General features: G+C 61.9%; 52 protein-coding genes (1 of these 52 cut by a window edge). 22 read left to right on the top strand and 30 right to left on the bottom strand.

The window, feature by feature from the left end:
- The 6 genes from PQR40_RS24910 to PQR40_RS24885 all read right to left on the bottom strand — a co-directional run.
- A protein-coding gene (locus tag PQR40_RS24910; RefSeq protein WP_408226654.1) for a spinster family MFS transporter crosses the window boundary here: on the bottom strand, positions 1-744 show its 5' portion. Its footprint begins 615 nt before the window's first position; 744 of the gene's 1,359 nt are visible here — the first part of the coding sequence; the start codon lies at positions 742-744; the stop codon falls past the left edge of the window.
- A gap of 180 nt (positions 745-924) precedes the next feature.
- Positions 925-1,200, bottom strand: coding sequence for a hypothetical protein (locus PQR40_RS24905; RefSeq protein ID WP_408226651.1), 276 nt, complete (start codon positions 1,198-1,200; stop codon positions 925-927).
- Between the two features lie 38 nt (positions 1,201-1,238).
- Positions 1,239-2,027, bottom strand: coding sequence for an amidohydrolase family protein (locus tag PQR40_RS24900; RefSeq protein ID WP_408226648.1), 789 nt, complete (start codon positions 2,025-2,027; stop codon positions 1,239-1,241).
- Between the two features lie 112 nt (positions 2,028-2,139).
- Complete coding sequence (locus tag PQR40_RS24895) at positions 2,140-3,141, bottom strand: ADP-ribosylglycohydrolase family protein (RefSeq protein WP_408226645.1); 1,002 nt, start codon at positions 3,139-3,141, stop codon at positions 2,140-2,142.
- Between the two features lie 15 nt (positions 3,142-3,156).
- Positions 3,157-4,113, bottom strand: a complete 957-nt coding sequence (locus tag PQR40_RS24890; RefSeq protein ID WP_408227041.1) for a dihydrodipicolinate synthase family protein — start codon at positions 4,111-4,113, stop codon at positions 3,157-3,159.
- On the bottom strand, positions 4,107-5,231 hold the full coding sequence (locus PQR40_RS24885) for a mandelate racemase/muconate lactonizing enzyme family protein (protein ID WP_408510033.1): 1,125 nt from the start codon (positions 5,229-5,231) through the stop codon (positions 4,107-4,109). The genes PQR40_RS24890 and PQR40_RS24885 overlap by 7 nt, the downstream gene beginning before the upstream one ends.
- A gap of 112 nt (positions 5,232-5,343) precedes the next feature.
- Here PQR40_RS24885 and PQR40_RS24880 point away from each other — a divergent pair, with 112 nt between their 5' ends.
- Positions 5,344-6,216, top strand: coding sequence for a LysR family transcriptional regulator (locus PQR40_RS24880; protein ID WP_408226639.1), 873 nt, complete (start codon positions 5,344-5,346; stop codon positions 6,214-6,216).
- A 151-nt stretch (positions 6,217-6,367) separates the two neighbouring features.
- Here PQR40_RS24880 and PQR40_RS24875 read toward each other — a convergent pair whose 3' ends face one another.
- Positions 6,368-6,952: an efflux RND transporter periplasmic adaptor subunit gene (locus PQR40_RS24875; protein WP_408510032.1), complete on the bottom strand. Its 585-nt coding sequence runs from the start codon at positions 6,950-6,952 to the stop codon at positions 6,368-6,370.
- Positions 6,843-7,406 (bottom strand): biotin/lipoyl-binding protein, encoded by a 564-nt coding sequence (locus tag PQR40_RS24870; RefSeq protein WP_408389853.1) that lies wholly within the window; start codon positions 7,404-7,406, stop codon positions 6,843-6,845. Before PQR40_RS24870 ends, PQR40_RS24875 begins: the two co-directional genes overlap by 110 nt.
- A 446-nt stretch (positions 7,407-7,852) precedes the next feature.
- Here PQR40_RS24870 and PQR40_RS24865 point away from each other — a divergent pair, with 446 nt between their 5' ends.
- Positions 7,853-9,010, top strand: a complete 1,158-nt coding sequence (locus PQR40_RS24865; protein WP_408226630.1) for a porin — start codon at positions 7,853-7,855, stop codon at positions 9,008-9,010.
- Between the two features lie 215 nt (positions 9,011-9,225).
- Here PQR40_RS24865 and PQR40_RS24860 read toward each other — a convergent pair whose 3' ends face one another.
- Both PQR40_RS24860 and PQR40_RS24855 read right to left on the bottom strand, forming a co-directional pair.
- Complete coding sequence (locus tag PQR40_RS24860; RefSeq protein WP_408510031.1) at positions 9,226-10,017, bottom strand: SDR family NAD(P)-dependent oxidoreductase; 792 nt, start codon at positions 10,015-10,017, stop codon at positions 9,226-9,228.
- A 389-nt stretch (positions 10,018-10,406) separates the two neighbouring features.
- Positions 10,407-11,321: a LysR family transcriptional regulator gene (locus tag PQR40_RS24855; RefSeq protein ID WP_408226624.1), complete on the bottom strand. Its 915-nt coding sequence runs from the start codon at positions 11,319-11,321 to the stop codon at positions 10,407-10,409.
- Between the two features lie 128 nt (positions 11,322-11,449).
- On the opposite strand from PQR40_RS24855, the gene PQR40_RS24850 reads away from it, so the two are divergent.
- The 4 genes from PQR40_RS24850 (at position 11,450) to PQR40_RS24835 (ending at position 15,555) form a co-directional block, all read left to right on the top strand.
- Complete coding sequence (locus PQR40_RS24850) at positions 11,450-12,091, top strand: glutathione S-transferase family protein (protein ID WP_408226621.1); 642 nt, start codon at positions 11,450-11,452, stop codon at positions 12,089-12,091.
- A 40-nt stretch (positions 12,092-12,131) separates the two neighbouring features.
- Positions 12,132-14,282 carry a pyridoxamine 5'-phosphate oxidase family protein gene (locus PQR40_RS24845; RefSeq protein ID WP_408510030.1) on the top strand — a complete coding sequence of 717 codons (2,151 nt, stop codon included), beginning with the start codon at positions 12,132-12,134 and terminating at the stop codon, positions 14,280-14,282.
- Positions 14,283-14,465: 183 nt separating this feature from the next.
- Complete coding sequence (locus PQR40_RS24840; RefSeq protein WP_408226615.1) at positions 14,466-14,744, top strand: hypothetical protein; 279 nt, start codon at positions 14,466-14,468, stop codon at positions 14,742-14,744.
- Between the two features lie 19 nt (positions 14,745-14,763).
- The gene (locus PQR40_RS24835; protein WP_408389843.1) at positions 14,764-15,555 is read left to right on the top strand and encodes a phosphate/phosphite/phosphonate ABC transporter substrate-binding protein; all 792 of its coding nucleotides are present in this window, start codon (positions 14,764-14,766) and stop codon (positions 15,553-15,555) included.
- A 9-nt stretch (positions 15,556-15,564) separates the two neighbouring features.
- Here the strand turns inward: PQR40_RS24835 and PQR40_RS24830 are convergent, their stop codons facing one another.
- From PQR40_RS24830 to PQR40_RS24815, 4 genes are all read right to left on the bottom strand, one after another.
- The gene (locus PQR40_RS24830) at positions 15,565-17,589 is read right to left on the bottom strand and encodes an acetyl/propionyl/methylcrotonyl-CoA carboxylase subunit alpha (RefSeq protein ID WP_408510029.1); all 2,025 of its coding nucleotides are present in this window, start codon (positions 17,587-17,589) and stop codon (positions 15,565-15,567) included.
- A 79-nt stretch (positions 17,590-17,668) separates the two neighbouring features.
- The gene (locus PQR40_RS24825; protein ID WP_408337609.1) at positions 17,669-18,454 is read right to left on the bottom strand and encodes an enoyl-CoA hydratase/isomerase family protein; all 786 of its coding nucleotides are present in this window, start codon (positions 18,452-18,454) and stop codon (positions 17,669-17,671) included.
- Positions 18,455-18,482: 28 nt separating this feature from the next.
- Positions 18,483-20,090 (bottom strand): carboxyl transferase domain-containing protein, encoded by a 1,608-nt coding sequence (locus PQR40_RS24820; RefSeq protein ID WP_408337608.1) that lies wholly within the window; start codon positions 20,088-20,090, stop codon positions 18,483-18,485.
- Positions 20,091-20,310: 220 nt separating this feature from the next.
- Positions 20,311-21,492: an isovaleryl-CoA dehydrogenase gene (locus PQR40_RS24815; protein WP_408226600.1), complete on the bottom strand. Its 1,182-nt coding sequence runs from the start codon at positions 21,490-21,492 to the stop codon at positions 20,311-20,313.
- 278 nt (positions 21,493-21,770) lie between these two features.
- Between PQR40_RS24815 and PQR40_RS24810 the strand changes: the two genes are divergently transcribed.
- The 3 genes from PQR40_RS24810 (at position 21,771) to PQR40_RS24800 (ending at position 25,484) form a co-directional block, all read left to right on the top strand.
- On the top strand, positions 21,771-22,499 hold the full coding sequence (locus tag PQR40_RS24810; protein WP_408226597.1) for a TetR/AcrR family transcriptional regulator: 729 nt from the start codon (positions 21,771-21,773) through the stop codon (positions 22,497-22,499).
- A gap of 940 nt (positions 22,500-23,439) precedes the next feature.
- Positions 23,440-24,246 carry a DUF72 domain-containing protein gene (locus PQR40_RS24805; RefSeq protein ID WP_408337606.1) on the top strand — a complete coding sequence of 269 codons (807 nt, stop codon included), beginning with the start codon at positions 23,440-23,442 and terminating at the stop codon, positions 24,244-24,246.
- A gap of 119 nt (positions 24,247-24,365) precedes the next feature.
- The gene (locus PQR40_RS24800) at positions 24,366-25,484 is read left to right on the top strand and encodes a 3-deoxy-7-phosphoheptulonate synthase (protein ID WP_408389839.1); all 1,119 of its coding nucleotides are present in this window, start codon (positions 24,366-24,368) and stop codon (positions 25,482-25,484) included.
- Between the two features lie 252 nt (positions 25,485-25,736).
- Here PQR40_RS24800 and PQR40_RS24795 read toward each other — a convergent pair whose 3' ends face one another.
- Positions 25,737-26,015: an HU family DNA-binding protein gene (locus tag PQR40_RS24795; protein WP_006049832.1), complete on the bottom strand. Its 279-nt coding sequence runs from the start codon at positions 26,013-26,015 to the stop codon at positions 25,737-25,739.
- A gap of 591 nt (positions 26,016-26,606) precedes the next feature.
- On the opposite strand from PQR40_RS24795, the gene PQR40_RS24790 reads away from it, so the two are divergent.
- Entirely contained in the window at positions 26,607-28,574 is a 1,968-nt protein-coding gene (locus tag PQR40_RS24790) for a putative bifunctional diguanylate cyclase/phosphodiesterase (protein WP_408226588.1), read from the top strand.
- A 92-nt stretch (positions 28,575-28,666) separates the two neighbouring features.
- Here the strand turns inward: PQR40_RS24790 and PQR40_RS24785 are convergent, their stop codons facing one another.
- The gene (locus tag PQR40_RS24785) at positions 28,667-29,395 is read right to left on the bottom strand and encodes a DUF899 family protein (RefSeq protein ID WP_408226584.1); all 729 of its coding nucleotides are present in this window, start codon (positions 29,393-29,395) and stop codon (positions 28,667-28,669) included.
- Positions 29,396-29,742: 347 nt separating this feature from the next.
- Here PQR40_RS24785 and PQR40_RS24780 point away from each other — a divergent pair, with 347 nt between their 5' ends.
- Together PQR40_RS24780 and PQR40_RS24775 are read left to right on the top strand one after the other, a co-directional pair.
- Positions 29,743-30,720, top strand: a complete 978-nt coding sequence (locus PQR40_RS24780) for a LysR substrate-binding domain-containing protein (protein ID WP_408337598.1) — start codon at positions 29,743-29,745, stop codon at positions 30,718-30,720.
- A gap of 120 nt (positions 30,721-30,840) precedes the next feature.
- Positions 30,841-32,091 carry an MFS transporter gene (locus tag PQR40_RS24775; protein ID WP_408510028.1) on the top strand — a complete coding sequence of 417 codons (1,251 nt, stop codon included), beginning with the start codon at positions 30,841-30,843 and terminating at the stop codon, positions 32,089-32,091.
- Between the two features lie 93 nt (positions 32,092-32,184).
- Here the strand turns inward: PQR40_RS24775 and PQR40_RS24770 are convergent, their stop codons facing one another.
- Entirely contained in the window at positions 32,185-32,790 is a 606-nt protein-coding gene (locus PQR40_RS24770; protein ID WP_408337594.1) for a peroxidase-related enzyme, read from the bottom strand.
- A 369-nt stretch (positions 32,791-33,159) separates the two neighbouring features.
- Here PQR40_RS24770 and PQR40_RS24765 point away from each other — a divergent pair, with 369 nt between their 5' ends.
- A complete protein-coding gene (locus PQR40_RS24765; protein WP_408389829.1) occupies positions 33,160-34,179 on the top strand; it encodes a VTT domain-containing protein in 1,020 nt (339 codons plus the stop codon).
- Between the two features lie 80 nt (positions 34,180-34,259).
- Here the strand turns inward: PQR40_RS24765 and PQR40_RS24760 are convergent, their stop codons facing one another.
- From PQR40_RS24760 to PQR40_RS24725, 8 genes are all read right to left on the bottom strand, one after another.
- A complete protein-coding gene (locus PQR40_RS24760) occupies positions 34,260-36,560 on the bottom strand; it encodes a TonB-dependent receptor (protein WP_408510027.1) in 2,301 nt (766 codons plus the stop codon).
- 399 nt (positions 36,561-36,959) lie between these two features.
- A complete protein-coding gene (locus tag PQR40_RS24755) occupies positions 36,960-38,045 on the bottom strand; it encodes an ABC transporter substrate-binding protein (RefSeq protein WP_408226566.1) in 1,086 nt (361 codons plus the stop codon).
- A gap of 54 nt (positions 38,046-38,099) precedes the next feature.
- A complete protein-coding gene (locus tag PQR40_RS24750) occupies positions 38,100-38,510 on the bottom strand; it encodes an ExbD/TolR family protein (RefSeq protein WP_408226563.1) in 411 nt (136 codons plus the stop codon).
- Entirely contained in the window at positions 38,510-39,217 is a 708-nt protein-coding gene (locus tag PQR40_RS24745) for a MotA/TolQ/ExbB proton channel family protein (RefSeq protein ID WP_408226560.1), read from the bottom strand. The genes PQR40_RS24750 and PQR40_RS24745 overlap by 1 nt, the downstream gene beginning before the upstream one ends.
- 97 nt (positions 39,218-39,314) lie before the next feature.
- Positions 39,315-40,139: an energy transducer TonB gene (locus PQR40_RS24740; RefSeq protein WP_408510026.1), complete on the bottom strand. Its 825-nt coding sequence runs from the start codon at positions 40,137-40,139 to the stop codon at positions 39,315-39,317.
- Between the two features lie 45 nt (positions 40,140-40,184).
- Positions 40,185-41,270, bottom strand: a complete 1,086-nt coding sequence (locus PQR40_RS24735) for an ABC transporter substrate-binding protein (protein ID WP_408226554.1) — start codon at positions 41,268-41,270, stop codon at positions 40,185-40,187.
- Positions 41,271-41,318: 48 nt separating this feature from the next.
- A complete protein-coding gene (locus PQR40_RS24730) occupies positions 41,319-42,500 on the bottom strand; it encodes an LLM class flavin-dependent oxidoreductase (RefSeq protein ID WP_408226551.1) in 1,182 nt (393 codons plus the stop codon).
- A gap of 73 nt (positions 42,501-42,573) precedes the next feature.
- Positions 42,574-42,705, bottom strand: coding sequence for a hypothetical protein (locus PQR40_RS24725; protein ID WP_408226548.1), 132 nt, complete (start codon positions 42,703-42,705; stop codon positions 42,574-42,576).
- A gap of 250 nt (positions 42,706-42,955) precedes the next feature.
- Here PQR40_RS24725 and PQR40_RS24720 point away from each other — a divergent pair, with 250 nt between their 5' ends.
- The 4 genes from PQR40_RS24720 (at position 42,956) to PQR40_RS24705 (ending at position 46,865) form a co-directional block, all read left to right on the top strand.
- Positions 42,956-44,032, top strand: coding sequence for an ABC transporter substrate-binding protein (locus PQR40_RS24720; protein WP_408226545.1), 1,077 nt, complete (start codon positions 42,956-42,958; stop codon positions 44,030-44,032).
- Between the two features lie 67 nt (positions 44,033-44,099).
- Entirely contained in the window at positions 44,100-45,215 is a 1,116-nt protein-coding gene (locus tag PQR40_RS24715) for an ABC transporter substrate-binding protein (RefSeq protein ID WP_408510025.1), read from the top strand.
- Complete coding sequence (locus tag PQR40_RS24710) at positions 45,199-46,059, top strand: ABC transporter permease (RefSeq protein WP_408510024.1); 861 nt, start codon at positions 45,199-45,201, stop codon at positions 46,057-46,059. The genes PQR40_RS24715 and PQR40_RS24710 overlap by 17 nt, the downstream gene beginning before the upstream one ends.
- Before the next feature lie 26 nt (positions 46,060-46,085).
- Positions 46,086-46,865, top strand: a complete 780-nt coding sequence (locus tag PQR40_RS24705) for an ABC transporter permease (RefSeq protein ID WP_408510023.1) — start codon at positions 46,086-46,088, stop codon at positions 46,863-46,865.
- On the opposite strand, the gene PQR40_RS24700 is transcribed toward PQR40_RS24705, so the two are convergent.
- Together PQR40_RS24700 and PQR40_RS24695 are read right to left on the bottom strand one after the other, a co-directional pair.
- On the bottom strand, positions 46,856-48,010 hold the full coding sequence (locus tag PQR40_RS24700; protein WP_408510022.1) for a sigma-54 interaction domain-containing protein: 1,155 nt from the start codon (positions 48,008-48,010) through the stop codon (positions 46,856-46,858). The two genes, PQR40_RS24705 and PQR40_RS24700, sit on opposite strands and share 10 nt — an antisense overlap.
- A gap of 189 nt (positions 48,011-48,199) precedes the next feature.
- Entirely contained in the window at positions 48,200-48,880 is a 681-nt protein-coding gene (locus tag PQR40_RS24695; RefSeq protein ID WP_408510021.1) for a class II aldolase/adducin family protein, read from the bottom strand.
- Positions 48,881-49,251: 371 nt separating this feature from the next.
- On the opposite strand from PQR40_RS24695, the gene PQR40_RS24690 reads away from it, so the two are divergent.
- The 3 genes from PQR40_RS24690 to PQR40_RS24680 all read left to right on the top strand — a co-directional run bounded on the left by PQR40_RS24690 (position 49,252) and on the right by PQR40_RS24680 (position 52,418).
- A complete protein-coding gene (locus PQR40_RS24690; protein WP_408510020.1) occupies positions 49,252-50,559 on the top strand; it encodes an alpha/beta fold hydrolase in 1,308 nt (435 codons plus the stop codon).
- Between the two features lie 132 nt (positions 50,560-50,691).
- A complete protein-coding gene (locus tag PQR40_RS24685; protein WP_408226527.1) occupies positions 50,692-51,225 on the top strand; it encodes a MarR family winged helix-turn-helix transcriptional regulator in 534 nt (177 codons plus the stop codon).
- Positions 51,222-52,418 (top strand): MFS transporter, encoded by a 1,197-nt coding sequence (locus PQR40_RS24680; RefSeq protein WP_408226524.1) that lies wholly within the window; start codon positions 51,222-51,224, stop codon positions 52,416-52,418. Before PQR40_RS24685 ends, PQR40_RS24680 begins: the two co-directional genes overlap by 4 nt.
- A 42-nt stretch (positions 52,419-52,460) precedes the next feature.
- Here PQR40_RS24680 and speB read toward each other — a convergent pair whose 3' ends face one another.
- From speB to relB, 3 genes are all read right to left on the bottom strand, one after another.
- Positions 52,461-53,423 (bottom strand): agmatinase, encoded by a 963-nt coding sequence (gene speB / locus PQR40_RS24675; RefSeq protein WP_408226521.1) that lies wholly within the window; start codon positions 53,421-53,423, stop codon positions 52,461-52,463.
- Between the two features lie 136 nt (positions 53,424-53,559).
- Positions 53,560-55,053, bottom strand: a complete 1,494-nt coding sequence (locus PQR40_RS24670; RefSeq protein ID WP_408337566.1) for an aldehyde dehydrogenase — start codon at positions 55,051-55,053, stop codon at positions 53,560-53,562.
- 89 nt (positions 55,054-55,142) lie between these two features.
- Entirely contained in the window at positions 55,143-55,694 is a 552-nt protein-coding gene (relB, locus tag PQR40_RS24665; RefSeq protein WP_408226515.1) for a type II toxin-antitoxin system RelB family anti-toxin, read from the bottom strand.
- Positions 55,695-56,111: 417 nt separating this feature from the next.
- On the opposite strand from relB, the gene PQR40_RS24660 reads away from it, so the two are divergent.
- Positions 56,112-56,333: a hypothetical protein gene (locus tag PQR40_RS24660; protein WP_171983793.1), complete on the top strand. Its 222-nt coding sequence runs from the start codon at positions 56,112-56,114 to the stop codon at positions 56,331-56,333.
- Positions 56,334-56,654: 321 nt separating this feature from the next.
- Positions 56,655-57,449 carry a gamma-glutamyl-gamma-aminobutyrate hydrolase family protein gene (locus PQR40_RS24655; protein ID WP_408226512.1) on the top strand — a complete coding sequence of 265 codons (795 nt, stop codon included), beginning with the start codon at positions 56,655-56,657 and terminating at the stop codon, positions 57,447-57,449.
- Positions 57,450-57,487 lie beyond the last annotated feature (38 nt).

Below are 57,487 nucleotides of genomic sequence, written 5' to 3'. Positions count from 1 at the left end.
ACTTGTAAGGACGAGACAAGCAAAGCCCAGGTTATGCAAGAGCACGGCCTTGCGAATGCTGAGGAGATAGCGGCCGACTTCGCTGAGAGGCACTGCCACGCCAGCGCCAGCGCCCCTGCGCGTGGGCTCCTTGATTACGAGAAGAACCAGGCAGAACAAGATACCCAAAGCGCCCAGTGCAAGGAAAATAAGTTGCCATGGCTTGATAACGCCGAACAGCGGCAGGACAACGTCGCCTCGCGCATTCGCCCACTGGATGAGCCCTCCCCCCAGCAGATAAGCCATGCCGACCCCTATGTACAGGCCCATTCCATAGACGCTGATGGCTGTTGCTCGCTTGTCCGGTGGAAAACTGTCTGCCAGGATCGAGTAGGCTGCGGGCGACAATGTCGCTTCGCCAGCGCCGGTTCCCACGCGCATAAGCAGGAACTGCCAGTAGACCTTAGCCAGGCCGCAAGCGGCAGTCATCAGGCTCCAGAAGAACACCCCATAGAAAATCAGGCCGCGACGGCTCCTGGTATCGACAATTCGGCCCAGTGGAATGCCTGCGATCGCATAGAAGATGGCAAAGGACAGCCCCATCAGCAGGCTCATCTGCGTGTCGGTCAGTGCCAGATCGCGACGAATCGGAGCCACCAGCAGGTTCAATATCTGCCGGTCCACGAAGGACAACACGTAGGCGAACATGAGAATGACCACTGTCAGCCAGGCGCGCCGGGACTCGGGATAAGCATTGCGGTTCATCACAAGAACTCCTCCATCTGGGTGTATGCGTCGTGGTCGGCAAAGCGTGGGGTCGTCTTCGCAGCTGCGTCTGCTGCATCGGCTTCGTCAGATTTCTGCAGTCCAAGGTGTGGACGACAGGTATTTGGCAGGTCGTTGCAAAGCCGGGGGCAAGGTGGAGAGGTTCGCATTGCGTGAACCTCAATCCAGCGTGTCCGACGGCAGACACGCGTTGACTACCGGGTTACCGCGAGTGATGGAGGTGAAGTAATGAGCCAGCGGTGGTGTCTTGCGAATCGCCTCCGCGCCTACCGCAGTGTTTCTGCAGGCGCGTGGACAGTTGTCAATGACGATGGCCAGCGCTGGCGGTGTGACAGCCCTGCCGCCTGCGAGAAGTGACAAAACCGGGAGGATCGGCCTGCTGCGATAAGGCGCCTGGGCCAGCGTGGAGGGTGCGAGAAACTGCTTATGGTTCATGCTTGTCTCCTTCTTATTGGTTGTGATTGCAACAGCGTTCAACTGAAGCCGTAGAGCCGTGCCGGGTTGTCGACCAGGATGCAACGGCGGTCCTGCTCGCGTGGCACACAGTCCAGAAAAAAGCGCAGCAGCGCTCGATCATCAGGACTGAAGTTGGCCGGTGGGAAGGGATGCGGCCAATTGGTGGCCCACAGCAGCTGTTGCGGCGCGTGAGCCACGAGCGCGCCGACCAGGGCGGCGACGTCATCGAAGGCGCGCGCGCCGGTTAGCTGGGTCGATGATTCATAGGGGGCCGAGAGTTTGACCCAGCATCGGCCGCTGTCGAGCAGCCGCAGCAGCGCCGTGAAGGCTGGATCGTCCACCCGCGGTGGCGGCAGGAACTTGCCCACGTGGTCGATCACGTAATTACAGGGCAACGTCGTGAGCAGTCCGGTGCATCCGGCCAGGGCATGCCCGTCCAGCTGGATGTTCGCGTGCCAACCGTACTCATGCAGGCGTGGCATCGAGGAGGCCAGTGCGTCCAGGCCCAATGCACCCCAGCGCAGCGCGTAGAAGCGCTGGCCGCACACGCCGGCCCGAGTCATCGCTTCGATCTGCGCGTCGCTCGTGTCCGCTGACGTCACGGCCACGCCGCGCGCGTCTGCGCCTAGTTCCGCCAAGGCCGTCAGCATGACGCGGTTATCGAACTGGTATGCGTTGGGCTGAACGACGACGACGCGTTGCAATCCGAGGCGACGCTGCATGGTGCGGTAGTCCGTCACCGTGTAGCAGCCAGGCAAGGGCGGGCCGCCAGTCGCAGCGGGAACGCGCGGGTCGTAGAAGTGCATGTGGGTATCGCATGCGCCCGCAGGGAGTGTCCAGTTCACGCTTCCGAACCCTTGTGTGCCCGGTGTGTGGCAATGCCACCCGCAGCACCCGTGATGAACAAGGTCTTGCGCGTCATGCCGAGGTTTCCAGCACCATTAGCACAGCCGCGCGTGCCGCCTCGGCCCGCGCGCGCACCAGTTGCGTCATCCGATCGGCCAGCGCGCGCTGCTTGTCCGCCTGTGGGCCCAGCGTGTCTAGCCACGCCTGTGGTAGCGCGCGGGCGCCGCCCATTGCTCCTGCCACGGCGCCCGCCATGGAAGCGATCGTGTCCGCATCGCGACCGAAGTTCGCGCCGTATTCCACCGCCTTTTGCGCGTTCCCGTCGGCCAGCCACACGAGGGCCAGCGCGAGGGGAACGGTCTCGCGTGAATCGGTGAAGTGCTGCCGGCCGTCGATGGCGGCGCTACAGTAGCGGGCTCGGAAATCCTCATACCCTGCACTCTCGCGCGCCATAGCCAGCGTCGATTGCAGCGCCGCTCGCATGGCCCCCGCGCTGCGCTCAGGAAGGAAATCGGACGCGGCGCGCAGAACCGACTCGACGTCTGCGCCGGGTGCGAAAGCCTGCGCGACAGCCGCGGCCATGGCGCACGCGCCGTCGCGGCAGAAGTTGTGATGGACCAGACTGGCGACCTCGAAGGTCTCGAGCGCGGCCTGGCGCGGGTTACCCGCATTCACGATACCCATCGGCGAGATGCACATGGCCGAGCTGCTGCTGGCCATGTTGCCCGCACCCGCGTCGCGGGGTAGCACCTGTTCCCCGCGGAGCTTCCAGAACGTCGCCACCACGGGGACGAAGAACAGCTTGCTCTCCAGGAAGGTCTGGCTGTGTCGAAGCCAGTCCTCGGCCCAGGTGTCGGCCGTGGCATGGCCGCCGGTGCGCTCCAGCGTCTCGCAGAGGATGTGCTTCAGGATGGAGTCGTCCGTTCCATCGCCGGAGAAGGTCTGGACCCAGCCGAAGCGTTGCTGGATTTCGTCGTAGGAGAGCTTCTCCGTGGGAGTGCCCATGGCATCGCCAATGACGCCGCCGAGCAGGCATCCGAGGACTTTGTCGAAGAGAGGGGAATTGGGATTCATTGCATGCTGTTCCATTCAGGAGAGTGAGTCTGGAGCCGCTGCCATCGACAGCCGATGCGCGGCCGGGATGTCGAAGCCCGCGCGCGCGAGCGAGTCCTCCAGTTCCCGGCGCGCCTGCGCGGCTAACGGGCTGAGCGGCGGACGGACTTGCTGCCAGTCGTTGTCGCCGGACTTCCATGCGATCGCAGTCTTCATCGCTGCAATCAGGGGATAGGCCTGGAAGATTGCGCGCGTGTGGTTGAGCGCCGCTTGCTGCGCGTCGGCATCGTCGGCGCGCCAGTCGTGATACAGCCGCAGGATGGCGGTTGGGTTTATGTTCGCGGTGGCCGTGATGCAGCCGGTGCCGCCCGCCCGCATGGTTTGCAGCAAGTAGGTCTCCGATCCGGCAAAAACGTCGAAGCCTCGTGGCTGGAACTCGCGGATCATAGCCTCGGTGTGCGCCCAGTCGCCGCCGCTATCCTTGACGCCTGCAATAACCCCCGGAAAACTGTCCAGCAGGCGCTCGATGAGGGCGAGGCTTAGCGGGACCTGTGTTACGGGCGGGATGTGATAGAGGTAGATGCGCAGGCGCGCGTCACCCACCTGTTCGATGACGCGCGCAAAGTACGAGAACAGCCCGTCGTCGCCGGTTCCCTTGTAGTAGAAAGGCGGCAGCATCAGGACGCCCGCGCAGCCGACGGCAAGGGCGTGGCGCGTGAGTTCGACCGCATCCGGCCACGCGCAGGCGCCTGTGCCCGGCATCATGAGGCGCGTGGGCAATTGCTGGGCGACCAGCGCGTCGAGCAGTTCGCGCTTTTCACGCACCGTCAGCGAATTCGCCTCCGAATTGGTGCCGAACACGGCCAGGCCGACGCCTTGGTCTAGCAACCAGCGGCAATGGCGCACGAAGCGCTCGTGGCTCGGCTGCCCCGTGCGGTCGAAAGGCGTGAGCACCGGCGACAGCACGCCTTGGAGACCGGCCGCGCTCACGATAGCGTGTTCCACTGCCCGTACTTCGCGACCTGCCGGTCGTCGAAATCGAAGCCCAGACCTGGCTCGGGGTGCAGCACCACCTGACCTTCACGCACGCTTAGCTGACGGTCCAGCAGCCGCCGGAAGTTCAAGACCTGGTCGTTCCAGAAAAACTCCACGTAGCGCGCGTTCGGGGTGGCGGCCACCAGGGGCGCATGCAGGTCATGGAACCAGTGGGGGCACATCTGCACGCCGTAGCTGGCGGCCGTCGCCGCGATGCGCCGCCATTCGGTGATGCCGCCGCACACGGCCGCATCGGTCTGGAGAATCGCCGCGGCGCCCTGGTCAAGCAACTGCTTGTGATACCAGCGTCCATAACCGATCTCGGCCGTGGCGACGGGAACGCGGGTCAGCCGGGCAAGCCTCGCATGGCTCTCGATATCGTCGGGGCCAAAGGGCTCTTCAATGAAGTAAGGATGAAAAGGCTCGATGCGGCGCATGTACTCCATCGCCTGCACCGTGTCCACCCAACCGTTGTTGCAGTCAAGCATGAGTTCCACATCGGGGCCGATCGCTTCACGCGCGGCCTGCACGCGCTGCTCCTCGCCATGGGGTGACCAGCGTCCCGTTTTCATCTTCACGGCTCGAAAGCCCATGTCGACGTAGCTGGCCATTTCGTCGGCCACGCCTTGCGCAGTCTTGCCCTCCAGGTAGTAGCCGCCGCTGGCATAAGCCGGCACGGTCTCCGCGTGCATGCCCCCGAGGTACTTGTGTAGCTGCAGCCCGGCCGTACGCGCGTTCAGGTCCCACAGGGCCGTGTCGAGCGCGCTGAGGGCACGCATCACGGTGCCCATCCGCCCCTGCAGCAGCGCTTCCTGGTACATGGCCTGCCACAGCCCCTCGACCAGCAGCGAGTCCTTACCGATCAGAACCGGCCCGAGCAATTCCTCCACGGCCACGCTGAACAACCTGCCCGCGGCGTTGCCGACGTAGCAGAAGCCGACGCCTTGGGCACCATCAGTGGAGCGCACGCGTACCAGGCCGTAGTGGCGGGTGTGAACGGTACGGTTGGAGAAGGCGGTGACGGTGTCCAGCGGGACGGCGACATGACAAAACTGGATGCTTTGGATCTTGGCCACGAAGAGGAACTCCTAATTAACGTGCGCATTCTATGGCTCATAATGCATAGGAACAATCGACTTTCACCTGCATAAGAAAATGGCAAAATCATCTTTTGATGGAGCTTGAACGATGGATGTGCGTTTCCTGGAAACCTTCGTGCTGGTGGCTCGACTCGGGTCGATCGCGGAAGCGGCGCGCCACCTGGGGCTCACACCTGCCTCGGTCGCCCAGCGGCTGGCGGTGCTTGAGGCCGACATCGGGGGCAAGCTGGTGACGCGCTCGGGCCGAACGGTGTGCCCGACCGAGGCGGGCCTGCGTGTGCTCGAGTGCGCTCAATCGGTGATTCGCGAGATCCGAGACTTGCGTTCGGCGGCGTCGCACACGAGCCTGCCCGCCGGCCCCTTGCGGCTGGGCGCCACGCCGACCGCGATGACTGGCATGCTGCCGGCGGTGCTCAAAAAATGGGTGGCGGAGCATCCAGGCATTGCGATTTACATCGAACCCGGGCCAACCACGGTACTGCACGCACGGGTGATGGAGGGCGAACTGGACGCCGCGGTGCTCGTCCAGCCCCCCTTCGAGCTTCCAAAGTCGGCGGCCTGGCATACGCTCAGGCAGGAATACCTCGTGCTCGTCGCGCCCGCCTCCTTGCGCGTGCAAGATCCATTGCACACACTGGCGAGCGAACCCTACATTCGCTATGACCGCAACGTGATCGGCGGAAGGATGGCGGACGACTACCTGCGGCTCAAGAATATCCACCCGCAAGTGCGCTTTGAACTCGACGGCATCGAGAACATCGCGCGACTCGTGGCCGAATCACTGGGAGTGTCCGTTCTGCCCGACTGGCCGATGACGGACATTTCGGCTCAGTCATTGCGCAAGTGGGAGCTGCCGCAGCCGCGGCCGAGTCGTACTGTCGGCGTGCTGTGGCTCAGGGCGCAGGTGCGCGCCGCACTGGTAAGGGAGTTTGTGCGGCTGGCCGGTCAGCCGGAGGCCTGAAGCAGGACAGAAATTGTTGTGTGCGTTTCGGGTTGCGAAAGCCACGCGTGCGGCACTCGCGTCCCGCGTCGGCTAGTGGCTCTTCTGCGCTCGGTTGTTCATACAGCGCGTTATTAGAATTCCAGAAACTTTCAGGGGTTCAGGCAAGCGATCATTGACCGTTGATCCGGGAGTCAGGATGCCTGCGCTGGCCGTGATGAAATCGGGGCAAGGACGCAGGCAAAGGGCTGTCTGCCGCCATTGGCGCCGTCGAGGCGATTTTGATCGTCGCGCCGTCTGTGAGCCGGTCCATGCCGTCGGTGACGACCGTGTTACCGGCCGTAAGGCCCGACGTAATGACCGTGTTCATGCCGTCGCCCGCACCGGGTGTGACCTTACGCGCGGAGACCGTGTTGTTCGCGTTCACAAGGTAAACATAGTCGCCCCGCTCGTCGCTTTGTACGGCCGGGGCCGGCACCAGCACGGCGTGTTGCACCGTGTCTACCAGCAGCTTGATGTTGACGAACTCGTCCGGGTATAACGCCTCGTCGTCGTTGGCGAAACTCGCCCGTAAGTTCACCGTGCCTGTGGAAAAAGCCATCTGGTTGTCGACCGCATATAGGACGCCGGTGGCGATCTGCCTCGTGTTATCGCTGTTGTAAGCGGTGACGGACAGCTTCGCGCCGTTGTTCAGACGTTGCAATACAGGGGCGAGCGATACTTGGGGAACGGGGAACTCCACCGTGGTGGGCCTCATCAGACTTAACCGTGGCCTCATTCTGCTGGACGAGAAACTGCTGGTCGGTGAAGGCCTGCTCTGCGATCGACTTGCGCAAGTTCAACCCGGCATAGCGCGCGAGGTCGGAGCGGGCCTGGGCAAGCCCCGCCTGGTCCCTCACGAGTTGAGCCTCAGCCTGCTGCTTGTTGATCTCATACTGGCTCGGATCGATCTGAGCGAGGAACTGGCCTTTCTGTACGTCCTGACCTTCGCGATAACCGACAGCGGTCAGATAACCGCTCAGTTGCGGCAGCACGGTGACGGTCGAGGTGGGCGTCACCGTGCCTGGTTCGCTGAGGACCACCGGCATCGAGCCGAGCTTCGCGTGCGCCACTGTCACGACTTGCGGCGGCATGCCACGCCTGCCTTTCTTCGCGCTGAGTAGATGCGTGAGCATGAGCGCGATCAGCGCCAGCAGAATCACCGCGGCCATGAATTTTCGAGAAAACATTGAACGCAGCGAGAATTATATGAATAGGTGTACAGATCAATCATCATCGTGATGAAACCAACTTCGACATGCTACCAATCGCTGACCTCAGTTTAATTACCAATATATTCCGAGCCGTTACGAACGCGCGTGGGCCGTCGGCGATGACACGCAGCATCAGTCAATCCGGCTCCATTATTTGTCTCGTGATACGACCCGGATTACTAACTTTGGATCACGAAAGGAAGGGTAAGTCGCTTGTGGCACATTGCCAACGCTTCGCGAAAAACATTGTGAGCTAATGACGACATCCGCCTGGTGCTGGTTAGCCAGCCGGATAGTAAGGGCAACGTCTCGCGCGCACCTAAAGAGGATCCTGATGTTCCAGCCGATCCGAATGCAGCGGACATTGCATTGCGTTATTCAAGCTTATTCCCGGAGAACCTGAAATGAAAAAGTCCCTTGTGACTCTGGCGCTGCTAGTTTCAGCTGTCAAAGTCGCTTACGCTCAAAACAGCATTACCTTGTACGGGATAATCGATGAATCGATCCAGTACACGCATAACGCTACGCCGACCGGCAGCAGTCAGGTGGGCCTCTATTCCGGCAACCTGTCGGGCAGTCGTTGGGGGCTGAAGGGTACAGAGGATCTGGGTAACGGGCTGAAGGCTATCTTCCAGCTGGAAGACGGCTTCAACGTGAACAATGGCAAGATGGGTAGCTACAACGGCACCACTTCGGAATTCGGCCGTCAAGCTTACGTCGGCCTACAGAGCGACCGCTACGGTACGTTTACCGCCGGCCGTCAGTACGATCCTCTCGTGGACCAGGTCCAGGGCATGACCGAAGATAACTACTTCGGCAGCACGTTCGCAACCGCAGGCGACGTAGACAACTATGACAACAGCTCGCGTACCAACAATGCGCTGAAGTATGTGTCGCCGGTGTTCGGCGGTCTGCAAGTCGAAGGTCTTTATGCACTGGGTGGTGTCGCAGGACAAACCGGTTCCGGGCAGACGTGGTCGTTGGCGGCAGCGTACAACAACGGTCCGCTCGCGCTGTCGGCTGGCTACTTCGTCGCAGACAATGCGAGCACCACCGCCGCAACACGGACAGGCTGGTCGTCGACATCGGACGGCACGTTCGACGGTCCAGTCAACTCCGGCTACGACACGGCTAAGTCGATCAACATTGCGCGCGTAGCGGCCCAGTATGTCGCGGGTCCATATACGTTCGGTTTGAGCTACAGCAACTCGCAATATAAGGCTGACGCCCAATCGGCTTTCCTGAATACGGAAAAATATAACTCCGGACAGGCCTTCCTGAATTATCAGGCGACGCCGGCGTTGCTGTTGGGGCTGGGCTACAGCTACACGAGAGCGAGCGGCAACACGAGCGCCACGTATAACCAGATTTCGCTGGGTGCAGACTACAACCTATCGAAGCGCACAGACGTCTACCTGGTCGGGGCATGGCAGCACGCCAGTGGCGATCAGCTGAACAGCGACGGCACCGTCAGCAGCGCAGAGGCTTCTATCGGCTCATATGGTGTAGCAGGGACCAGCGCGCAAGAGATAGTCAGTTTCGGCATCCGTCATAAGTTCTAAAGGGACGCCCGGGTAACTGTCGACGACACACGTTGGCGTCGACGTTATCACCAATCGTCGAGATCCAGTGACATCTGTTTCTAGCTGACCTATCCACTACTCCTGAGTGCCAAACCGCACGACAAGCCCCTTAAGATCCGTGACCGCGACTCGATGTATCTGCGGGTCTCTGTTGCGGGCACACACCGAAGAATTGGGATCAATCATGGTTTCTATCACTCCGGCAGTGCTACGCCGAGGCTTGCCATCAGCCCCCCGTCAACCCTGAACTCCGCTCCCGTGCAAAAACTTGCGCGATCGCTGGCTAGAAAGGCAACGACCTCGGCGACTTCTTCTGGACGCCCGATACGGCCCAGCGGTTGTGCCTTACCCCATTCTCGAAGGATTTCCTCCTCTCGCCCAGGGGCGGCTTTAGCAGCCGAAAAACGTGTCATGGGCGCATCGATGCAGCCTGGGCAGACTGCATTCGCACGTATGCCCGAAGGGCCAAAATCGACTGCGAGAGAACGCGTTAAAGCCAGCATGCCGCCCTTCGAAGTCGCATAGGCGGCGACCCGGGTCTGGTTGGCAAGCGCCTGTACTGAGGCGATACTGATGATCGAACCGCGTTGTAACCTGAGCATGTGTGGTAATGCGTGATGACATGTCAGATACGTTCCTCGAAGATTGACACCGATAACGTGGTCCCACTCGGCGGATCCCATCGACGCAACAGTGCCATAGGGCTGAATCGCCGCGTTATTAACCAGAATGTCGATCGACCCCAGGAATGCTGCGGACTGTTCCATCGCCGTGGCAACCTGGTCCTCGATGCCAACATCGGCGGCGATAGCGACGACATTGAGTCCTTCGGTGCGTAACGTCGCCGCTGCCAGTTCCAGCACTTCGTGGTCCTCGCCCAACAATGCTACGGATCCACCGCGATGCGCAATCAACCGTGCACATGCCAGGCCGATACCGCGCCCGCCACCGGTTACGACCGCGCCCTTCCCTGTTAGCTCACCCATAACGCCTCCGTTTTCCTGCCCGCTACTATCCAGGTAACAGTAGATGGACGGACCATTAACTGTACATCGTCACGGATAAGGGGAGCGACAATAGTCCGTTTGCCGCGCCTTGATCGTCAGCCGGACAGACGAGGCGGGCAGGCACGTGTGCCGACGGCCTCGGGCTGACTGCGATCATGGTGTCGCGGCTCGTCCGGGCGTGCTTCAGGATTTGCACGGTGGCATATCGAAATCGCACGAACCGGCGTACCGGGTAGAGGCAAGTTCGTGGCAAATGGGTCTATCTTTACAGTGCAGTCGACAAGGCTGCCAAGACCGTTGACTTCAGGCCCACACGCTGACTTCGATCACTCACGCCTTACATCCGGAAAGCGAAATTCTGTCCAGCGTTAACCGGACACCTGCGATTCAAGCCTTCTCCTGATCACCTCAATCAACGCGCGTACCTTTGCCGTCGGATAACGGGTAGGCGGAAATACCGCGTGTATGCCCTTGGGCTTGCCGGACCAATCAGGCAGCAGACGGACCAGCCGATGCGCCGCCACGTCTGCCGAGATCGAAAAATCAGTCAGCAATCCGAATCCGCCGCCCGCGAGCGTCGCCGCACGGGCTGCATCAGCCGCATTCACCAGCATCGCGTTTTCGCACCGTACGCTTTGTTTTGCGCCTTTCTCGCGCTGCAGATCCAGCGTCAACGGATGCGGCAAGACCGACAATGCGACATGCGGCATAGCAGCGAGAGCAGCCGGCGTCTTTGGCTTGCCCCACGTGTCAATGAATGCCGGACTCGCGACGACCCATTTGACGAAACCGCCAATTTTCACGGCCCGATAGCCCGAGTCGGCAAGTTGTCCCAGACGGATCGCTACGTCAATGCCTTCCGCGATCAGATCCACATAGTGATCGTTGCAAACCAGTTCGATATCGAGCTCCGGATACGCGCTGCGCATCTCGACGAGCGCCGGCGCCACCACCAACGACCCATAATCAATCGGCGCACTCACGCGCAAGGTGCCTCGCAGCGGCGCCGATTCGCCCGACACGGCCGACAGCGCTTCCTCAGTCGCCTGCAATATCTTGCAACTTGCCTCGTAGAAGGTACGCCCGCTTTCGGTCACGCTGAGCCGCCTCGTCGTTCGGACCAGCAGGCCTGCGCCAATCTCGCGCTCGAGCCGCTGTAGATGCGTGCTGACCATCGTTTTCGTGAGTCCGAGACGCACCGCGGCCGCGGTAAAGGAGCCCGCTTCCACCACCGCAACAAAAATCGCAAGGCGGTTCAGATTGACATCCCGTATATCTGCCATTTTCCGATTGTCCATCTTCGATTGATTATGTTTTCTAGCTTAGCAGTCTTCCGCGCTACGCCACAGGACGGTAGGCTTGCCTCATTCCAGCCGACGGGTGTCGGCTTTCCCCGATTCAGGAGCTTTCAATGTCTGCCGCCAAACCCGCCCAGCCGATCCGCCTTCACACCACCCAGCTTTCGGGGCACGGGCATCGCGTCAAATTGTTCCTGACGTTACTCGATTTGCCATTTGAAGTGATCGAACTGGACATGCGTGCCGGTGACAATCGCCGCCCCGAATACCTGAAGCTCAACCCGTTCGGTCAGGTGCCGACGATCGAAGATGGCGACACGGTGCTGTTCGATTCCAATGCGATCCTTGTTTATCTGGCGAAACGCTATGGCGGCCCGTCATGGCTGCCGGAAGACGCTCCTGGCGCTGCCGCCGTGCAACGATGGCTTTCGCTCGCGGCCGGACAGATCGCTTATGGCCCATGCGCCGCGCGGCTGGTGACGGTATTCGGCGCGCCGCTCAATCTCGACACCGCACAGAAGATTGCCCTCAAGCTGTTCGACGTGCTCGATGCGGAACTTGCCAGCAAACCGTTCGCTGCAGGAGACCGCGTGAGCATTGCCGACATCGCCGCGCATACTTACATCGCCCATGCGCCGGAAGGCGGCGTATCGCTTGAACCGTACCCGAACATCCGGGCATGGCTTCGTCGTGTCGAAGCGCTGCCGCGCTTCATTACGATGCCGGCGACGAAAGCGGGACTGCTCGCCGACTAAGCGAAGACAAAAACGCACGCAGCAACAACCCGAGTCCGCCATGTCTCAACACTCTTCCAGCACGCCGCGAGCCTGGGACGCCGCCGACTCGCCCTTTCACGCCGCCGAACGCATGGCGCAGCGGCATGCAGGCGTGAGCGAGGAGGCGGAGTCTAGCGGTCGTCGAGGCATTCGCCGCTACATGCCGGATCAGCATCGGCAGTTTTTCTCCGAGCAGCCGTTCATGGTATTCGGCGCTCTCGATGCAAACGGCCAGCCGTGGGCCACCCTCCGCGCGGCCGCGCCCGGGTTTGTGTCGTCGCCTGACGCGCGCACATTGCGGATCGACGGCGGTGTTTTACCGGGCGATCCACTGGCCGGCCGCTGGCAGCCCGGTATGATGATCGGCGGTTTGGGTCTGCAAGCGCAGACTCGCCGGCGCAATCGCGTCAACGGTGTCGTGTCGTCGGTAGATGGCGATACGGTGATGCTCGAGGTCATGCAAAGCTTCGGCAACTGCGCAAAGTATATTCAGAGCCGTACGCCGACATTCGTTGCGCGCGGCGAAACCAGCACGCGGACAGCCGTTGAGATAAGGACCGAACTCAGCGACGCGGACCGCGCATTGCTGGCCAACGCGGATACTTTTTTTATCGCCAGCGCGAACGTCAGCGAGGAAGCCGGCCCAGCGCGCGGCGCCGATGTTTCGCATCGCGGCGGCATGCCGGGCTTCGTCCGCATTGATGACGCCACCACGCTGACAACACCTGATTTCAGCGGCAACCGTTTCTTCAACACTTTAGGCAATCTGCTCCACGATCCACGCGCGGGTTTGTTGTTCGTAGACTTTGCGAGCGGCGATCTGCTGTATATCGCCGCCCTCGCCGAGATCATCTGGGACGGCGCGGAACTGGCCGACTTTCCTCTGGCCGAGCGCCTCGTCCGCTTTCGTATTACGGAAGTGCGGCGCGGCCGCAAGGCGTTGCCGTTTCGCTGGTCTGACGTCGCCTATGCGCCGCAGTTTGTGATGCCCGCTTCAGTGGCCGATTCGCTGCCCGATTCGCTGCCCGATTCCCTGTCGGTCTCACCGCTCGATTCCCTGCCCGCCCGACCATTCGAATCGCCATGGAAGAAGCTCAGGATCGTCGCCGTGTACGAAGAAACGCCCATGATCCGTTCGTTCTATTTTGAATCGATGGACGACAGGCCGTTGCCGGCGTACGAGCCCGGCCAGTACTTGCCAATCCGCGTGCCGGTCGACGGGTTGGACAAGCCGCTGACGCGCACCTATACGCTGTCTGAGGCGAGCAACCGGCAGCAATACCGGATCACCGTGAAGCGCGACGGGGTCGGCTCCGCGTGGCTGCACGAGCGCTTCGCCGCCGGCACGCAGGTCGAGGCCATGGCACCGCGAGGCACATTCACTTACGACTCAGCAAGTCCGCGCCCCGCCGTGTTCATTTCGGCAGGCATCGGCATCACGCCGATGATCACGATGCTGCATCACGCAATCGCAGCGCGCGAGTCGCATACGCAGCCCAAGCCGCTGCATTTCTTCCATGGTGCGCGAAGCGACGGCGAACGGCCGTTCAGTGCGCACTTGCGGGAACTTGCGGCGCGCCATCCCACGGTCTCGATGCACCTGTTCGATAGCGCCGCCGATCCGGACATGCACGCGCCTTCCAGCATGTTGGCCGGTCGTGTAAGCGTGGCGGAAATCAAGCGCGCACTGCCTTTCGACGACTACGACTTTTATCTATGTGGTCCCTATTCGTTCATGCGTGAACTGTATGAAGGATTGCGCGGACTTAACGTCGCTGATAACAGAATCCGCTTCGAAACGTTCGGACCGGCGTCCGTCAAACGCTTGCCTGTGAACCCACCGGCGCTTACGCAAGACTCGGCGTCCACAAACGCATCGGAAAACGCTGAGGTCGGCATACCCGTCACGTTCGCGCGATCGCAACGCACCGTTCAATGGCTACCGAAGGACGGCACGCTACTTGAATTCGCGGAGGCTTGTGGCATCGCTGCACAGTCGAGTTGCCGCTCCGGAATGTGCGGCACATGCGCCACGCGCGTGTTGAACGGCCGCGTCGCTTACCAGGAAGCCACCGACGCACCGGTCGAAGCAGGCCACGCGCTCATCTGCATGGGACGACCGTTTGCCAATGAAGCCACAGTGCAGAACGGTCTGTCGCTAGAACTCTGAATGACGGGCCCGACATCCTGGCGCGTAATCCGACACCGTATGCTTCCACACGGATGAGTTCTGTTTCCGACCGGCAAGGTAAAGCCGGCGCCAGGCATTTTCAGACCAAATGCCGGTTTTCCCACATACCGAAAGCTTGCAGCCGATCATCCTGATTACTCACGCATGCGGCGGGAGGTTGCCATGTCGGTATATGTCGATGAAGGATTCAGGCCCTGTGTCACGGAATGCGCGACCGTCGCATTCCGGGTCTGCTTTGACGATCGGGTACAGATTTTCGAGGTCAGCGCCGAGGCACTCATGAGCTATTGCGGCGCGGCGAGCAAACGGCGCCGTGACCTCCTTGTCGCGTTCGAAGACGCGCAATTGGAGATATTGAAGGTGGTGGAGTGCAAATGGCCCTTCAGAGAGACCGAACCCGTGCGGTTGGGGCTCGACGAATTCCGAATGGTCAGACATTAGATATGCCAGAATTGCGTCCATGACCTGGATCGCCGCCCTGCCGATGTACAACGTGACGCCCGCGCTTGCCACCGCGTGGCGCGAGTGGCTGGACGACGTCTTGCGCATGGTGAAGCCGGCGTGTCGCATCGTCGAGCCGGACGAGGAACTGCATGCCTTCTGGCAACGCCCGAACGTACTGCTCTCGCAAACCTGCGGCTTTCCATTGATGCATGGTTTAAACGATCACGTTCAATTGATCGCAACGCCGCGATTCGACGCCCCGGGCTGCGAAGGCGCGGATTATTCGAGCGTACTGGTCACGCGAACGGACGCACCATTCGATTCGCTTGCGGCGTGCCGTGGCGCACGTGCCGCCTACAATCAGGACGATTCGAATAGCGGCATGAACGTGTTTCGCCATGCGGTGGCGCCGCTTGCGCGCGAAGCAGCGTTTTTCAGCGCGGTCCTGCGTACCGGTTCGCATCTCGGATCGTTGCGGGCGGTGGCTGAGAATCGTGCGGACGTCGCCGCAATCGACTGCGTAACGTTCGCTTTTGTCTGCGATGAATTGCCGGAACTGGCGCAAAAGGTTCGCCAGATCGGCGTGACGGCAGCATCGCCAGGTTTGCCCTTGATCGCCTCAAACAACGTGCCGCCCGCGACGATCGAGTCGCTACGCGAGGCACTGAATGAAGCGTACCTTGCACAGCCCGAGCGCGCCAAACGCCTGCGTTTGAAGGGCTTTTCCGCATTGCCACTTACCGACTACGAACGGATCGAGCACCTCGAAAGCGAAGCGCGCGCCTTAGGCTACGCGCGCCTCGCTTAGGCATCGCGGTTACCCTACATCCAGCACCAGAAGTTGCGCCCCATCGGCAACCTGATCGCCGACCGCATACAGCACTTCCGACACCGTGCCTGCCGCAGGTGCGCCGATCGTGTGCTCCATCTTCATCGCTTCCATCACGATCAGCGGCGTGCCCTTCTCCACCACCGTGCCCGGCTCGACCAGCACCGCGATCACCTTGCCCGGCATCGGCGCGGTCAAACGGCCTTCGCCGCCTTCAGCATCCGCGGCATGCGCGAGCAGGTTCTGCCACTCGAACGCCAGCGTCTCGCCAAGGCAGAACACGTGGAACGTATCGCCATCGATGAAAACGCGCCCGGTTACCCGCGCGTCGCCGATCGTCGCGCGGTATTCGTGCTGGCCTGTGCCGTTCGACCACGTGAAGTCCTCGCGCACGCCGTCGTGTTCGAGCGTTTGCGTGGCGCTGTCGCGTGCGAACGTGACGGTGAACGCACTTTCGTTGTCGCTGTTGTCGCCGATATTGCGCCAGCCGAGCGTCTGTGTGTAGCCACTATTCAGGCGCCAGTGCGATAGTGCGTCCCACGGCGACGCACCATGCGCGGTGCCGCCTTCGCGCGTCAGCAACGCGGCGCAGGCGAGCGCCAACGCTTCCTTGAAGGGCTTCTTCACGGCCGCGAACAAGGCATCGTGATGACGTTCGATCAAACCCGTATCGAGATCGCCCGTCGCGAACGGCTCGCTCGTGACGATGCGTTGCAGGAACTCGACGTTGGTGTGCGGGCCGACCACTTCACAGGCACGCAGCGCGCGGTTCAGACGCGCGAGCGCCTCTTCACGCGTCGCACCGTGGACGATCAGCTTGGCGATCATCGGATCGTAGAACGGCGTGATGGTGTCGCCTTCGCGCACGCCGCTGTCGATGCGTACCGACGCTTTGCGGTCCGGCTCACCGATGGAAAATTCGACGCCTTCGGGCATGCGCAAATGCTTGAGCGTGCCGGTGGACGGCAGGAAGCCACGCGCAGGATGCTCGGCGTAGATACGCGCCTCGATCGCATGGCCGTCGATTTTCAGCTGTTGCTGCGTGAGCGGCAGCGGTTCGTCAGCGGCGACGCGCAGTTGCCATTCCACCAGGTCCTGCCTCGTCACCATTTCCGTAACCGGATGCTCGACCTGCAGGCGCGTGTTCATCTCCATGAAGTAGAAGTCGCCCGTGCTGGTCATGATGAACTCGACCGTGCCGGCACCGACGTAATTCACCGCACGCGCGGCGGCCACTGCTGCTTCGCCCATCTCGCGCTTGATTTCCGGGGATAGCCCTGGTGCCGGCGCCTCTTCCAGCACCTTCTGGTGACGCCGCTGCACCGAGCAGTCGCGATCGAACAGGTACACCGCGCCGCCGTGACGGTCCGCGAACACCTGCACTTCCACGTGACGCGGCCGCATCAGATACTTTTCGATCAGCACGCGATCGTTGCCGAAACTGCTGGCCGCTTCGCGTTTGCACGACGCCAACGCCGCCGCGAAGTCTTCAGTACGCTCGACGACGCGCATACCCTTACCACCGCCACCCGAGCTCGCTTTCAGCAAGACCGGATAACCGATCGCATCGGCTTCGCGATGCAGCAACTGCGGATCCTGATCGTCGCCGTGATAACCCGGCACGAGCGGCACAGCGGCTGCATGCATCAGGGCCTTCGCGGCCGCCTTCGAGCCCATCGCGGCGATCGCTTCGACCGGCGGTCCGATGAATACGATGCCGGCCGCTTCGCAGGCATGCGCGAAGTCTTCGTTTTCCGACAGGAAGCCGTAGCCCGGATGCACGGCCTGTGCGCCGGTTGCGCGTGCGGCTTCGATGATGCGCTCGACGCGCAGGTAGCTTTCCGCTGCGGTCGATCCGCCGATATGCACCGCCTCGTCGCAGGCGGCCACATGTTTCGCGTTGGCGTCCGCATCGGAATACACGGCCACGCTCGCGATGCCGAGCCGCTTGCAGGTCGCAGCGACGCGGCACGCAATCTCGCCGCGGTTGGCAATCAGGATCTTGTTGAACATGAGGTGTCTCGTTCCGTTCTCGGGCTGTTGTTCTGGTGAAGGCCGGCCTGCGCCTCGGAATAGGTACCTTCGCGGCGCTTCAACTGCGCCAGGACGGCGTGCGTTTTTCGAGGAACGACGCGACGCCTTCACGGCCTTCCGCACCGGCTCGCGTGCGCGCGATGCGCGCTGCCGTATCCTCGATCATGGCCTCGTTCAACTCGTGCCCGGCGATGTCCTGCACGAGTTGCTTGCAGGCACGCACCGCTTGCGGACCGTTTGCGCAAAGCGTTTCAGCAATCTGCTGCACGGTAGCATCGAGTTGCTCCATGCCCACCGCTTCGCTCACGAGGCCCAGGCGGAACGCCGTCGCGCAATCGAACTGCTCGGCGCTCGTGAAGTAGCGGCGCGACGCCTGCTCGCCCAACGCACGGATCACGTACGGCGCAATGGTCGCCGGTATCAGACCGAGACGCGCTTCCGAAAGGCAAAAACGCGCGCTCTCCACCGCGACGACGATATCGCACGCCGAGATCAAACCCATGCCGCCCGCGTAGGCGTCGCCGCTTACACGCGCGATCACCGGCTTGTTGCAGCGATAGATCGACGACAGCATGTTCGCCAGCAGCATCGCGTCGGCACGGTTCTCGGCGTCCGAGTAACCGGCCATCTTCTTCATCCAGTTCAGATCAGCGCCCGCACAGAACGCTTTGCCGTTCGCGGCAAGCACGACCGCGCGCACGTCATCACGCGCGTTCAGTGCCGTGAAGGCCGAGGTCACCTCGGCGATCATCGTTTCGTTGAACGCGTTGCGCACGTCCGGCCGATTCAGCGTGACCGTGGCAATCTGACCAGAAAACGCGAGATTCAGTGTTTCGTATTGCATCGTTGCAGCTCCTGCGCGTAGCGCGCTGTCACATTCTGAACACGCCAAAACGCGTGTCTTCGATCGGTGCGTTCATCGTCGCCGAGAGGCCGAGACCGAGCACGTCGCGTGTCTGCGCCGGGTCAATCACTCCGTCGTCCCACAGACGCGCGCTCGCGTAGTACGGGTGCCCCTGATGTTCGTATTGCTCGCGGATCGGCTGCTTGAACGCCTCTTCCTCTTCCGCGCTCCACGAACCGCCCTTGCCTTCGATACCGTCGCGCTTGACCGTGGCCAGCACCGACGCCGCCTGCTCGCCGCCCATCACCGAGATGCGTGCATTCGGCCACATCCACAGGAAGCGCGGCGAATACGCGCGGCCGCACATGCCGTAGTTGCCGGCCCCGAACGAACCACCGATGATCACCGTGAATTTCGGCACTTTCGCCGTCGCCACGGCGGTCACCATCTTCGCGCCGTTACGTGCGATGCCTTCGTTTTCGTACTTGCGGCCCACCATGAAACCCGTGATGTTCTGCAGGAACACCAGCGGGATCTTGCGCTGACAGCACAGTTCGATGAAGTGCGCGCCCTTGAGCGCCGACTCCGAAAACAGAATACCGTTGTTCGCGATGATGCCGACCGGATGCCCCCAGATATGCGCGAAGCCGGTCACGAGCGTGGTGCCGTAGCGGGCCTTGAATTCGTCGAAAGCGGAATCGTCGACGATACGCGCGATCACCTCGCGGATATCGAACGGCTTGCGCGTGTCGACGGGAATCACGCCATACATGCTCTTCACGTCATAGCGCGGCGGCTTCGGTTCCTGCAACGCCACCGGCACCTGCTTCGTGCGATTCAGATTGCCGACGATGCTGCGCGCAATACCCAGCGCATGTGCGTCGTTCTGCGCGAGATGATCGACCACACCCGACAGACGTGTATGCACGTCGCCGCCGCCGAGGTCTTCGGCGCTTACCACTTCGCCGGTTGCGGCTTTGACGAGCGGCGGACCGCCCAGAAAAATCGTCCCTTGATTCTTGACGATGATCGACTCGTCGCTCATGGCGGGCACATAGGCGCCGCCTGCCGTACACGAGCCCATCACGACGGCGATTTGCGGAATGCCTGCCGCCGACAGATTCGCCTGGTTAAAGAAGATGCGGCCGAAGTGATCGCGATCGGGGAACACGTCATCCTGATTCGGCAGATTCGCACCGCCCGAGTCGACCAGGTAGACGCACGGCAAGTGGTTTTCGGCAGCGATTTCCTGCGCCCGCACGTGCTTTTTCACAGTGACGGGATAGTAGGTGCCACCTTTGACCGTCGCGTCGTTGCAGACGATCACGCACTCCTGCCCCGCGATCCGGCCGATGCCGGTGATGACGCCCGCGCCCGGCGCGTCGTCGTTGTACATGCCATTGGCGGCGAGTTGCGAGAACTCGAGAAACGGCGTGCCGGGATCGAGCAGTTTCTCGATACGCTCGCGCGGCAGCAGTTTGCCGCGGCCCGTGTGTTTGTCGCGTGCCGCCTGGCCACCGCCCAGCGCAAGTTTCTCGATCTTCGCGCGAAGATCGGCGACCAGTACTTCGAGCGCCGCCGCATTGGTGCGGAAGTCGTCCGAGCGCGGATTCAGCTTTGATTCGATGATCGGCATTGCTTGCTTTCTCCTGTGTCGACCCGAGTTAGTGCTTCAGCACTTACTCGGGTCCCATGCAGAGCGCTCCGATCCCATGCAAGGTGGTTGCTATCGCCGCTTCTTGCAGGCCTGCAGTGACGCTGCGCTGGGTCGTGCGTTGTAGTGCACCGTAGGCTGCAATGATCACGTGGTGGCTCCACAGTGATTCATTAAGCAGCGCGATGCGCGGTGCCGTGACTCAAGCCGTCTCAGCGAACAGTTCGCGGCCGATCAGCATACGGCGGATTTCACTCGTGCCCGCGCCGATTTCATAGAGCTTCGCATCGCGCCACAGACGGCCCACCGGATACTCGTTGATATAGCCATTGCCGCCGAGGATCTGAATCGCCTCGCCAGCCATCCACGTCGCTTTTTCTGCGGTGTAGAGAATCACGCCCGCGCAGTCCTTACGCACCTGGCGCACATGTCCGTTGCCGAGCGTGTCGAGTTGACGGCCCACTGCGTAGAGATACGCGCGACACGCTTGCAGCGTGGTGTACAGATCGGCGACTTTGCCTTGAATCAGCTGGAATTCGCCGATCGCCTGACCGAACTGTTTGCGGTCGTGGATATACGGCACGACTGCGTCCATGACCGCGACCATGATGCCGGTCGGGCCGCCGGCGAGCACGGCGCGTTCGTAATCGAGGCCGCTCATCAGCACCTTCACGCCGCCGTTCAGTTGGCCGAGGATATTTTCTTCCGGCACTTCCACGTTCTCGAACACCAGTTCACCGGTGTGGGAGCCGCGCATACCGAGCTTGTCGAGTTTTTGCGCAACCGAGAAGCCCTTCATATCTTTCTCGACGATAAACGCGGTAATACCGCGCGAATTCGCTTCGAGATCGGTTTTTGCATAGACGACGAGCGTGTCGCAATCCGGGCCGTTGGTGATCCACATTTTCGTGCCGTTCAGCACATAGTGATCGCCCTTCTTGTCCGCGCGCAGCTTCATGCTGACGACGTCAGAACCCGCGTTCGGCTCGCTCATGGCGAGTGCGCCGATGTGCTCACCGGAAACGAGTTTGGGCAGATATTTTTCCTTTTGTGCTGCCGTGCCGTTGCGATGAATCTGGTTGACACACAGATTCGAGTGCGCGCCGTACGAGAGACCGACCGATGCCGACGCGCGCGAGATCTCTTCCATCGCGATCATGTGCGCCGTGTAGCCCATATTCGCGCCGCCGTACTCCTCCGAGACCGTCATGCCGAGCACACCCAGGTCGCCGAATTTGCGCCACAGGTCCATAGGGAACTGGTCTGTACGATCGATTTCCGCGGCACGCGGAGCGATTTCTTTGGCAGCGAATCCCGCGATGCTGTCGCGCAGCATTTCGATTTCTTCGCCGAGCGGGAATTGCAAACCGGGCAGGTTGCTCATTGCTGTGTCTCCAGAGTTCGTTGGCGGCCGGCCAGCCTGGGTAGGTGCCGGCTCGTCTGAGTGCGACTCAGCGGACGACGGCAGCCTTATGGGCCACCCTCATCGCTCCGCACGAGACGCGAAACGTTCAAGGCGCATTTCACGCTAGATTTACGTAAGCGTCAATAGGTATTTTTGAGTGTCACTCAGAAATGGTCAGACTCAGTCCAGACAGTTCTATAGCGTGATAGGATCGTCGTCATGGGGCTATCGGCCCGACAAAACTGAACTGGACTCATATGACGGTTGCCTTGAAGGCTGAGTTACCTGCCTCGCGCCGCCAGCCGGCCGGGCGCAAGTCGCAGCAGCGCGTGAAGGAGATATTGCAGGCGGGGCGCGACGTGTTCTCCGAAAAGGGCTATGAGCGCGCGACGACGGCGGAGATTGCGCAGCGCCTGGGCATTTCCGAGGCGACCGTGTTCAGCTATTTCCGCGGCAAGCGCGAGTTATGCGCGCGGGTGATCGGCGACTGGTACGACGAAATCATTGAGGCAATCGAGTCCGGTTTGCCGCGTGATGGCAACGTGCGCCAGCAATTTGCTTTTATTGTGCGCACGCATTTGCGCTTGATGCTGGTCAATGGCACTGACCTGTGTGCTTTGGTGTTGTCCGAGGGCCGGGCTCGGCATCATGAGCTGAGTGAGGCGCTGACGGAATTACAGCGGCGGTATACGGCTCCCTTGATGCGGGTGTTGGCGCAGGGCCAGGAGACTGGGCAGATTCGGGCCGATATGCCATTGAGGCTACTGCGGTCGATGGTGTTCGGACCGATGGAGCATGTGCTTTGGGATGCCACTTTGGCTAATCGGCACATTGATATTGACGCTACCGCGGATCAGTTGATCGATGTTTTGTGGGCTGCGCTTATGCCGCCGGATTTGGCGGTTAGTGCTTTGCAGCAGTTCAGGGCTGAGGTGGCTGAGGCTAACCGGCGGTTTGAAAAGGCTGCACGTGGTGATGGTGAATAGTGGTTTTTTTGCCTGCGCGGCGCTTTGTTTTCTGGTTTGCCTGTGGCGTTAGGCATTGCTTGTTTCGTTGCCTGCGCGGCGCTTGATGTTTGTGGTTTTATGGTGTTGGCCTTTCCTTGAATTGTTATTGGTTTATTAGCGTCGCCCCTGTGCGGGGCAGGCACCTACTTCTCTTTGCCGCCGCAAAGAGAAGTAGGCAAGAGAAAGCGGCTCAAACCGCTAACTCTTAAGCGGGTCCCCTGGCGTGGAGGAGGTAGTGGTGCATCTGGAATCCGTGCCCTCGCCCATTCTGCATAAGTGACAAGGAAGTCATCAGCTCCCACTCCGCACTGCGTGCGTCGCGGATGGGTCTGCATGGGAAACCAGAGGCTTCGTTTGAACGTGGCGGAAGCCATCGGCTTCGCCTCTGCGAAACGCCCATGTATCCAAAAACAATCTCCGTTCGCGAATCAAAGTACAAAACCACAAACCGAAAAAACACGGTTGCCATGCCGGTGGCGGTGGCGGTGGCGGTGGCGGGCTACGATACTGAGCGAAGCGCAGGTACGAACACGTAGTGATCGGTTCTATGAGGTGCGCTTCGGCGCGCGCAGCGCCGCCGGAAGTATGACGCCCTTGTCACTAACGCCGAATGTGCGAGAACACAGATTCCAGATGCACCACTACCTCCTCCAAGCCAGGGGACCCGCTTATGAGCTAGCGGTTTGAGCCGCTTTCTCTTGCCTACTTCTCTTTGCGGCGGCAAAGAGAAGTAGGTGCCTGCCCCGCACAGGGGCGACGCTAATAGACCAATAAGAATTCAAGGAAAGGCCAACGCCGCAGGCATACAGACAAACAAAGCGCCGCACAGGCAAAAAACCAACCACAAACAAATACGCTAATCTACCCCTCCCGGCGGAGCCCCAACGAGGATCAACGAGGATCAACGAGGACCAACAAAATGCCATCAGCAAAAACCGGACAAATCCGAATCGGCATAGGCGGCTGGACCTATGCCCCCTGGCGAGGCACCTTCTACCCAACAGACCTCACGCAAAGCCGTGAACTCGAGCACGCGAGCAAAAACCTCACCTCCATAGAAATCAATGGCACCTTCTACGGCTTGCAAAAACCGTCAAGCTACGAAAAGTGGTACCAGGAAACGCCGGAAGATTTCGTCTTCTCGCTAAAAGCCCCCCGCTACGCAACCAACAGAAAAGTCCTGGCAGACGCCAACGAAACCATCGAACGCTTCCTCGCCAGCGGCCTGCTTCTGCTAAAACAGAAGCTCGGCCCAATCAACTGGCAATTCGCAACCACCAAAAAGTTCGACCCGGAAGACTTCGAGGCCTTCCTGAAACTGCTGCCCGCCAGCATAGAAGGCCAAAAACTACGACACGCAATCGAAGTCCGCAACGACACCTTCAAGACGCCCGAATTCATCGCGCTAGCCAGAAAGTACCAAGTCGCCATCGTGCTCGCAGCCGACAGCGACTACCCGCAAATCGCCGACATCACCGCGCCATTCGTCTACGCCCGCATCATGGGTACAAGCGACAAGGAGGCCAAAGGCTACTCGGCCCAAGCCCTCGACGCCTGGGTCGAACGCGCCCGCCAGCTCGCCGCTGGCACGACACCGGACGACCTGGAAACATCAGCCGCCGCCCCCGCAAAAACCACGGCGCGCGACGTCTACCTCTACGTCATCAGCGGCTTCAAGGAACGCAATCCGGCAGCCGCCATGGCGCTGATCAAACGCCTCGAATAACGGTCATCCGGCCCGCACGCGCGAGTGTCATAATCCTGGCAGCTAACCAATGCACCGACGCAACACTCACACATTCAGGCCGTGAGACCACCCCAATACCCAAAGTCCGGGAGAATATTTTGAGCGCCATCGACAATCCTTTGCACGATCAGGAAGTCGGCTCGGCCGACGCCACCCAGGACACCACCCGTATCGACGACGTTCGTATCGGCGCGGTGCGTCCGCTGATTTCGCCCGCCCTGCTGCAGGACGAGTTGCCTGTGCCGCCCTCCGTGCAGACGCTCGTCGAGAAAACCCGCGCGGAAATCGCCGACATTCTGCACGGCCGTGACGACCGGCTCGTGATGATCGTCGGTCCGTGTTCAATTCACGACCACGATCAGGCGATCGAATACGCACGCAAGCTCAAGGTCGCGGCACAGACCTACAAGGACGATCTGCTGGTCGTCATGCGCGTTTACTTCGAAAAACCGCGCACCACGGTCGGCTGGAAAGGGTATATCAACGACCCACGTCTCGATGGCAGCTTCCGCATCAACGAAGGGTTGCGTCTCGCACGACAACTGCTGCTCGACATCAATGGTCTCGGCTTGCCCACGGCCACCGAATTTCTCGACTTGCTCAGCCCGCAGTACATCGCGGATCTGATCGCGTGGGGCGCTATCGGCGCGCGCACAACGGAGAGCCAGAGTCACCGGCAGCTCGCGTCAGGGCTGAGTTGCCCGATCGGCTTCAAGAACGGCACGGACGGCGGCGTGCAAATCGCCGCAGACGCGATCGTTGCGGCGCGCGCAAGTCACGCGTTCATGGGTATGACCAAGATGGGCATGGCTGCGATCTTCGAAACGCGTGGCAATGACGACGCGCACGTTATCTTGCGCGGCGGCAAGAAAGGGCCGAATTACGACAGTGCCTCAGTTGAAGCAACCTGCGCTGCGCTCAAATCGGCAGGCCTGCGCGAACAGGTCATGATCGATTGTTCGCACGCGAACTCAGGCAAATCGCATTTGCGTCAACTCGACGTGGTGCAGGATCTGGCGCAGCAACTCTCGCAGCGCGAGCGCCGCATTGTCGGCGTCATGCTTGAAAGTCATCTGGAAGAAGGCCGTCAGGATCTGAAGGCCGATGTGCCGCTGCGTTACGGCGTATCGATTACGGACGCCTGCGTGAGCTGGGCGCAAACCGAACCGGTGCTCGAGACGCTGGCGGAGGCGACCCGGAAGCGACGCGCGGGCTGAACTCGCCAACGCGGCCTGCACGATCTCGCGCAACCAACAACCTCAACCGACGGCTGGGAGGCGAGCGTGCATGACGCAAACCAGAAGCAAAAAACCACGGCTATGCACCATAAGGCACCCTACACGCCGCACCAACCACCGATCTAACACCCTCACCGGGGTTGGGCAGCGCGTAGTTCCTCACGCCCGATGCATCGGGCGCCGCGCTGCTTTAGCAGCGCGCGTGGATGCTCCAGCGCAAGGCGCGTTGCATTACGACGCGTTGACGGCTTCCTTGAATGCCTTGCCGGCGGTGAACTTCACCGTCTTGGCTGCCGCGATCTGGATCTCGGCACCCGTCGACGGATTGCGGCCCACGCGTGCTGCGCGCGCGCCGGTCGAGAAAGAACCGAAACCGACCAGTTGCACCGTATCGCCACCCACCACGGCTTTGGTCACCGCTTCGACGATAGCGTCGATGGTTTGGCCGGTGGCCGCTTTGCTTTCGCCTGTCGCTGCGGCGACTGCATCAATCAGTTCCTGTTTGTTCATAGCACTTCCCGTATGGTAATCATGGAACGGCGCCACGTCTGTTGCGCCGGGACCGACACACTAACGCATAGGCGCGTATTCGCGCAAACCTTGGGTGTAAGCCTTGTATCACCCGCCCAGCGGCAATTTGACGATTTTTTGTCCTAAAGTGCCATAAGAATCGTGCGCTTACGTATTTCTCCCGCTTTACGGCTGTCCATGGCGTATCACAATCCGTTGCAATTTCAGTGCTTTAGCGGTGGCAAAGCAGCTAGAGCCACGCTTTTTAACTATGTTATGGCGGACCACAAAGATTTGGCATTCAGTACTGCGCCATGCTCAGCAATAAAAAATCCGGCAAGGATAAAACAATGAAAATTCTCCATATTGCAACATGAACGACGCCCGCCTGGTCTTGTCCAGTCGAGGCGATGTGTAAATCTCGCACAAGCCGTGCACGGCACAAATGACCCGCAACCGGCTCTCTCCCCGGGCGTATTTACCGCTCATTTAAACCCCCGCGCTCTATTTCCACCGAAACGCCCTCAAGGTCTCGCCCGCGCTGCCGATATACAAAGCTGCGTGTGCGGCGCAAACGTTACAAGGACGGGAATGGTACGGTTACCCAGATTGAGGGAAGCGCTGTCGGTCGCGGAAGGTGACCCAGAACTCGTGCGCTCGCAACTTCAGGCATTCGGCCGTCAGATACCGTTGCTCTATTTCATTCTGCTGGTGAACACGCTCGCTGTCACCGTCACGCATCTGGGATCGGCGCCGGCATGGTTGTCCATCTACTTCCCGGGGATGCTCTGCACGCTGTGCATCGTCCGTTGCGTGCGCTGGTGGCGCGTCCGGCACCGGGTTCTGACGCACGACAAGGCCGTGCCCGAACTGCGCAAACTGATCCGGCTCGCAGGCATCTTCGGCGTCGCCTTCAGTACCTGGTCGCTCCTGCTGTTTCCCTACGGCACCGCCTATGAGCAGGCACAAGTCGCGTTTTACATGGCGACGACGCTGGTCGGCTGTGTGTTTTGCCTCATGCATCTCCGAGCGGCCGCCCTGCTCCTGCTCTCAATCGTCATCCTAAGCTTTTCGACGTTTCTGATTTCCACACGCTCTCCTGTCTTCATCGCGATGGCCGTCGACATGACGTTAGTCGGCGTCGCACTCGCCTTTATCATCGAACTGTATTACCGAAGTTTCGCCGGCGTGGTGCACGCGCAGCGCGAATTGCAGGTGAGCCAGCAGAAAACGCAAAGACTCAGCGACGACAACTTCCGGCTCGCAAGCATCGACAGCCTGACCGACCTGCCCAACCGGCGCAGCTTCTTCGCCTCGCTGCGCGCGCTATCGGAACAGGCGCTCAGCACGGGTGGCGGCTTCAATGTCGGATTGATCGATCTCGACGGCTTCAAACAGGTCAACGATATCTATGGGCACGCAAGCGGCGACCTCGTGCTGCAGGAAGTCGGCGTGCGACTGCTGGCGCTCGCCGAGCCCGGCATTTTCTTCGCGCGCCTCGGCGGCGACGAATTCGGCGTGCTGGCCCAGCACAAACTGGCAAACGAGACACTTGTCGAGTTGGGTGAGCGCATCTGCGAAACGCTCACCCAACCCTATCGGGTGGCCGGCAATGTCGCCGAACTGACAGGAACGATCGGCTGGGCAGCGTTTCCGGAAGCGGGCACAACCGTCCAGCAGGTTTTTGAACGTGCCGACGCTGCCTTGTACGTCGGCAAGGAAAGCCGCCGCGGCACGCCGGTGATCTTCTCGACGGAACATGAAACACGAATCCGGCGCTCGAGTCTCGTCGCCCAGGAACTCCGCCATGCGGACCTGGAGTCCGAACTGTTCCTCGAGTTTCAGCCAATTTACGATGTGCTCACGCAACGCACCATTGGCATGGAGGCACTCGGGCGATGGCACAACGAGCGGCTAGGCGCGGTCGGGCCGGAGGAATTCATTCGGATTGCAGAGCGTACCGATCTGATTCTGCGTGTCACCGAAGTTCTGCTGCGCAAAGCGCTCGCGGAAGTATCGCGCTGGCCGTCCGATCTCTACCTGTCGTTCAATCTCTCCGCGATTGATATTTCGACTTCGCCGCGCGCTCGCCGCCTGATCGATATCGTGCTGGACAGCGACGTACCGGCGCATCGCATGAACTTCGAGATCACGGAAACCGCGGTGACGCGCGATTTCGAGCAGGCCCACTGCTCGCTTACGATGATCAAGCAAGCCGGCTGCCACGTCTCACTCGACGATTTCGGCACTGGCTATTCGAGCCTCAGCTACGTCCATCGCCTACCCTTCGATACGATCAAGATCGACCGCAGCTTCATGACCGACGTGGATTCCAATAGCGCGTCGAAGAAGATCGTCAAATCGGTGCTCGATCTGTGCAGGAATCTCGGGCTCGAATGCATCGTGGAAGGACTCGAAACGTCATCGCAGGCCGACGTCGTCAAGGCGCTGGGCGCTCGCGCGATGCAGGGCTATCTGTTCGGCAGACCGATGCGCGCGAGCGCCGTCTCGACCTATTTGCAGACGACGTTCGGTCAAGGTCACGTCGTAGAGACATAGGCGCTCTGCGCCCACGTCTCGCGCGGATCAGCAACGCACGCGCGAGACACGGACAAGGCACGCGCGAGACACGCGTGCACGACACGGCATGACTAGCGCGGCACAGCGCCGTATTCCAGCTTCGGATACCAGTCGCTGCCGCGGCCGCCGGGCGTCATGTCGAGCACCGTCCAGAGCGGCATCACATCGGGGGCGCCGCGTGGATCCTGGCCCGGGTCCGCTGTCGAAGGGCCCATTTCGGCGGCCCAGAAATGCCGCACCGTGTTGCCTGAACGCGTGAACACGTTGAACGCAGGATTATCGCCGCCGCCCGGATCTTCCGCGGCGTAGTCGCGGTTAAAAGTATTCCCGCCCGACGAATACAGCCGCAGATGCCGCCAGCCGCGCTCTTTTTTGAACGCCACCAGCCTGTCGATCGGCGAGCGGCCGATCACGGCAAATGCGACGCGCTGCAATATGTCGGGCATTTCACCGTCGTAAGCGCTCAGGAGCGAGGTGCACATCGGACAGGGTCGCGCGCGCTGCGGACCAAACATCCAGTTGTAGGTAACAAGGGTGTCATGCGCGCCGAACATCTCCGACAGCGTCACCGGGCCTGCCTCGCCCTCGAAGCGATAGTCCTGCGGCACGGCACCGCCAGGCGGCAACGCACGGCGCTGCACGGCCACGCGTTCGATATGTCGGCGCAATTCGATTTCTTCGGCCAGCAGGTCGTTGCGCGCTCGGCGATATTCCACACTCTCGCCCGGAAACCGGCGAGGCGAGTCAGCCAGCAACCGGGCCGGTTTCAGCGTTTGTGCGGATGGGTCTACGTCAGTCATCAGCCACCTCCTCTTGCGATAAAAAGGATAAAGGGCACGATAGCGGCGCGATGCCGTGCGTCGCAAACGCAAACGCAAACGCATTTTCGCCCCTATATAGCCACGACGAACGGCGTGCCGGCAAATCGACAACGCCGGTGAATTTTTTTGCGGGCCGTCCTGCAAGGGCTTTCGAGCGATTCCGTTCGACATGCGGACGAGGCGTGGACAACCCTTAACGGCACATGGACACCCACGGACCACGATCGAAACCGCATTGCAAGGTATCCTTTCGCGAAACAGCATGCGCGCGCCAGCGCGCTATTGCACCGTCACGGTGCCCGCCGCGCCGCCCTTGGGGATGCACCATGCCGCTTCGTCTGCCACCTCTGCCAGCGCTTCGCTTCTTCGAGGCGGCCGGCAGGCATCAAAGTTTCAAGCTCGCCGCAGCGGAACTGAACGTCACGCCAAGCGCGATCAGTCACGGTATCGTCGGTCTGGAGCAGTCGCTCGGCGTCGAACTGTTCGTGCGCGAGCCGCGCGGAATTTCGCTCACAGCGACGGGCGTCGATTATCTGTCGTACGTATCCGAAGCGTTTTCGCTGATCGCGATCGGCACGCAGCGGCTGCCGAACCACCGGGCGAATCGCCCGATCGCGCTGAGTTGCGCGCCCACGCTAGCCTCCCGGTGGCTGCTGCCGCGCCTCGCCGCCTTTCGCACGCGCTGGCCGCATGCGAACGTCACCGTCGATACCTCGCACCGTCAGGTCGGCTTTCCCGTCGACGGTTTCGATTTCGCCATTCGCCTGAGCCGCGCCCCGGTCGCTGGGACCGCCTGGACGCGTCTGTTCAGTGAACGCCTGGTGCCGGTGTGCAGCCCTGCTTACGTGGATAATCTGCGCGACGAACATGGCAACGTCGATCTGGGCCGCGCGACGCTCATTCACGTGAACTCGGCGAGCGAGGATTGGGAGGCATGGTTCGACGGGGTCGCCTTAGACGGGGTCGCCTTAGACGGGGTCGCCTTAGACGGTATCGAGTTGAACGACGGCTTGCGCGTCGACACAATCCAGCTTGCTTTCGAAGCCGCGAGCATGGGCCTCGGTGTCGCGCTCGGCAGACGGCCGCTGGTGGACCGCGATCTCGCGAGCGGTACGCTCGTCGAGGCCTGCCCACAAACGATCGCCTCCTCCACGGCCTATTGGCTGGTGTCCGCGCAAAACACGGAGAGCGCGGAGCATCGCCCGGAACTGTTCGACTTCAAACAGTGGCTGCTCAGCGAAGCCGCACCGTTCGACGACCCATCAGTTGCTGCCGACACGGGATCGCGCCGCCCCAACCACTGAACCGAGCAATTAGCCTACCGCCAACCTGAACAGGTGAGCCGCGCTCACCTGTCGTCAAAGTCTTTTCCTTTGCTGCTTCTGACGCTCGCTGCGACCATGGTGTCGAAGGAGATCAGAACCATGTCCACGACAAATAGCAAACGCTTCGCCTTCCCATTGAGTCAAACGACGCTCGTGATCCTCGCCGGCGCGCTGATTCTGAGCGCCGCCATGGGCATCCGGCAGACCTTCGGCCTCTTCATCGGGCCGTTCTCGTTCGACCGCGGCCTGCCCGTCACGCTGATCGCTTTCGCCATCGCGCTGCACAACCTGGTGTGGGGCTTCGCGCAACCATTCGCGGGCGCCGCCGCGGACCGCTATGGCTCGGCTCCGGTGGTCGCGTTCGGCGCGACAACCTTTGCAGCGGGTCTGGGCGTCGCCGCCGTAGCACCGTCGGGCCCGATGCTGATTGTCGGCATGGGGCTGCTAGTCGGCATCGGCGTGAGTTGCACGACGTTCGGCGTGGTGTTGCCGGCGGTCGGCCGCATCGCTTCTCCGGAAAAACGCAGTATGGCGATGGGTCTGGTCAGCGCAGGCGGCTCGGCAGGACAGGTGTTGCTGATCCCGCTCGTGCAGAGCATCCGGCTCAGTTCGGGCATCGCCACCTCGCTCTTTGTGCTGGCCTTCCTGATGCTGCTGGTCGCGCCGCTCGGCATCGTGCTCGACCGCCGTCAAAGTGTCGGCACGCGAGTCCAGGAAGCGCCCGCCGCGCCGCTTCGCAAGGTACTCGCTCTGGCGGTCCGGCATCGCGGATATCGACTCCTGACGCTCGGCTTCTTCACTTGTGGATTTCAACTCGCGTTCATCTCCACCCATCTGCCTGAATATCTGACGCTCTGTCATATGCCTGTCGGGCTGGGCGCCACGGCGCTCGCACTGATCGGCCTGTTCAACATGGCGGGCAGTTGGGGGTGCGGCTGGCTCGGCGGCCGGTTCCGCCAGCACCATGTGCTCGGCTGGCTTTATCTGATTCGAAGCGTGACGATCGGCACCTTCTTCCTTCTGCCTAAGACCTCCACGTCGGTCGTCATCTTCGCGGCCATGATGGGGCTGACCTGGCTCGGAACCGTGCCGCTCACGAGCGGAGTCGTGGCAAAGGTGTTTGGCACGCGGCACCTCGGCAGTCTCTTTGGAGTCTGCTTTCTGAGCCACCAGATCGGCTCGTTTCTGGGCGCCTGGCTAGGCGGCCTGGTGTTCGATCTGACTGGTTCGTATTCGCTGCTGTGGGAAGCGACGGTCGCGTCCGGACTCATTGCCGCGATACTGCACTTCCCGATCGACGACGCCGCGGTCAGCACACCAGCAATGCGCTCCGAGCCGGTGGGGGCATGAGGGTGAACCTGTGAGCATGCGGACGGGCGTGGATGCGTAGGCGCGTGGCAAGCATCCGCACCCACGCCCTAATCCACAGCAATTGCTCCGATGCTATTTTCGCGGCACGTCAGCCGCTGCTTTCGGCACGCGTCCCATCAGATAGAACTCGTCATTTGGACGCATTGAAATGACGTTGGCCATCCGGTTCGACAAACCGAAAAAAGCCGTGATGGCCGCGATATCCCACACGTCTTCATCGGAAAAGCCGTGCTCACGCAGCGTTTGAAAATCGGCATCGTCGACGGTCCCGGATTCGCGGCAGACTTTCAGCGCGAAGTCGAGCATCGCCTTCTGACGCGCCGTGATATCCGCCTTGCGATGATTGACGGCCACCTGATCCGCCAGCAACGGCGCCTTTTCGTAAATGCGCAGAATCGCGCCATGTGCGACGACGCAATACAGGCACTGATTCACTGCACTCGTGGCGACGACAATCATCTCGCGCTCGCCCTTGGTTAATCCGCCTTCTTTCAGCATCAACGCATCGTGGTACGCAAAAAAAGCGCGGAATTCGTCTGGCCGATGCGCCAGCGTCAGAAATACGTTCGGAACAAAACCGGCTTTCTCCTGCACTTCCAGAATGCGGGCGCTGATGTCGTCAGGCCACTCACCCGGCTCGGGCACGGGGTAGCGGCTGATCGGTTGAAGATTTGTCATGCGGTGTCTCCGTTGTATCTGTATGTGCACGACGATTGTAGCGAACTTCGACTCGCTGCCGTCCGGGTCAATCTGGCGCTTTGCTCCGAGCTGAACAGCCACCGGAATAGACTGCACAAGGGCACCGCGGCACGGTCAATCGCTCCATCCCTCGAATATTTGCAGGTACTCGGCCCGCCCCGCAGCGCCCTTTCGCCAACCTGTGCTTAAATCCACATTGGTACTGCTGTGTTCGTACCGGCTGGCTGAACGACCCGCACGGGCGGCGGCCACCCGGCAGGAACCGGCCATGCATGACGTGTTCGCAACGCACGCCGGCTAGGCGCCAACTGTTCCAAATCCTTTCATTGCATCAAGAGGAGCGTGGTTGTGTGGCATTTTCCGGTTGCTATTCCACCCTCGCTGGGTGTGTGGGCCGTGTTCATGAGCGTGCTCGTCACGCAACTCGGCCTGCCGATTCCGGCGGCGCCGATGCTGATCCTCGGCGGAACCATGGCCGCGATGGGACAAACCTCGTATGCCAGCGTCATTGGCGCCGCCGTCTGCGCAACGCTGCTGGCGGACTCGCTCTGGTTCTTCACCGGGCGAACGTACGGCCGGCGGTTGCTGAATCAACTGGTGCGCTTCTCGCTCTCGCTCGACACCACCGTGCGCGTCGCACGCAATACCTATGAACGATACGGCGCGCCGATTCTCACCGTCGCCAAGTTCCTGCCCGGCCTCGGTCTGATCTCCGCGCCCCTGCTCGGTACCACGCCAATCAACGTCGGCGTGTTTCTGCTGTGGGATTTTGTCGGCGCGGTGCTGTGGGCCGGCGTATGGGTGATAGGCGGCGCAGCACTGCATGATCAGATCGTGCAGCTCGTTCTGCTCGTGCGCCACAACGGCGGCACGATTTTCGACGCGTTCGCGGCGATCTTCGTTGCCGTGCTCCTCTATCGCTACGTGCGCCGCTGGCAGTTTCGCCGCTGGCTCGCGCATGTACGCATTTCGCCGGACCAGCTCGATGAACTGATGAAGTCCAATGAGCCGCCGCTGATCCTCGATGCGCGGCCGCACAGCATCCGCGCGAAAGAATCGCACCGGATTGTGGGTGCGCAGTTGCTGGATCTCGATTCACCCGAGCCACTGCATCCCGAGTTGCTGAAGCGGCCGATTGTCGTCTACTGCGTGTGTCCCAACGAAGCAACGGCCAAGCGGATTGTCACCCAGTTGCATCGGAAGAATATCCATCACGTAAAAGCGCTTAAGGGCGGCCTCGACGCGTGGGAAAAACGCGGCTATGCGGTCGAGCCGCTGCCGCCCGACTTCGAGACGGCGATGGCCCATATGTCGGAAGACGAGGGCAATGAAGGCGAATACACCGTACGGGCGAGATTGGCGAAGTGACTTCGCGCGCCACCGCCTGGCGCGGAGGAAAAAGCTTGCAGCCTTTGCTTCGTTAGCGCTGCAGCCGCACGAGCACCTGATCAGATCTTCGCCGTAAACGTCAAACCGAAGACGCGCGGGTCGCCGTACAACACCGGATACGCGCCATAAGACGGTAACAGCTCCAGCTTTTTATAGACCTTGTTGGTCAGGTTCGTCACGTAGCCGGTCAGAATGTATTTCTGATTCGAAGACACGTACGATACGTGCGCATTCATCACCGTATAGCCTGCCTGCCACAACTGCGGCACGGTTTGACGCGTCGCGCTGAAATACTCGGTGCTGCGATAGTTGATATCGCCACCGACTGCAATCGAGCCCACCTGCAGCGGCACGCGGTACTCACCGCCAACATCGATCGTGGTGTGTGGCGAGCGTGCGAACGAATTGCCCACTGCGGTCGGCACATTGGCAAACTCGGTAAAGCGTGTGTTCAACAGACCGACGTTGGCGAACAGATAGAGGCTGTTGAGCGGCTGCGCCTTCAATTCAAGTTCGAAACCATCGGCACGCCCCTGCCCTGCGCTCGACAATGTGGACACCGGTGCACCGCCTAACGGATTTGGCGCGAGAGCGAAGACCTGAATGTCGCGGTAGTCGTAATGGAAGACGCTCGCGTTGGCGGTCAGGCGCTTGTCGAACCATTCGCTCTTGATGCCGGCTTCGTAGTCGGTCAGATATTCAGGCGTAACCGTCGACACGGTGCTTTGCGTATAGGCACTGCCGTTGTAGCCGCCCGAACGGAAGCCGCGTGCATAGCGGATATAAGCCCGCACGTTATTGCTGATCGCGTATTCGGGCGTCAGATCCCACGTCGGCGCACGCCACGTGTTGGTCTGATTCTGCCGCGCGCTCACCGCGAGCGGCGACGTGATCGACGACGGATCCCACCAGTTGCTCACATCGCTGAACGAAACGGGACCGCTATTCTGCAAACCGGTCAGATTGATCGTCTTGCGTTCGATCGTATAGCGCAGGCCGCCGGTCAGGTTGAAGCGATCGGTAAAGCGATACTTCACGCTGCCGAACACCGCGGCGCTTTGCGTGTGCTGGGTCAGTTCGGTCAGGTGGTAATAGGTGGCCGCCGGACCACCCGGTGCGTCCGGCAAGCCGCCACCAGCCCCCTCTTCGCTCAGTTCCTCCGTGAAAAAGTGTGCCCCTGCGATCCAGCTCAGCCGGTCATTCTGCGGCGACTCGAGACGAAACTCCTGCGAGAACTGATGCGACGAAAGCGTATCGTGCGAACGCGCCGCGTCGTAGGGCGAGTAGTCTTCATCGTCCTGGTACCAGCGGTTCAAACCTTCCAGCGCGGTAATCGAGGTCAGCGTCAGCGCGCTGTTGATATGCCAGTGCGCGGTCAGCGAGCCACCATAAGAAGCAATATGATCGCTCGACGGCGCATTCAACGAGACCGTGCCCGGATCGCTTGAGCCAACGAAGCCAAACTGGTTCGAGCCGTTAGCGGCGGCCCCCTGTGCGTGCCATGGGTCACCACCGCCGGTGTAATTGCGGCCGTGGACGTTCAGCAGGAAATCTGAATTCGAGGTCGGCACCGCAAGTAACTGGAAGCGCACCGCGTTGTCGTGAAAACCGCCGAAGCGGCCGCCCGCCTCCGTGTTGGTGTAAAAACTGTCGCCGTTCTCGTGATACACCGAAATGCGGGCCGCCAGCACGTCGTTGCTGCCGATCGGACCGCCGATCGCGGCTTCGGCAAGCCGGTTGTTGTACTGGCCGAAGCCCACCTTCCCATAGCCGTCCACGTCGAACGTCGGCTTCTTCGAGGTCAGGCTGACCGCACCGCCGATCGTATTCTTGCCCCACAGTGTGCCCTGCGGCCCGCGCAGCACCTGAATATTGTCGAGGTCGAAGAGCGGAAAGCCCTGGCCGAACACGCTGTTGATATAAACGTCGTCGAAGTAGACGCCGATCGGGCTCAGCGACAGATCCGACGGATCGTTGCTGCCGACGCCGCGCAGGAACCAGCGGGGCCGTTCACGTCCTTCGGTGGACTGCGCCGTGAAGTTCGGCACGTACTTGGTGATGTCGTTGACGACTCGCAATTCGTTGTTCTTGATGCTGTCGCCGCTCAACGCGGTGACGGCGACCGGCACTTCCTGAATGCTTTCCTTGCGTCGGCGCGCGGTGACCGTGACCGCTCCCAGATTCGTGTCGGGTGCGGCCTTGCTCGCGCTTTTCGCCTTCGGCTTTGCCTGTACCGCCGCACCGGCCGCGTCGGCTGAAGCATCGTTTGCCGCGTTATCCGCAGCCCATGCCGGCGACATCAGCACACCACCAGCAAGCACTCCCCCGAGCGCAACGACGAGTGTTTTTCTCTTGAACATTGACTTCGCTATCCTTATTCAATTGTTGTTTGATTGCGCCCGCAACCGAGTGTTTTCCTTCGTGCGCGAGCGATGCGGCACGCATGGAGTGCTCTATTGCAAGTCGGATGCCAGGCGAAGCGGTCTGTCACACAAGGGTTGCGTGAACGAAGCGAGTGGTAATTGCTGCTGGCGCACCCGTGAAGTGGTGTTGGGGTGTTGCATGTGCAGCACCCCAACTCAGGGACGGCTACTGATCGGGAAAATTCGCGCGAATGATCCGCAAGGTTCGCTCTGTGAGAGCGTGATGCCACCTTCGAGATGGGCAACTTGAACGCGGCGAGGCGACCGCGATCAGAACGATTCGACACCTTCCATCACGATGCCGAATCTGTTTTTCAGATTAAATCGCTACCGGGCTCACCGGTTCAAATCAGATAGCGAGGCGACGTAACGATGTGATTGCGCGAGCGCGCGTGGATCGATCCACGCGTGAATATCGAAATCCGCCGGCAGAAAGTCCCATTCCACCAGGAAGCCTTTGAAATCGTCGAGCGCGGCGATCGACGTGTCGTCGAGATCCGTACGCAAGCGTTGATGCACGTCGTCGCCATAAGCGAGACGCAACCAGTCGTCGCCCGAACCCGTTTCGCGGCCCAGATAACCGAGCACTTCCTGCTTGTGCTCGCGCGCCCAGCCGTCCACGTCGATCACGCGCGCCAGAAACCGGCTGACGATCTCCGGATGATTCTCGAGTGTGGCCGCATTGACCGTCAACGGCCGTGGCGAGCCGTTGTTGATGCGAACCTTCGGCTCTGGATGAAAGCCGATGTCGACGATGATCCGCGCGCCGATCAGGTAAGCACTCTCCAACCCGAGCGATCCCTTCACATAAATCGCATCGACTTCACCTCGCACCAGCGCCGCGATTTCCGCCGAATAAAGACGACGACTGCTCACACTGCCCGGATTGCTGAAGGTCGCCGCGGGCAGCGCGCCGCCATCCGCACGCTCGCGCACGCCGGCCGCCGCGATGTCGACCAGTTCGACATCGCGCGCGGACAAACCCTCGAGCTCCAGCACGCTGACAAAACCGCGCAGCGCCGCCGCGCGGAAAATATCGATCCGCTCGCCCGCGCGCTTCGGCAGGCCAACGCGGCGTCCACGCAAGTCTTTCGCCGTGCGGATGCCGGAGTCAGGCAGCGCAACAATTGCTTGCGCTTCGTCGACCCACGTCAGCGCGATCACGCGAGTATCGGCTCCGGCGGAACGCGCCCACAACGCCGGGATACTGCCGCCCTGGCGAAACGAATTGTTCAGCGTGTGATCAATATGCGAGGCACGCTGCGCCGCATGCTGCGTTTCCTGTAGCGAGCGCACGGTGATGCCATCGCGCGCGAATTCGTCGTCGAGCCAGCCGAGATGCGCGGCAATGCCGAGCGGTGTCGGCACCGGGCAGCGCGTGTACCAGATCGACTGGATGTTGTCTGAAGCCGAAGTGCTCATATGTTGTTCCGATAAGGAGTCGCGAAGTCGCGTGTCTGCCGTGATTAGCCGTGGCTAACCGTTATTGGCCGTCAGCACCGATAGCCTGCTGATGCCGGCGTGCTCGATCGCCGCCATCAGCCTGGCCACCGTGCCGTAAGGCACGCCCTCGTCAGCCTGCAGGTTGAGCGCGACGTCCGGGTTGTTCGCCTTGAGCGCCGACAGCTCGGCGCCGATCAGGCGCAGATCGGTGGGCCGCTTGTCGAGGTACACCACGCCCTTCGCGTCCACACTGACGGTCACGGCCGGCTTCTGATCAGCGGGCGCCGTGGCGACCGTCCTGGGCAGATTCACGTGCACCGCGTTGTTGAGCAGCGGCGCGGTGACGATGAACGCAACCAGCAGCACCAGCATCACGTCGACGAGCGGCGTGATGTTGATTTCGCTCAGCACTTCATCGTTATCGGAAGAGGATGAGAAGGCCATTATGCGAACGCCTCGTTGACGGTCTTCAGGCTCGGTTGCGCACGCGCCGCCGTGCCCTGCACACGGAATCCGGCCTTCTGCGCGAGCGTGACGAAATCGGTTGCGAAACCGTCGAGGTCAGCGGAGGCCGCTTTCACGCGGCGCACGAAGAAGTTGTAGGCAAGCACCGCCGGCACTGCGACCGCGATGCCGACGCCCGTCGCTACCAGCGCTTCACCGATCGGCCCTGCCACCACGTCGATGCTGGCCGACGCGCTGTGCGTGATCGCCGTCAGTGCGTGAATGATGCCGAACACGGTGCCGAACAGGCCGACAAACGGCGCAGTGCTGCCGATCGAGGCCAGCACCGCGAGACCTGCTTCGAGGCGGCGGCGCTCGTTCTGGATCTGCTGGCGCAGGTGGCGCTCCAGCAGATCGTGGCGGCTCCAGCTATGTTCGAGATCCTGACCATTGCCTTCGTCGGCGCGTTGCAAGGTCTCGAATCCGGTCGCGGCGACGCGGCCCACCGGGCTCACGCCGGGTTCCAGCGTGGCTGCCGCGTGGAAACTGCTGGCCGCCCAGAACTGCTTTGCGAAGCGCCGGCTCTGCACGCTTGCGCGTACGCTTTGCACGGCCTTGACGAGAATGAGCGTCCACGTCACCACCGAGAAAATCCCCAGCAGCCAGAGCGCGCCCTGCACGATGAAAGTCGTTGAAATACCATTCATGATGATTGATTCCTTTTTGGTGCGATATACGGTTCGAAATCCATATCCGGTGTTGAACAGAAAGCATGCGATTCGTCCGTCATGCGGACAACACGCTTCAGCCCAGCTTGAAGTCGATAGGCACGTTGACCCAGCCGTCGACCGCTTCGTCTCCCCGTTTGGCCGGCACGAAACTCCAGCGCCGGACCGCGGCCACCGCGGCGTCGTCGAGCATCTTGCGGCCGCTGCTGGTCCTGATATCGACCGAGTCAGGTTTGCCACTTGGCAGTACATGCACGCGCAGCAGCACGCGCCCTTCCCACCCCTGGTCCTGCGCGATCGGCGGATAGTCGGGCGCCGGGTTGTGCAGATACGCGGCGTTGCCGATCGGCGCGGTTTCAGCCGCCGGTGGCGCGGCGGGCGCCGGTGCGACTGGTGCCGGGGTATGCGCGACAGCGGTGTCGGCCGGTGTCGTCGCTTGCGGCGGCGGGGCCACGAGCGGCGTGAGTGCAGGCGAAGGCTTCGGCGCCAGGGCACGCGTCAGCGGGCGTGGCGGCTGCGCTTGCTGTTTGACCGGCTGCGGCGTGGGCGGCGGCGCCTGCCTGGCTTGCGGCAGCGGAACCGGCGGCCGCGTCAGCTCCACCGTCATCGGCAGGGGTTTGGGCGGCACGACAGGCACGCGTGATTCCACGCGTCCATGACTCGCCACCAGCATGAATCCCGTGTGCAACGCGAGGATCAACAACGCGGCAGCGCCGATCTCACCCCATGTCCTGCGCGTCGCTCGGACCTCATGCTCCGCCGCAGGCGCGCGCTGCGTCAGCGGCTGCGGCGGCAGTGGCGCAAACGCAGGCACGTTCGAACGGCGCACCGCCGAGCCGCTCCAGCGCGCCGCATGACGCCGCGCCTGCGTACCCGCACTCTCCATTGTCAGAAACGTCACGCTTCACTCCTTACTGGTTTGCGCGTCGCGCGAGGACGCTCCACACTAGGCGACCCATGCGCGGCGATATTTCGATACCTCGGTGTACGGCTGCGGCTCGATCCATGCGCGCGCATCGAAGTCGTGCTCGAGGAAACCCCATTCGAACAGGAAGTCCTTGAACGCAACGAGACCGTCGATCGAAGTCTGCGCGAGATTGGTTTCCAGATGCCGGTGCACTTCGCTGCCATACGCATAGCGCACCCACTCGTTGGACGAACGAGTCTCACGGCCGATATAGGCAACGGTCTCGGCCGCATGCTTCGTCGCCCAGTCTCCGGCCGCCACCACCACCGATACGAACCGGCTGACCAGATCGGGGCGTTCGTCGATGAGTGCCTGATCGACCGTCAACGTGCGCGGCGTGCCGTTGCCGATGCGCACCAGCGGATCGGGATGCGCGCCCAGATCGATCACCACGTGCGCGTCGATCAGATGTACGGTTTCCAGTCCGGCCACGCCCTTCACGAAGATCGCATCGACATCGCCACGCACTAGCGCCGCCACTTCAAGACCGTATTCATGCGGCCCACGAAACGGCGATTCATTGCCGGGCGCCACCCCAAGCTTGCCGATCGCAATCCGCGCTTCACCAGCGTCGCGCGCCGGCTCCGGTAGATCGACCCATTGCGCGTCGCTATGCCCGAGGCCTTCAAGTTCGAGCGCAGTAAGAAAACCTTTGAGCGCAGCAGCGCGCCAGAAGTCAATGCTGATTGCGTGCTGCGGCAGACCCAGACGCCGTCCGCGCAGATCGCGCGAATGACGAATGCCACTGCGCGGCAGGGTAACAATCGCCTGGAATTCATTGGTCCACGAGAGGCCGACGACCCGCGTCGCCGCGCCTCGCGAACGCGCCCACAGCGCCGGGATATTGCCGCCCTGGCGAAACGACGACGGCAGGCTGTGATCGAAATGCGACTCGCGTTTGGCAGGCTCGCGGGTCTCCTGCAGCGATTTCAGGGTGATGCCATCCGGTCCGAACTCCTCGTCGAACCAGCCGCGGTGAACGGCTATGCCGAGCGCGGTCGGCACGGGACAGCGGGTGTACCACAGTGCAGTGGACGTCGCGGCTTGCGCAACGGTTGTACTCATCGTTGAATTCCTTGGTTGTTGTTGTGCACAGGCTTGATCGCCGTTGCCTTACGCGTGTGCGACTCGCAGCGCCGCCGCGGTCCTGCGCGCATCGATCGCCCCCGCTACCAGCGGCAGGACCTCCTCGCCGACGCGGTACGCTTCTTCCAGATGCGGGTTGCTCGCCAGAATGAAGGTTGATACGCCGATGCCCACGTACTCGGCGAGCCGCTCCGCGACCTGCTCGTGGCTGCCCACGATCACGCAGCCCGGGCCGCCGCGAATCTTCGACATGCCGGCCCACAGGTTCGGCCCCACGATCAGATCGTCGAAATGCTGGGTGTTGCCCTGATGCAGCGCGAACTGCCGCTTCGCGCCAACCGACTCCGAATCGCCGACGCCAACCGTGCGCCGCGCGCCACCCAGTTGCGTCGAGTCGCTGACGGTGGCGAACATCTGCCGCAGTTCGGCCCATGCCTGTTCTTCCGTTTCGCGCGCGAGGATGTCGATGCGCATGCCGAAGCGCAGATCGCGCTCGGCGTTTTGCGCGTCGAGCGCCTGGCGCGCGCGGTCGATCACCTCCTTCTGTTTGGCAAGCGGCTCGCCCCAACTCAGATGTACGTCACCGTGTTTCGCGGCCACCGCCATCGCGGCATCGCTGGCGCCAGCCAGATAAATACGCGGCACAGGTTGGCTGGAGAGCGGCGCGACCAGGCCACCTGCTTCGACCTGATAGAAGCGGCCCTTGTGCGTGTAGGGCTCACCGGCGGAATAACCCTTCACCACGTCGAGAAATTCATCGGTGCGCGCGTAACGGCTGTCGTGATCGATAAAGTCGCCATACGCGCGCTGGTCCGCCCCGCCACCGCCCGTCACGATGTTCCACTCCACACGGCCGCGGCTGATCCGCTGCAGGCTGGCCGCCATTTGCGCCGCATACGCCGGATGCATGAACCATGGCTGCATCGCAATCAGCAAACGCAGATTGCGGGTCTCGCGCGCGAGCGCCGCAGCCACCACCCACGGCTCCTCAGTAAAGCGGAAGATCGGAATCAACGCGCCGTGAAAGCCGACCAGATCCGCTGCGCGCGCCACCTGGGACAGATAGTCGATATAGCCAAAATCGTCGCTATCCGTTTTCGGCGCGACGCGCGAGGCCGTCTGGTTATTCCACTCGCCACGGGTATGCCGGTCGTGGGCGCGTCTGCCATCGCCGTGCATCGGCAAGCGCCACAGAAATTCGACAGCCATTGATCTGCTCTCCTTGGTGTTAGCGTCGGGCCGGCCACGCGATGACGCGTGCCGTAACCGGTTCGGCACCTCTCTAAGCACGGCCTATGCCAATGGCAAGAAAGAGGCCTTCGATCGGCACGCGATGCGCGATGGCCGCAAGCGTTGCGGGCGCTTCGGCTTGCGTCGATCCGGGCGTGGGCAGCCTGCGCACAAGCTGCTGCATCAACACCCCGCTTGTTGCTGGCGCAACACCGCTTCGGACAACTGCTGCTGGAGCAACACTCACACGCGCGCCCCTCACCAATCGGCACGGCTTGCATCGGTATGCACAGCCGAGCCGCATGTCCGCTAAAGGCGGCTCACAGCAATCGCGCGCGCCTGGCCTGGAATTTGCATTTATCAGTCCGCGCCGCCGCTACCGCTTATCGCGCGTCAGCCTGCGGGCAGCACGAACCTCAATATGGAAAACGCACATGACAGACAGGCCCGATTCGTCATCGGACAAACAGCATCCCTTCTGGTACGCACGCTCACCGGTGCCGACGCCGCTCGGCATCGCCGTGCATCTCGGCTGGCTCAACGGCGAGTTGTCGGCCGACGGCGTGGCGATCCGCTCGCTGCGCGACTCGGCCGGACACGACGCGTCGTCGATCAGCGATCACACGCTGGCGATGTCGTTTCGTCAGGGCGGCAGCATTCCGGCGATGTGGGCGCGCTCGCATCGGGCCGATACGCGCGTGATCGGCCTGTCGTGGGTCGATGAATCGCAGTTGATCCTGACGCTGCCGGGCTCCGGCATTCAGTCGATCAGGCAACTGCGTAGCCGGCGCATCGCGATCCCGCGCCGCTCAACTGACCGCATCGATATCTTTCGCGCATCCGCGCTGCGCGGCTTCGTCAATGCACTAAGTCTGGAAGGCATGACGACGCGCGATGTCGAGTTGATCGATGTGGAAGCACGCACGCTGCAGGCAGTCGGCGACGATCCCGCCACGGAACTTTTCACCTTGCCGCTCGGCCTGTCGAGCCGCGCGCTCTATGCCGCCGAAGCGAGCGCCTTGCTGCGCGGCACGGTGGATGCGATCTACGTGAAGGGGTCAGTCGGGCTGGAAGTGGCGCAACTGATCGGCGCGCAGGTGGTGATCGATATCGGCTTTCATCCTGAGCCGCATATCCGCAACAACAACGGCACGCCGCGCCCGCTCACGGTGAATGCGGAAGTGCTCGCCAATCATCCGGACATCGTCGCCGGCTTTCTGAAGCTCGTGGTGGCCGCAGGCGACTGGGCGCGCACGCATCCCGACGAAACCGCGCAGTACGTATCGCACGAAACCGCATCGGCGGTCGAGTGGGTTCATGCGGCCTATGGCGGCAACCTGCATCATCATCTCGGCGTGAACCTCGAAGCGGAATCGGTCGCCGCGCTCGACGACTTCAAAAACTTCCTGTTCGAGTGGGGATTCCTCGAAGCCGACTTCGAGATCGCCGACTGGATCGATCCACGCCCGATGGCCGATGCGCTGCACTCCACACTTAAGCGCCGTGCGTGAACGAACGCACTGCTCGAACCACGCCGCCCGGCTTCCACCATTACGTTCAAGGTCTGATCCGCATATCATGAAACGCTCATCTGCTTTCTCCCTGTTGCTGCGGCGCGCGTTCATCGCATGGTCGATGACGGTGCCGCTCACGGCCGCCGCGTTGCTGGGCCCCTCCGTGGCGCGCGCCGACGATGCGCCGAAAGTCGTGCGGATCGCCGTGGTCGCTTATTCAAACGGCGGCAAAACGCAATATGCGGGCGCCTCCGCTTTAATCGACGCCGACAAGTCGCTGGAACAGGCGTTAGCCGCGCGCCATATCAAGCTGCAATGGGTGCCGGTCTCGACCGCTGCGGTCGGTACGCTGGTCAACGAGGCCTTCACGAATCACAGCATCGACTTCGCAGGCTACGGCGACCTGCCCTCGGTCGTCGTCAACGCGTCCGGCACGCGTACCAGACTCATCGTGCCGGGTGGTGTGGGCAGCAACACTTATCTGGTCGTGCCGGCCAATTCGACGGCGAAGTCGATCGTCGATCTGAAAGGCAAGCGGATTGCGCTCAATCGCGGCCGTCCGTGGGAAGTGACGTTCGGCAAACTGCTGGCGGCCAACGGTCTGAAACTGTCCGACTTCAAGATCTATAACCTCGATCCGCAAGCCGGTGCCGCCGCCGTCGCCGCGGGCCGGGTCGATGGATTCTTTACGCTCTCGGACGCTTACCCGCTTGTGGACAAGCAGGTCGGCAAGATCATCTGGTCGACCAAGGAAGCACCCGACGCGTGGAAGATGCGCGCGGAGTTGTGGGCCTCCGACGATTTCGTGCGTCAGTACCCCGACATCACGCAACTGGTCGCGACCGCTTATGTACGTGCGGCCTACTGGATTTCGCAACCGCAGAACCGCGATGCCTACATCAAGATTCTCAGCGCTTCGGGCCAACCTGAAAACGTAGTGCGGCGCGAGTACGACGACGAGAAGCTACCGTGGAAAGACCAATGGACACCGCTTTTTACGCCGTCGCTCAGCGCACATTACCGCGACGTGTCGGCGTATAGCCAGCAGGCCAAACTCACGTCCGGCGGCGTGGACGTCAATAGCCTGCTCGCGCCGCAGTTCGTCAACAATGCGCTGAAGGAGCTCAAGCTTGAACGCTACTGGGATGCGAGCGCCACGACGAATGTCGCAAACCGTTGATACGGTGGCGGGTGTCGCGACATCCGCCCCACCCGCACCCGTCACTCAGGCAAGAGCGAGCACCGCCGCGCGCGCGCGTGCTTTCGCGCGCCGCGCTTCCTCGCTGCTGTGGTGGGTCTCGCCCGCGATGCTGTTCCTGCTCTGGTGGTATGTGAGCGCGCAACACTGGTTCGCGCCGCAACTCCTCGTGCCACCGCACAAGGTCTATGACACCTTCAGCACGCTCGCGGCCGGCGGCGACCTGCAGGACAACCTGCTGATCACCTTGCGTCGCCTGGCAACCGGCTTCGTATGGGGCGCCTTGCCCGGCATCGCGTGCGGCACACTGCTCGCCGTGAACCGCGTTTTCTCAGACTACGTGCGCCCGCTTTTCGACATCCTGCGACAGGTCCCGACGCTGACGCTGATACCCATACTGATTCTGCTCATCGGTATCGACGAACCGCTCAAGGTGGTGGTGGTCGCCAAAGCGGTGTTCTTTCCGGTCGCACTCGCCACCTACGGGGGGGTGCAAGGCGTGCCGCGCGATCTGGTCGAAATGGCCCGCCACTATGGGCTTGGCCGCGCTGAGTTGTTGCGCGACGTGCTGTTGCCCTCGGCTATTCCATCGCTGCTCACGGGTATCCGCATCGCAATTGCGCGTTCCTGGCTCGCGCTCGTCGCGGTCGAGTTGCTGAGCGCCGACAGCGGCATCGGCGAAATGATGGAGATGGCGCGGCAGATGCTGCGTATCGACATTGTGATGGTCGACGTGATCGCGATCGGTTTGATCGGCTTCGCGCTCGATCAGAGCATCGCGCTCGTGCAGCGCCGCGTGTTGCGCTGGCAAACGCCCAACCGTTGAACCCTCTTTCTTGTAAAACGCCTTTCATGATCGCTCTGCACGCTACGTCCCCCCTGCGCCGACGGGCCCGCGGTTTCGTCCTGCCACTCGCCTTACTCGGACTCTGGCAATTCGCCGCCTATCGCGATGCCGTGCATCAATATGCGTTCGTGCCGCTCGAACAGGTGGCGAGTGCCGCAATCGAACTCGTCAGAAGCGGTGAATTGTTCATCGACCTCGGTGCGAGTCTGCGCCGCACGACATTAGGTCTCGGCACCGGCGTGATCGCTGGCGTCGCGGTGGGCGCATTGACCGCGTTATCGCGCAGCGCCGAGAAGCTGGTGCACCCATTATTTCAGGCCTTGCGTCACGTACCGTTGCTCGGGCTGATTCCATTAATCAGTCTCTGGTGCGGCACGGGCGAGTTCGCGAAGGTGTTCATCGTCTTCCTCGCCGCCTTCTATCCGATGGTGACGAGCAGCTTCGACGGACTGCGCCGTATCGATCGACGTTACTTCGAATTAGCACAGTCGTATGAGTTGACGCGGGTTGGCTGGCTGCGCGACGTGCTGATTCCAGGCGCGTTACCGGACGTGTTCGCCGGCATCCTGCAAGCGGTGCCGTTTGCATGGATTACGGCTACGAGTAGTGAACTGTTATTCAACGCCGGAGCAGGCGTCGGCAATCTGATGCAGACCGCGCAGGCCGGCGCGCGTGTCGATGTGTTGCTGGTATGCGTGATCGGCGTCACCGTGCTGGCAGTGGCAATGGGCATGCTGTGCGAGCGCGTCGCGCAACGCTTGCTGCGCTGGCGCGATCACGCCTGACGGCGGTCGCCGGCTTCGCCCGTTTCAGTTGCGTCCGGCTCGCCGGCATCGCGCAGCTTGAGGATGCCGAGTTGCGCGAGCCGGGCACGCACGATGTTGCGCGACAGATCGAGCAGGCGTGAAGTGCGAAGCTGATTATTCTCGGAGAATTCGAAGGTGCTGCGGTAGACCGTGTCTTCGATGTGCTGCCAGAGCCTGGGCGTGCCGAGCTCCAGCAGATCGACGATGGCCTCGCGCAAGGCGTCGGTCGCTTCCGCGATATCGCGCGGACGGCGCGCCGGGTTGGCCGCCGCGGCCGCGGCCGCGGCCGGCGCGTCCGCAGCCTGTGCGTGAGGCGCCAGCGAAAGTGCGGAAAACTGCAAGTCGCCGACGTCGATGAAACCGCCGCTGCTCACCAGCAGCGCGTGATGAATCACATTCTCCAGCTCGCGAATATTACCCGGCCATGAGTGAGCATGCAGCCGTTCGAGCGCGGCATCCGTCAGCGCGGGCGGCGTGATCCGCAAACGCTTCGCATAGCTCTCGAGAAAGTGCTGGATCAGCGGCCCGATGTCGCCTGGCCGCTCGCGCAATGGCAACAGGCTCAGTTTGACGACGTTCAGACGGTAGTACAGATCTTCCCGAAAGTGCCCGGCGCGTACCGCGGCTTCGAGGTTCACATTGGTCGCGGTGACCAGCCGCACGTCGATTTTGACGGTCTTGCGCGAACCGACCGGCACCACTTCGCGTTCCTGCAGCACGCGCAGCAGCTTGACCTGCGCCGCAAGCGGCAAGTCCCCCACTTCGTCGAGAAACAGCGTGCCGCGATTGGCCGATTCGAACCAGCCGGGCTGGCTGCTGATCGCGCCCGTGAACGCGCCGCGTTCGTGACCGAACAGTTCGCTCTCGATCAGCGTCTCCGAGAATGCACCGCAATTCACCGCGACAAACGGCCCGTCACGGCGTTCACTCAGCGAATGCACGAGCCGTGCGATTAGCTCCTTGCCGGTGCCGCTCTCGCCAGTGACAAGCACGGTGGCGTCGCTCGGCGCGACCAGATGGATGCGTTCGAGCAACACCAGCGACTTGGGATCGTCGAAAGTCAGGGCTTTCGCACGAATCGTGATGGCGTGCGAAGCGGGATCGGGAAAACTGAAGACAGCCATTGATCGACCAGCAAGGAATCCAAAGGAAGCCTCGACGATATCAAGCCGGCCGTGCGCTGCGAACCAATACATCGAGCTAACAGTATGACGGAACCGGCAATACCGTTGCCAGACTGCGTCGATGCGAAAAGCGGCACGGCTAACTGCGCCATGCCGCTCAACGTCGCTCGTTGTCGCTAGCGCCCTGGGTCAGGCGAGGCCAGTCATTTTCCACTGCTGTTCGAGCACGCCCGGGCCGAACTCCTTCGAGCCGCCGAGCGACTCCGCAAGCGCCTGGAAGTACGCGCCCTCTTCGAGGATCAGGATGTACTGCGAGACGTCGAGGATGTTCTTGCCCCAGAAGGTCGCGCCGCCGTTCGCCTCGAGAATCGCCGGAATGTTCGGATCGCGCCGGATCGTGTCGACGATGAAACGCGGCTCGCCCGGCCGGCGGTCGATATAGATCGGAATTTCATGCGCCTTCGTATAACGCTGCGCCGGCGCGTACAGAATCGGCAACGGACGGTGCGCACTCGCCCACGCGCCGAGATACGGACCATGCACGTGAATCACCACGTCGACTTCCGGCGCTTCCTGGAACACACCCGCATAGCGAGGGCCGTGGCCGGACGCCTTCGGATCGCCATGGATCACCTTGCCGTCGAACGACACCACGACCGCCTGAACCTCCTGCGATTGCGCCCACGGCGTAGGCGCCGACACGGCAACGACGAGGTCTGTGCCAGGCACACGCTGATACGCCTGGAAGGTGTTGGTAGCCGATAACGTGCGGGTTTCCTTGAGGACGCGCGTGGCTTGCGCGAATTCGCGCCGGATGCGTTCGACGAACGCGACCAGTTCGCCGCTTTCCAGCGTCTGCGTGACTGACATGTTGAGTCCTTTGATGAGAGAGGGATCGATGCGACGGGTATTTAGCAGCAAGTGTGCCAATTGGCGCGTCACACGCAGACCCTTGTTCGGCGGCTTCGTCACCGCTCCCCGCGCACGGACGCCCACGTTCGACCCAGGTGATTTTGCTGCTGGACCAACAGCGCAGCATCAGCGGTTGTTGCGCACGACGCAAAGCAGGCGTGTGCGCACATCACACCGCAGCACCGTTGCGCCCCGATGCGAGCGGGGTTTCGCCAACCGCGCACGGCGATGGTTCAAAACTTGCGTTGAAGGCCGCCCGGGTTCGACGGACTCACGTCGGCAGGCGTCGCGTGGCCCGCACTTTTCTCACCATCGTTCAAGGCGTCAACATGAAAACAGAAAATAACCGAGCGCCGAAGTGGCACGCGTCGGCTCGCGTCAAATTCGGCGCCCGGTTTGCCGCAAGCCTCGCCGCATTACTCGCGTTCAGCACGGCCTTCGCCACCGGCGCGAGAGCACCAGCGCCCGATCCGCTGCAAGGCGACGGCCGTGTGTCCGCGTTCTACACGTGGGACGACGACATTCCCGCACACCCCGGCGAACTGCTGCGCTCCGAGCGCCTGCCGTCCACACTTGGCCTCGCCAACGCCAGCCAGCAATTGCGCCTGCTATACAGCTCGACCGATGGCATCGACGGCACAACGCCGATCGCTGTATCGGGCGCATTGTTCCTACCCAAAGGCCAGCCGCCGCAAGGAGGATGGCCGATCGTCGCGTGGGGGCACGGCACCTTCGGCATGGCCGATATCTGCGCCCCCTCGTGGTTCGGACGCTCATATCGCGATGTACGCTATCTGAATGCGTGGCTCCAGCAAGGCTTCGCTGTAGTGGCGACCGACTATCAGGGACTCGGCACGCCCGGACCCAACCCGCAGTTGAACAATCGCTCGAATAGCTACACGATGCTCGACAGCGTACGCGCCGTGTTGCACAGCGTACCTGGGCTCGCCAATCAGATCGTGCTGGTCGGGCAATCTCAAGGCGGTTCCGCCGTATTCGCCGCGGCCGGCTACGCGAGCACGTACGCGCCCGAACTCGACATCCGTGGCACGGTCGCGACGGGCGTCATTTACAACGCACCGAAGCACAGCCTTGCAACACTTGTGCCTTTCAAAACTGCTTACAAACGTGATCCCAATCGGATCGATGCAACACTCGCGTACCAGTTGTATTCAGTGCTGTCGGCGCAGCAGATCGACCCTGGACTGAAGGCATCCGACATCCTCACCGATTCTGCGCTGCCGATTCTCGAACAATCGCGCATCAGCTGTCTTGCCTCGCTCGAGGACGACGCAGCGCTCGCCGGTCTGACCACCGCGAACACCGTGAAGCCGGGCGCCAACGCTCGTTTGCAGGCCTGGTGGGACGCGTATCTGAAGTTTCCGACTCTGAAGATCAAGTCGCCGGTGTTCATCGGCATCGGTGCGGACGACGGCCTTGCTCCTCTGGAGCTCTCCCTCGCAAAAGACGCCTGCGCGGCGGGTACCACGGTCGAGGCGCATCTTTACGCGGATCGCGAACATAACGGCACGGTCAACACGTCGCTGGAGGATTCGATACCTTTTGTCAGGAAAGTGCTGGCGGGTCAGCCGGTTACGCCAGTGTGCTCGCCAGTCGAGCAGGATCCGAAGCTCTAACGCAGCGCGGCGGGTTTTTGAGGCGGCTTACGGTTTGCGCTGAACGATTGACGGTCACAAAAAATCGCTTGCGCATCCCCACCAATGTGTGCAACATGCACATATGCACGTTGCACACATTGAGGCACCCCTATGACGCAGCGCACAGAGAACCTGCTTGGCGTGCTCGCCCTGCTGATCACGGACGAGATGAACGCGCAGCCTGCCATGGCCGCACTCGCGGGCCCCACCGCCCGCGCCATGCTCAACGCGGTCGGTCAATATCCCGATTCATCCATTGAAGTATTGCGCGAAGCAGTCGATCTTTCGCATCCGGCCGCGGTTCGCGCCGTCGCGGGCCTGGTGGAGGCCGGTCTCGTCGAAAAAAAATCAGGTGCCGACAAACGTTCCGTCGCGCTTGCCTTGAGCGCTTCGGGCAAGCGTGAAGCCAAACGCCTGCAAACGGCACGCGACCGGATGCTCCAACGCATCGCCGGGCAGCTCGACGAGCGCGAGCGCGATGTGCTTGAAAACCTGCTGATCAAGATCCTGTGGAACGAGACCCGCAATCCGGCGCACGCCATGCAACTGTGCCGCCTCTGCGACGACGGTCCCTGCCTGAAAGCCGGCTGCCCGGTCGAATGCCGCGAACAGGGGCTGCCCATGCCCGCGCGGAGCAGCACATGAATGCTGCCGCGCCGGTGCGTTGGCCGGCGATCGCCGCGCTGACCGCGGTCTCGGCGCTTTCGCAGATCGGCCAGTTCGGCATCGGCTTCATGGTGCTGCCTGTGTGGCTGGCCCATCATGGTCTCGACGCACCGCGCGCCGGTCTCTTCTCCGCTTCGCAATGGACCGGCATGCTGGCCGGCTTGTTGATCGCGCCGTGGCTGGTGGACCGTATCGGTGCGAAGCGCGCGGTGTCGCTCGGTCTCGCCGCGACGATTGTCGCGTTCGCCACGATGAACGCGCTGTGGTGGCCGTTGTGGCTCGTGCCCGGCCTGTTGACCGGGTTCGGCATCGGCCTGCGCTGGATCGCCAATGAAACGTGGCTCTATCGACTTGTACCGGCTGAATCGAGCGGACGTGTAGTGGGCGTGCACGAAGCACTGATCGCTACCGCCGGCGTAATCGGCCCGGCATTGGCGGTGTGGTGCGCAGTCGACGGACGCATCACCTTCACCGCCGGTGCGGCCTTCACGTTTACGGCAGCCCTTCCGCTATGGCTGACCGCGTCGGATGATGCGCAACCTGCTGTTAAGCCAGCACGGTCTGTGCGAAAAAGCAGGACTGTGAAAAGCGCGCCAATCGGCACATTGGTGAGCCTTGGCATGGTCGTCGTCGCGGCAGGCGGCATTGGCGATGGCGCGCTCTACGGGCTCTTTCCGCTATTTGCCGACGCCCACGGCCTCAATACCACGCAGACGGCTACGCTACTCACGTTATTCGGTGTCGGTGGGATGCTGTTGCAGTTTCCGGTTGGCTGGTTCGCCGATCGCGCGGGCCTCGCCGCTACGGTCATCGTCTGCGCCGCCCTCAGCACAGTGGCGATCTGCGGTTTCGCGTTCGCCGCGCCTGCCTCATGGCTTGCTGACGCCAGTGCACTGCTGCTGGGTGGCATGAATAGCGCATACATCACGCTCGGCATGGTCGCGGCGGCGTGCAGCGATAAGGCAGCACTCACGCGCAACATGCGGCTCGTGTCGCTTACCTTCACCGCGAGTTCGATCGTGGGGCCGCTCATCGCCGGTTTCGCCATGAAGGCACGCGGGAGCGACATGCTGATGTGGCAGTTGGCGATCATGAGCGGCGCGCTCGTTGCCTACACGCTCGGCTTACGCGAAGGCCGGCGTCAGCCCGATCGATCATCGTCGATGGGCTGAGCCTGGCTTGAGCCGGTTGCGTCTCAAGCCGATTAAAAGTGCCTAGCGTTCAGCCACTTTCCGCTGCCGCCAAAGACACAACAGATCGCACGCGATATGCGCGGCCGCAATCGCCGTGATCTCGCTCTGGTCATAAGCGGGCGCCACTTCCACCACGTCCGCGCCCACCAGATTCAGCGCACTGAGCCCGCGCACGATGGCCAGCCCCTGTGCCGACGACAAACCGCCCGCCACCGGCGTACCCGTGCCCGGTGCGAACGCCGGATCGAGACAGTCGATATCGAAGGTCAGATACGCGGGCCGCTCGCCGACAATCGACGTGATCCGCTCCACCGCCGCTCGCGTGCCATGTTCGTGAACCCACGCGGCATCGAGGATATTGATCCCCATAAAATCGTCGTTCCACGTGCGAATGCCGACTTGCACCGAGGTTTTCGGATCGATCAGACCGTCCTTCACCGCCTTGTAGAACATCGAACCGTGATTCAGGCTGTCCGGGCTGTCGTCGGCCCAGGTATCGCAGTGGGCGTCGAAATGGATCAGCGAAAGCGGCTTGCCATACTTCTCCGCATGCGCAATCAGCAGCGGATACGTAATGTAGTGATCGCCACCCAGCGTCAGCATCTTCGCGTCCGAACGCAGGATCGTGCGCGCATGCTCGACGATCGATTCCTTGATCGTCATGGGATTGTGCGCGTCGAACCAGCAGTCGCCGTAGTCGGTCACGGCGAGATCGTCGAACGGATTGAAGCCCCACGGATAGGGATGCAACTCCGACAACTGCACGCTCGCCGCGCGCACGGCTGCCGGGCCGAGACGCGCGCCCGAACGGAACGTAGTGGCCAGATCGAGCGGCACGCCGGAGACCACGACGTCGACGCCGTCGAGTTCGCGGGTGTACTTGCGGCGCATGAACGACAGCACGCCCGCATAGGTGTTTTCGATCGACGAGCCATAAAGCGATGAACGGCGAATCGCGCCATCGCCGTAAACGAGTTCAGTCATGGATGACCTGATACCTGATAAACATGCCGGCGCCGCACGCAGGGCTTCCTGGTGATACGTGTGGCGTCCGGCTTCGGATTCATTGGGAACGCGGCAGTGCCTGTCAGGCGCACTGCAGCGCTGGCTTGCGAATCCTTTAGCGCAGCCGCACCAGCGTGGACTTCAGCTCGGTGTACTTCTCCAACGCGTGCAACGACTTGTCGCGGCCGTTGCCCGATTGCTTGTAGCCGCCGAATGGGAAATTCATATCGCCGCCTTCGTCGTAACAATTGACCCATACGGTGCCCGCGCGCAGCTTGCGCGACACTTCATGCGCGGTCGTGAGGTTCGACGTCCACACGGCGGCAGCAAGGCCGTATTCGCTGTCATTAGCGATCCTGATCGCTTCTTCAACCGTATCGAACGTAATCACCGACAACACCGGCCCGAAGATTTCCTCACGCGCGACCTTCGCACCGGTAGCCGGAATCTCGAAGATGGTCGGTTCGATATAGAAGCCGCCGGTCTCCTGCTTGACACGCGCCCCCCCCAGCAACAGCTTCGCTTCGGCGCGGCCCGCTTCGATATAACCAAGCACGCGTTCGAGCTGCACGTTATCGACGATTGCGCCCATCGAGGTTTGCGGATCGAGCGGATTGCCCGGCGTATAGCTGCGCGCGGCGGCGATCAGCTTGTCGAGGAACACCTCCTTGATGTCGCGATGCACGAGCAGGCGCGAGCCAGCGGTGCACATTTCGCCCATGTTGTAGAAGATCGCGCCGGCCGCCGCATTGGCCGCCCGGTCGAGGTCGGGGCAATCGGGCATCACGATGTTGGGCGACTTGCCGCCGAGTTCGAGCCACACGCGCTTCAGATTCGACTGGCCGGCGTATTGCATGATCAGCTTGCCGACGTTCGTCGAACCGGTGAAGGCGAGACAGTCCACGTCCTGATGCAGCGCCAGCAGCTTGCCCGGTTCGCCCGCCCCCGGCACCACGTTGAACACGCCGGCGGGGATGCCCGCATCCAGCGCGAGTTGCGCGAGGCGAATCGCGGTGAGCGGCGACTTCTCCGAGGGCTTGAGCACAACGCTGTTACCCGCCGCGAGCGCCGGGCCGAACTTCCATGAGGCCATCAGGATCGGGAAATTCCACGGCACCACCGCGGCAACCACGCCGATCGGCTCACGCGTCACGAGACCCACCAGATGATGATCGGCCGGCGCGACTTCGCCGCCGATCTTGTCGATGGCTTCAGCGAACCACTCGACGCAATAGGCCGCGCCCGGCACATCCACCGAGGTGGTATCCGCGATCGGCTTACCTGCGTCCAGTGTTTCGAGCAGCGCCAGTTCGTCCATGTGCTCGCGGATCGATGCGGCCCAGCGCAATAGAATCGCCTTGCGTTTGCGGGGATTGAGGCCGGACCATACACCGGCGTCGAACGCGCGGCGTGCGGCAGCCACGGCGGCGTCGACATCCGCCGCGCCGCTGTCGGCAACCTTGGCAAGCAGCTTGCCGTCGATCGGGCTCAGGCAGTCGAACGTGCGCCCGCCTGCCGCGTCACGGTATTCACCATCGATAAACGCGCGGCCTTCGATTGAAAGCGTAGCGGCTTTGTCTTGCCAGAAAGCGAGAGATTTCTTGTCCATCAGGATGCCTCAATGTTATGCGCTCGACGCACGCCGGCATCGACTTCATGCGGTTTTGAACTGCGTCGCGGCGCGTTGGCGCGGAGTCTTTAGAACGTGGGCGGCGAATTGGCCGACACGATCTCGCAGAGATGCTCCGCGCTGGGATTGCGAAAACGATGCGGTAGACGGCTTTCGAAGTAGTAGCTGTCACCGGGGTCCAGCAGCCATGTGATGCCTTCCACCGTCAGTTCGATCTGACCGCTGACCACCACCCCGCCCTCGTGCCCCTCGTGTTCCAGCATCTCCGGCCCCGTATCCGACAGAGGCTGATAAACCTCGCGCAGAATGCCCATGTTGCGGTCTTTGATGCTGGAGCCCGCGAGATAGAACTCGATCGACTCATTGCCGAGATTCGGCATGTCGGCGCGACGCGACACGACAGAGCGCTCCACCTCGACTTCAAAAGTGAAAAATTCGGCGAGACTCATGGGTATGCATTCAAGCAGTTTCTTCAGCGAGCCGACCGACGGACTCACGCGGTTCTGTTCGATCAGCGAGATCGTGCCGTTGGTCACGCCCGCCCGCTTCGCCAGTTCACGCTGAGACAGGCCGTTCTTCTTACGGATGTATTGCAGGCGGGTCGCTACTTCTAAGGACATCGCTAGGTTCTCTGACATTGGAAACGATCGGGGCGCGTGGATCGGGCAACGTGTGCCCGCGAGTGTTGAATATTCTAATCACTTTAATCGTTGCGCCGCTGGGGAAAACCCTGAAAGGATTCCGAAATATGACGTGCGCAACGAATGTTCCCACGGACCGGGATTCCGGCGACACCCCCGGGAAAGCCCTGATAAATCTTTTATAAAAATGATTTGACGGCATTATTGGCTCGTATACGATGGTTCTCAGGCGATCGTCATGCCGACGTCACGAAGCACGAAAGTGTGTTTTTTGACGCAGCGAACCCAGTTCGCATCGGTCAGAGGCGATCAACCCAGCGTGATGTTTCTTTAAACGCCCTGTGCGTTTTTCGAGCAAGCGTTCAATACTTTCAACGTCGCTAGTCGAGTGTAATCGTGAGAGTCCGAGGCCCTTTGGTGAGATGGAATCGAAGTCAGGCGAGTTGTCCTCGCGCTGACGGCGCCATCGCCGACGGCAGCAACGGCAGCCTTGCGTTCCGCCGCTTCCTGTCCGTCTTCACGATCCTTTCCCGCCGTTCAGTTCGACGTCACAACTCCATCTCCGCGCGCGCCTTCATTGCCGTGCGCACGGACGAAGTCGCCTCGTTGCTGCCGTAGCGCCTCCCCCTTTTTACCGTTCGATTCGTCCGTTTGCGTGATCGCGCTCTCCTGAGCCATGCGTTCGTGCATGTGCGGTGCCGTCTACCGCTTGTGCACATCATGTACTTCATGCACTTCACGCGGATCAGATTAATTGCGCACCGCAATGGATCGAATCGAACGGCCTACCTGATGACCACGCGCGGCGCGTTCAGTTGACGACGACCGCCTGCACTACCCCGGTGGTCTGACGCCTTGCGTCCGGCCGCGGAATCGTGCCGCGCTGTGTTTAACGTTGTTCGTGCCGCGTCCCGCGGGGAACACACACGTCTATCTGTTATGCGAAACAAACCCCTGGTCGGCATCAGCGCCGACAGAACGATGATGGGAGTCCACCCGTCGCACGTCACCGGCGAGAAGTACATCGCCGCGATCGTGGACGGCTCACAGGCGCTGGCCATGTTGCTGCCGGCGCTCGGCGAGCGTCAGTCCACCGAGGACGTGCTGGCCACCGTCGACGGCTTACTGTTTACCGGCAGCTATTCGAATGTCGAGCCGCACCGTTACGGCGGCCAGCCCAGCGCGCCGGGCACGCTGCACGACGCCGCACGCGATGCGACGACGCTGCCGCTCCTGCGTGCGGCGATCGCAGCAGGCGTGCCCGTGCTGGCGGTATGCCGGGGCTTCCAGGAAATGAACGTGGTGTTCGGCGGGACGTTGCATCAAAGCGTTCACGCGGTGGCCGGCTTGAACGACCATCGCGAGAACAAGGAAGACGACCTCGACATGCAATACGCACCGTCGCATTCGATCACGCTGACGCAGGGCGGCTTGTTGCAGCGCCTCGCGGGCGGCACGAATGAAGCGCGTGTGAATTCATTGCACGGTCAGGGCGTCGAGCGGTTAGGCGTGGGTCTGGTGGCAGAAGCCACCGCGCCGGACGGATTGATCGAAGCGGTGAGCGTGAAAGATGCGCGTGCCTTCGCGCTGGGTGTGCAGTGGCACCCGGAATGGAAGCATGCCAACGACGCGCTTTCCACCGCGATCTTCCGTGCCTTCGGCGACGCCTGCCGCGATCGAATGCGCACCAAGGCCGGCTATGGCGCGGCATCCGCCGCTGCCACGCATGCCTGAGCCGGTCGCGCACCAAAACTGAGAGAATAACCATGCAT

Source organism: Paraburkholderia sediminicola (genome assembly GCF_046026855.1).
GTDB lineage: Bacteria > Pseudomonadota > Gammaproteobacteria > Burkholderiales > Burkholderiaceae > Paraburkholderia > Paraburkholderia sediminicola_A.
This window is presented reverse-complemented; position numbering and strand designations above follow the sequence as displayed.

Bases quoted from the DNA above. Each gene is read 5' to 3' on its own strand.
- PQR40_RS24905 (WP_408226651.1), bottom strand. From the start codon at position 1,200: ATGAACCATAAGCAGTTTCTCGCACCCTCCACGCTGGCCCAGGCGCCT.
- PQR40_RS24900 (WP_408226648.1), bottom strand. From the start codon at position 2,027: ATGCACTTCTACGACCCGCGCGTTCCCGCTGCGACTGGCGGCCCGCCC.
- PQR40_RS24895 (WP_408226645.1), bottom strand. From the start codon at position 3,141: ATGAATCCCAATTCCCCTCTCTTCGACAAAGTCCTCGGATGCCTGCTC.
- PQR40_RS24880 (WP_408226639.1), top strand. From the start codon at position 5,344: ATGGATGTGCGTTTCCTGGAAACCTTCGTGCTGGTGGCTCGACTCGGG.
- PQR40_RS24875 (WP_408510032.1), bottom strand. From the start codon at position 6,952: ATGAGGCCCACCACGGTGGAGTTCCCCGTTCCCCAAGTATCGCTCGCC.
- PQR40_RS24870 (WP_408389853.1), bottom strand. From the start codon at position 7,406: ATGGCCGCGGTGATTCTGCTGGCGCTGATCGCGCTCATGCTCACGCAT.
- PQR40_RS24865 (WP_408226630.1), top strand. From the start codon at position 7,853: ATGAAAAAGTCCCTTGTGACTCTGGCGCTGCTAGTTTCAGCTGTCAAA.
- PQR40_RS24860 (WP_408510031.1), bottom strand. From the start codon at position 10,017: ATGGGTGAGCTAACAGGGAAGGGCGCGGTCGTAACCGGTGGCGGGCGC.
- PQR40_RS24855 (WP_408226624.1), bottom strand. From the start codon at position 11,321: ATGGCAGATATACGGGATGTCAATCTGAACCGCCTTGCGATTTTTGTT.
- PQR40_RS24850 (WP_408226621.1), top strand. From the start codon at position 11,450: ATGTCTGCCGCCAAACCCGCCCAGCCGATCCGCCTTCACACCACCCAG.
- PQR40_RS24845 (WP_408510030.1), top strand. From the start codon at position 12,132: ATGTCTCAACACTCTTCCAGCACGCCGCGAGCCTGGGACGCCGCCGAC.
- PQR40_RS24840 (WP_408226615.1), top strand. From the start codon at position 14,466: ATGTCGGTATATGTCGATGAAGGATTCAGGCCCTGTGTCACGGAATGC.
- PQR40_RS24835 (WP_408389843.1), top strand. From the start codon at position 14,764: ATGACCTGGATCGCCGCCCTGCCGATGTACAACGTGACGCCCGCGCTT.
- PQR40_RS24830 (WP_408510029.1), bottom strand. From the start codon at position 17,589: ATGTTCAACAAGATCCTGATTGCCAACCGCGGCGAGATTGCGTGCCGC.
- PQR40_RS24825 (WP_408337609.1), bottom strand. From the start codon at position 18,454: ATGCAATACGAAACACTGAATCTCGCGTTTTCTGGTCAGATTGCCACG.
- PQR40_RS24820 (WP_408337608.1), bottom strand. From the start codon at position 20,090: ATGCCGATCATCGAATCAAAGCTGAATCCGCGCTCGGACGACTTCCGC.
- PQR40_RS24815 (WP_408226600.1), bottom strand. From the start codon at position 21,492: ATGAGCAACCTGCCCGGTTTGCAATTCCCGCTCGGCGAAGAAATCGAA.
- PQR40_RS24810 (WP_408226597.1), top strand. From the start codon at position 21,771: ATGACGGTTGCCTTGAAGGCTGAGTTACCTGCCTCGCGCCGCCAGCCG.
- PQR40_RS24805 (WP_408337606.1), top strand. From the start codon at position 23,440: ATGCCATCAGCAAAAACCGGACAAATCCGAATCGGCATAGGCGGCTGG.
- PQR40_RS24795 (WP_006049832.1), bottom strand. From the start codon at position 26,015: ATGAACAAACAGGAACTGATTGATGCAGTCGCCGCAGCGACAGGCGAA.
- PQR40_RS24790 (WP_408226588.1), top strand. From the start codon at position 26,607: ATGGTACGGTTACCCAGATTGAGGGAAGCGCTGTCGGTCGCGGAAGGT.
- PQR40_RS24785 (WP_408226584.1), bottom strand. From the start codon at position 29,395: ATGACTGACGTAGACCCATCCGCACAAACGCTGAAACCGGCCCGGTTG.
- PQR40_RS24780 (WP_408337598.1), top strand. From the start codon at position 29,743: ATGCCGCTTCGTCTGCCACCTCTGCCAGCGCTTCGCTTCTTCGAGGCG.
- PQR40_RS24775 (WP_408510028.1), top strand. From the start codon at position 30,841: ATGTCCACGACAAATAGCAAACGCTTCGCCTTCCCATTGAGTCAAACG.
- PQR40_RS24770 (WP_408337594.1), bottom strand. From the start codon at position 32,790: ATGACAAATCTTCAACCGATCAGCCGCTACCCCGTGCCCGAGCCGGGT.
- PQR40_RS24760 (WP_408510027.1), bottom strand. From the start codon at position 36,560: ATGTTCAAGAGAAAAACACTCGTCGTTGCGCTCGGGGGAGTGCTTGCT.
- PQR40_RS24755 (WP_408226566.1), bottom strand. From the start codon at position 38,045: ATGAGCACTTCGGCTTCAGACAACATCCAGTCGATCTGGTACACGCGC.
- PQR40_RS24750 (WP_408226563.1), bottom strand. From the start codon at position 38,510: ATGGCCTTCTCATCCTCTTCCGATAACGATGAAGTGCTGAGCGAAATC.
- PQR40_RS24745 (WP_408226560.1), bottom strand. From the start codon at position 39,217: ATGAATGGTATTTCAACGACTTTCATCGTGCAGGGCGCGCTCTGGCTG.
- PQR40_RS24735 (WP_408226554.1), bottom strand. From the start codon at position 41,270: ATGAGTACAACCGTTGCGCAAGCCGCGACGTCCACTGCACTGTGGTAC.
- PQR40_RS24730 (WP_408226551.1), bottom strand. From the start codon at position 42,500: ATGGCTGTCGAATTTCTGTGGCGCTTGCCGATGCACGGCGATGGCAGA.
- PQR40_RS24725 (WP_408226548.1), bottom strand. From the start codon at position 42,705: ATGCAGCAGCTTGTGCGCAGGCTGCCCACGCCCGGATCGACGCAAGCC.
- PQR40_RS24720 (WP_408226545.1), top strand. From the start codon at position 42,956: ATGACAGACAGGCCCGATTCGTCATCGGACAAACAGCATCCCTTCTGG.
- PQR40_RS24715 (WP_408510025.1), top strand. From the start codon at position 44,100: ATGAAACGCTCATCTGCTTTCTCCCTGTTGCTGCGGCGCGCGTTCATC.
- PQR40_RS24710 (WP_408510024.1), top strand. From the start codon at position 45,199: ATGTCGCAAACCGTTGATACGGTGGCGGGTGTCGCGACATCCGCCCCA.
- PQR40_RS24705 (WP_408510023.1), top strand. From the start codon at position 46,086: ATGATCGCTCTGCACGCTACGTCCCCCCTGCGCCGACGGGCCCGCGGT.
- PQR40_RS24700 (WP_408510022.1), bottom strand. From the start codon at position 48,010: ATGGCTGTCTTCAGTTTTCCCGATCCCGCTTCGCACGCCATCACGATT.
- PQR40_RS24695 (WP_408510021.1), bottom strand. From the start codon at position 48,880: ATGTCAGTCACGCAGACGCTGGAAAGCGGCGAACTGGTCGCGTTCGTC.
- PQR40_RS24690 (WP_408510020.1), top strand. From the start codon at position 49,252: ATGAAAACAGAAAATAACCGAGCGCCGAAGTGGCACGCGTCGGCTCGC.
- PQR40_RS24685 (WP_408226527.1), top strand. From the start codon at position 50,692: ATGACGCAGCGCACAGAGAACCTGCTTGGCGTGCTCGCCCTGCTGATC.
- PQR40_RS24680 (WP_408226524.1), top strand. From the start codon at position 51,222: ATGAATGCTGCCGCGCCGGTGCGTTGGCCGGCGATCGCCGCGCTGACC.
- speB (WP_408226521.1), bottom strand. From the start codon at position 53,423: ATGACTGAACTCGTTTACGGCGATGGCGCGATTCGCCGTTCATCGCTT.
- PQR40_RS24670 (WP_408337566.1), bottom strand. From the start codon at position 55,053: ATGGACAAGAAATCTCTCGCTTTCTGGCAAGACAAAGCCGCTACGCTT.
- relB (WP_408226515.1), bottom strand. From the start codon at position 55,694: ATGTCCTTAGAAGTAGCGACCCGCCTGCAATACATCCGTAAGAAGAAC.
- PQR40_RS24655 (WP_408226512.1), top strand. From the start codon at position 56,655: ATGCGAAACAAACCCCTGGTCGGCATCAGCGCCGACAGAACGATGATG.